Annotated in this window: 59 protein-coding genes (2 of these 59 only partly in view); 24 read left to right on the top strand and 35 right to left on the bottom strand. The window is 62.7% G+C overall.

Annotated features, from left to right (window positions below; all coding sequences use genetic code 11):
- Positions 1–855, bottom strand: partial view of an NAD-dependent epimerase/dehydratase family protein gene (locus AC1XDK_RS09345; RefSeq protein WP_483349578.1) — the 5' portion only. The gene continues 126 nt to the left of window position 1, outside the view; only the first 855 of its 981 coding nucleotides appear in the window; the start codon lies at positions 853–855; the stop codon falls past the left edge of the window.
- Here AC1XDK_RS09345 and AC1XDK_RS09350 point away from each other — a divergent pair.
- Both AC1XDK_RS09350 and AC1XDK_RS09355 read left to right on the top strand, forming a co-directional pair.
- The gene (locus tag AC1XDK_RS09350) at positions 854–1,015 is read left to right on the top strand and encodes a hypothetical protein (protein ID WP_483349579.1); all 162 of its coding nucleotides are present in this window, start codon (positions 854–856) and stop codon (positions 1,013–1,015) included. The two genes, AC1XDK_RS09345 and AC1XDK_RS09350, sit on opposite strands and share 2 nt — an antisense overlap.
- 94 nt (positions 1,016–1,109) lie before the next feature.
- On the top strand, positions 1,110–1,844 hold the full coding sequence (locus AC1XDK_RS09355; RefSeq protein ID WP_483349580.1) for a GNAT family N-acetyltransferase: 735 nt from the start codon (positions 1,110–1,112) through the stop codon (positions 1,842–1,844).
- A 24-nt stretch (positions 1,845–1,868) separates the two neighbouring features.
- Here AC1XDK_RS09355 and gltB read toward each other — a convergent pair whose 3' ends face one another.
- From gltB to AC1XDK_RS09375, 4 genes are all read right to left on the bottom strand, one after another.
- The gene (gene gltB / locus AC1XDK_RS09360) at positions 1,869–6,350 is read right to left on the bottom strand and encodes a glutamate synthase large subunit (protein ID WP_483349581.1); all 4,482 of its coding nucleotides are present in this window, start codon (positions 6,348–6,350) and stop codon (positions 1,869–1,871) included.
- Between the two features lie 198 nt (positions 6,351–6,548).
- Complete coding sequence (locus AC1XDK_RS09365) at positions 6,549–7,049, bottom strand: Lrp/AsnC family transcriptional regulator (protein WP_483349582.1); 501 nt, start codon at positions 7,047–7,049, stop codon at positions 6,549–6,551.
- Positions 7,050–7,285: 236 nt separating this feature from the next.
- Complete coding sequence (locus AC1XDK_RS09370) at positions 7,286–7,597, bottom strand: hypothetical protein (RefSeq protein ID WP_483349584.1); 312 nt, start codon at positions 7,595–7,597, stop codon at positions 7,286–7,288.
- A gap of 11 nt (positions 7,598–7,608) precedes the next feature.
- Positions 7,609–8,298 (bottom strand): metallophosphoesterase family protein, encoded by a 690-nt coding sequence (locus AC1XDK_RS09375; protein ID WP_483349586.1) that lies wholly within the window; start codon positions 8,296–8,298, stop codon positions 7,609–7,611.
- A gap of 323 nt (positions 8,299–8,621) precedes the next feature.
- Between AC1XDK_RS09375 and AC1XDK_RS09380 the strand changes: the two genes are divergently transcribed.
- The 3 genes from AC1XDK_RS09380 to AC1XDK_RS09390 all read left to right on the top strand — a co-directional run bounded on the left by AC1XDK_RS09380 (position 8,622) and on the right by AC1XDK_RS09390 (position 12,199).
- A complete protein-coding gene (locus AC1XDK_RS09380; protein ID WP_483349587.1) occupies positions 8,622–9,218 on the top strand; it encodes a response regulator in 597 nt (198 codons plus the stop codon).
- Positions 9,215–11,131 carry a sensor histidine kinase gene (locus tag AC1XDK_RS09385; RefSeq protein ID WP_483349588.1) on the top strand — a complete coding sequence of 639 codons (1,917 nt, stop codon included), beginning with the start codon at positions 9,215–9,217 and terminating at the stop codon, positions 11,129–11,131. Before AC1XDK_RS09380 ends, AC1XDK_RS09385 begins: the two co-directional genes overlap by 4 nt.
- A 66-nt stretch (positions 11,132–11,197) precedes the next feature.
- A complete protein-coding gene (locus AC1XDK_RS09390) occupies positions 11,198–12,199 on the top strand; it encodes a PstS family phosphate ABC transporter substrate-binding protein (protein WP_483349589.1) in 1,002 nt (333 codons plus the stop codon).
- Positions 12,200–12,221: 22 nt separating this feature from the next.
- On the opposite strand, the gene AC1XDK_RS09395 is transcribed toward AC1XDK_RS09390, so the two are convergent.
- The 3 genes from AC1XDK_RS09395 to AC1XDK_RS09405 all read right to left on the bottom strand — a co-directional run bounded on the left by AC1XDK_RS09395 (position 12,222) and on the right by AC1XDK_RS09405 (position 16,322).
- Positions 12,222–13,874 carry an AMP-binding protein gene (locus AC1XDK_RS09395; RefSeq protein ID WP_483349590.1) on the bottom strand — a complete coding sequence of 551 codons (1,653 nt, stop codon included), beginning with the start codon at positions 13,872–13,874 and terminating at the stop codon, positions 12,222–12,224.
- A 134-nt stretch (positions 13,875–14,008) separates the two neighbouring features.
- On the bottom strand, positions 14,009–15,466 hold the full coding sequence (gene proS / locus AC1XDK_RS09400; RefSeq protein WP_483349591.1) for a proline--tRNA ligase: 1,458 nt from the start codon (positions 15,464–15,466) through the stop codon (positions 14,009–14,011).
- A gap of 394 nt (positions 15,467–15,860) precedes the next feature.
- Entirely contained in the window at positions 15,861–16,322 is a 462-nt protein-coding gene (locus AC1XDK_RS09405) for an 8-oxo-dGTP diphosphatase (protein ID WP_483349592.1), read from the bottom strand.
- Between the two features lie 112 nt (positions 16,323–16,434).
- On the opposite strand from AC1XDK_RS09405, the gene AC1XDK_RS09410 reads away from it, so the two are divergent.
- Both AC1XDK_RS09410 and AC1XDK_RS09415 read left to right on the top strand, forming a co-directional pair.
- A complete protein-coding gene (locus AC1XDK_RS09410) occupies positions 16,435–17,070 on the top strand; it encodes a hypothetical protein (protein ID WP_483349593.1) in 636 nt (211 codons plus the stop codon).
- 37 nt (positions 17,071–17,107) lie between these two features.
- Positions 17,108–17,512, top strand: coding sequence for a DUF7994 family protein (locus AC1XDK_RS09415; protein ID WP_483349594.1), 405 nt, complete (start codon positions 17,108–17,110; stop codon positions 17,510–17,512).
- Position 17,513: 1 nt separating this feature from the next.
- Here AC1XDK_RS09415 and AC1XDK_RS09420 read toward each other — a convergent pair whose 3' ends face one another.
- Positions 17,514–17,990, bottom strand: a complete 477-nt coding sequence (locus AC1XDK_RS09420; protein ID WP_483349595.1) for a DUF7984 family protein — start codon at positions 17,988–17,990, stop codon at positions 17,514–17,516.
- Positions 17,991–18,290: 300 nt separating this feature from the next.
- Between AC1XDK_RS09420 and AC1XDK_RS09425 the strand changes: the two genes are divergently transcribed.
- A complete protein-coding gene (locus AC1XDK_RS09425) occupies positions 18,291–20,207 on the top strand; it encodes a beta-CASP ribonuclease aCPSF1 (protein WP_483349596.1) in 1,917 nt (638 codons plus the stop codon).
- A 371-nt stretch (positions 20,208–20,578) separates the two neighbouring features.
- Here AC1XDK_RS09425 and mce read toward each other — a convergent pair whose 3' ends face one another.
- On the bottom strand, positions 20,579–20,962 hold the full coding sequence (mce, locus tag AC1XDK_RS09430; RefSeq protein ID WP_483349597.1) for a methylmalonyl-CoA epimerase: 384 nt from the start codon (positions 20,960–20,962) through the stop codon (positions 20,579–20,581).
- A 96-nt stretch (positions 20,963–21,058) separates the two neighbouring features.
- Between mce and AC1XDK_RS09435 the strand changes: the two genes are divergently transcribed.
- Together AC1XDK_RS09435 and AC1XDK_RS09440 are read left to right on the top strand one after the other, a co-directional pair.
- Positions 21,059–22,174 carry an aminotransferase class V-fold PLP-dependent enzyme gene (locus AC1XDK_RS09435; protein WP_483349598.1) on the top strand — a complete coding sequence of 372 codons (1,116 nt, stop codon included), beginning with the start codon at positions 21,059–21,061 and terminating at the stop codon, positions 22,172–22,174.
- Positions 22,175–22,330: 156 nt separating this feature from the next.
- Positions 22,331–23,431: a Vms1/Ankzf1 family peptidyl-tRNA hydrolase gene (locus AC1XDK_RS09440; RefSeq protein WP_483349599.1), complete on the top strand. Its 1,101-nt coding sequence runs from the start codon at positions 22,331–22,333 to the stop codon at positions 23,429–23,431.
- A 72-nt stretch (positions 23,432–23,503) separates the two neighbouring features.
- Here AC1XDK_RS09440 and AC1XDK_RS09445 read toward each other — a convergent pair whose 3' ends face one another.
- The 3 genes from AC1XDK_RS09445 to AC1XDK_RS09455 form a co-directional block, all read right to left on the bottom strand.
- On the bottom strand, positions 23,504–25,186 hold the full coding sequence (locus tag AC1XDK_RS09445; protein WP_483349600.1) for an acyl-CoA mutase large subunit family protein: 1,683 nt from the start codon (positions 25,184–25,186) through the stop codon (positions 23,504–23,506).
- A gap of 511 nt (positions 25,187–25,697) precedes the next feature.
- A complete protein-coding gene (locus tag AC1XDK_RS09450; RefSeq protein ID WP_483349601.1) occupies positions 25,698–26,009 on the bottom strand; it encodes a transcription factor S in 312 nt (103 codons plus the stop codon).
- Between the two features lie 58 nt (positions 26,010–26,067).
- Positions 26,068–26,325: a DUF5789 family protein gene (locus AC1XDK_RS09455; protein WP_483349602.1), complete on the bottom strand. Its 258-nt coding sequence runs from the start codon at positions 26,323–26,325 to the stop codon at positions 26,068–26,070.
- Between the two features lie 154 nt (positions 26,326–26,479).
- On the opposite strand from AC1XDK_RS09455, the gene AC1XDK_RS09460 reads away from it, so the two are divergent.
- Complete coding sequence (locus tag AC1XDK_RS09460) at positions 26,480–27,730, top strand: MFS transporter (RefSeq protein ID WP_483349603.1); 1,251 nt, start codon at positions 26,480–26,482, stop codon at positions 27,728–27,730.
- A 42-nt stretch (positions 27,731–27,772) separates the two neighbouring features.
- Here the strand turns inward: AC1XDK_RS09460 and AC1XDK_RS09465 are convergent, their stop codons facing one another.
- Positions 27,773–28,549, bottom strand: coding sequence for an enoyl-CoA hydratase/isomerase family protein (locus tag AC1XDK_RS09465; RefSeq protein ID WP_483349604.1), 777 nt, complete (start codon positions 28,547–28,549; stop codon positions 27,773–27,775).
- A 148-nt stretch (positions 28,550–28,697) separates the two neighbouring features.
- Between AC1XDK_RS09465 and AC1XDK_RS09470 the strand changes: the two genes are divergently transcribed.
- Positions 28,698–29,198, top strand: coding sequence for a DUF5797 family protein (locus tag AC1XDK_RS09470; RefSeq protein ID WP_483349605.1), 501 nt, complete (start codon positions 28,698–28,700; stop codon positions 29,196–29,198).
- A gap of 1 nt (position 29,199) precedes the next feature.
- On the opposite strand, the gene AC1XDK_RS09475 is transcribed toward AC1XDK_RS09470, so the two are convergent.
- Positions 29,200–30,243 carry a DUF5787 family protein gene (locus AC1XDK_RS09475; protein WP_483349606.1) on the bottom strand — a complete coding sequence of 348 codons (1,044 nt, stop codon included), beginning with the start codon at positions 30,241–30,243 and terminating at the stop codon, positions 29,200–29,202.
- Between the two features lie 131 nt (positions 30,244–30,374).
- Here AC1XDK_RS09475 and AC1XDK_RS09480 point away from each other — a divergent pair, with 131 nt between their 5' ends.
- Complete coding sequence (locus AC1XDK_RS09480; RefSeq protein ID WP_483349607.1) at positions 30,375–30,641, top strand: PGF-CTERM sorting domain-containing protein; 267 nt, start codon at positions 30,375–30,377, stop codon at positions 30,639–30,641.
- Positions 30,642–30,718: 77 nt separating this feature from the next.
- On the opposite strand, the gene AC1XDK_RS09485 is transcribed toward AC1XDK_RS09480, so the two are convergent.
- Both AC1XDK_RS09485 and AC1XDK_RS09490 read right to left on the bottom strand, forming a co-directional pair.
- On the bottom strand, positions 30,719–31,147 hold the full coding sequence (locus AC1XDK_RS09485; RefSeq protein WP_483349609.1) for a hypothetical protein: 429 nt from the start codon (positions 31,145–31,147) through the stop codon (positions 30,719–30,721).
- Between the two features lie 122 nt (positions 31,148–31,269).
- Entirely contained in the window at positions 31,270–31,698 is a 429-nt protein-coding gene (locus tag AC1XDK_RS09490; RefSeq protein WP_483349610.1) for a bis(5'-nucleosyl)-tetraphosphatase, read from the bottom strand.
- Positions 31,699–31,890: 192 nt separating this feature from the next.
- Here AC1XDK_RS09490 and AC1XDK_RS09495 point away from each other — a divergent pair, with 192 nt between their 5' ends.
- Positions 31,891–32,223: a 30S ribosomal protein S10 gene (locus AC1XDK_RS09495; protein ID WP_395281633.1), complete on the top strand. Its 333-nt coding sequence runs from the start codon at positions 31,891–31,893 to the stop codon at positions 32,221–32,223.
- Positions 32,224–32,295: 72 nt separating this feature from the next.
- Here the strand turns inward: AC1XDK_RS09495 and AC1XDK_RS09500 are convergent, their stop codons facing one another.
- The 3 genes from AC1XDK_RS09500 to AC1XDK_RS09510 form a co-directional block, all read right to left on the bottom strand.
- A complete protein-coding gene (locus AC1XDK_RS09500) occupies positions 32,296–32,742 on the bottom strand; it encodes a hypothetical protein (protein ID WP_483349611.1) in 447 nt (148 codons plus the stop codon).
- Positions 32,743–32,847: 105 nt separating this feature from the next.
- A complete protein-coding gene (locus tag AC1XDK_RS09505; RefSeq protein ID WP_483349613.1) occupies positions 32,848–33,108 on the bottom strand; it encodes a DUF7513 family protein in 261 nt (86 codons plus the stop codon).
- Positions 33,105–34,676, bottom strand: coding sequence for a Na+/H+ antiporter NhaC family protein (locus tag AC1XDK_RS09510; RefSeq protein WP_483349614.1), 1,572 nt, complete (start codon positions 34,674–34,676; stop codon positions 33,105–33,107). Before AC1XDK_RS09510 ends, AC1XDK_RS09505 begins: the two co-directional genes overlap by 4 nt.
- A gap of 223 nt (positions 34,677–34,899) precedes the next feature.
- Between AC1XDK_RS09510 and AC1XDK_RS09515 the strand changes: the two genes are divergently transcribed.
- Entirely contained in the window at positions 34,900–36,183 is a 1,284-nt protein-coding gene (locus AC1XDK_RS09515) for an amidohydrolase (RefSeq protein WP_483349615.1), read from the top strand.
- A gap of 173 nt (positions 36,184–36,356) precedes the next feature.
- Entirely contained in the window at positions 36,357–36,674 is a 318-nt protein-coding gene (locus AC1XDK_RS09520; protein ID WP_483349616.1) for a HalOD1 output domain-containing protein, read from the top strand.
- Between the two features lie 174 nt (positions 36,675–36,848).
- Here AC1XDK_RS09520 and AC1XDK_RS09525 read toward each other — a convergent pair whose 3' ends face one another.
- Entirely contained in the window at positions 36,849–38,216 is a 1,368-nt protein-coding gene (locus AC1XDK_RS09525) for a geranylgeranyl reductase family protein (RefSeq protein ID WP_483349617.1), read from the bottom strand.
- A gap of 123 nt (positions 38,217–38,339) precedes the next feature.
- Here AC1XDK_RS09525 and AC1XDK_RS09530 point away from each other — a divergent pair, with 123 nt between their 5' ends.
- Positions 38,340–38,672, top strand: a complete 333-nt coding sequence (locus AC1XDK_RS09530; protein ID WP_483349618.1) for a 2Fe-2S iron-sulfur cluster-binding protein — start codon at positions 38,340–38,342, stop codon at positions 38,670–38,672.
- A 1-nt stretch (position 38,673) separates the two neighbouring features.
- Here the strand turns inward: AC1XDK_RS09530 and AC1XDK_RS09535 are convergent, their stop codons facing one another.
- Entirely contained in the window at positions 38,674–39,474 is an 801-nt protein-coding gene (locus tag AC1XDK_RS09535; RefSeq protein WP_483349619.1) for an AAC(3) family N-acetyltransferase, read from the bottom strand.
- Positions 39,471–40,055, bottom strand: a complete 585-nt coding sequence (locus AC1XDK_RS09540) for a flavin reductase family protein (protein ID WP_483349620.1) — start codon at positions 40,053–40,055, stop codon at positions 39,471–39,473. The genes AC1XDK_RS09535 and AC1XDK_RS09540 overlap by 4 nt, the downstream gene beginning before the upstream one ends.
- Positions 40,056–40,183: 128 nt before the next feature.
- On the opposite strand from AC1XDK_RS09540, the gene AC1XDK_RS09545 reads away from it, so the two are divergent.
- Positions 40,184–40,972 carry a YihY/virulence factor BrkB family protein gene (locus tag AC1XDK_RS09545; protein WP_483349621.1) on the top strand — a complete coding sequence of 263 codons (789 nt, stop codon included), beginning with the start codon at positions 40,184–40,186 and terminating at the stop codon, positions 40,970–40,972.
- A 45-nt stretch (positions 40,973–41,017) separates the two neighbouring features.
- A complete protein-coding gene (locus AC1XDK_RS09550; RefSeq protein WP_483349622.1) occupies positions 41,018–41,236 on the top strand; it encodes a hypothetical protein in 219 nt (72 codons plus the stop codon).
- Positions 41,237–41,261: 25 nt separating this feature from the next.
- Here the strand turns inward: AC1XDK_RS09550 and AC1XDK_RS09555 are convergent, their stop codons facing one another.
- Positions 41,262–42,416, bottom strand: a complete 1,155-nt coding sequence (locus AC1XDK_RS09555; RefSeq protein ID WP_483349623.1) for an MBL fold metallo-hydrolase — start codon at positions 42,414–42,416, stop codon at positions 41,262–41,264.
- A gap of 71 nt (positions 42,417–42,487) precedes the next feature.
- Here AC1XDK_RS09555 and AC1XDK_RS09560 point away from each other — a divergent pair, with 71 nt between their 5' ends.
- The gene (locus tag AC1XDK_RS09560; RefSeq protein ID WP_483349624.1) at positions 42,488–43,117 is read left to right on the top strand and encodes a rubrerythrin family protein; all 630 of its coding nucleotides are present in this window, start codon (positions 42,488–42,490) and stop codon (positions 43,115–43,117) included.
- 1 nt (position 43,118) lies between these two features.
- On the opposite strand, the gene AC1XDK_RS09565 is transcribed toward AC1XDK_RS09560, so the two are convergent.
- Positions 43,119–43,655, bottom strand: coding sequence for a hypothetical protein (locus tag AC1XDK_RS09565; RefSeq protein WP_483349626.1), 537 nt, complete (start codon positions 43,653–43,655; stop codon positions 43,119–43,121).
- Between the two features lie 77 nt (positions 43,656–43,732).
- Here AC1XDK_RS09565 and AC1XDK_RS09570 point away from each other — a divergent pair, with 77 nt between their 5' ends.
- The gene (locus AC1XDK_RS09570) at positions 43,733–44,128 is read left to right on the top strand and encodes a hypothetical protein (RefSeq protein ID WP_483349627.1); all 396 of its coding nucleotides are present in this window, start codon (positions 43,733–43,735) and stop codon (positions 44,126–44,128) included.
- Between the two features lie 39 nt (positions 44,129–44,167).
- Here the strand turns inward: AC1XDK_RS09570 and AC1XDK_RS09575 are convergent, their stop codons facing one another.
- From AC1XDK_RS09575 to AC1XDK_RS09600, 6 genes are all read right to left on the bottom strand, one after another.
- Complete coding sequence (locus AC1XDK_RS09575; protein ID WP_483349629.1) at positions 44,168–45,007, bottom strand: ABC transporter permease subunit; 840 nt, start codon at positions 45,005–45,007, stop codon at positions 44,168–44,170.
- 107 nt (positions 45,008–45,114) lie between these two features.
- Positions 45,115–45,609 carry an NUDIX domain-containing protein gene (locus AC1XDK_RS09580; protein WP_483349631.1) on the bottom strand — a complete coding sequence of 165 codons (495 nt, stop codon included), beginning with the start codon at positions 45,607–45,609 and terminating at the stop codon, positions 45,115–45,117.
- A gap of 108 nt (positions 45,610–45,717) precedes the next feature.
- Positions 45,718–47,448 carry an outer membrane protein assembly factor BamB family protein gene (locus tag AC1XDK_RS09585; protein WP_483349633.1) on the bottom strand — a complete coding sequence of 577 codons (1,731 nt, stop codon included), beginning with the start codon at positions 47,446–47,448 and terminating at the stop codon, positions 45,718–45,720.
- A 409-nt stretch (positions 47,449–47,857) separates the two neighbouring features.
- A complete protein-coding gene (locus AC1XDK_RS09590; protein WP_483349634.1) occupies positions 47,858–49,096 on the bottom strand; it encodes a mandelate racemase/muconate lactonizing enzyme family protein in 1,239 nt (412 codons plus the stop codon).
- 50 nt (positions 49,097–49,146) lie between these two features.
- A complete protein-coding gene (locus AC1XDK_RS09595) occupies positions 49,147–49,272 on the bottom strand; it encodes a hypothetical protein (RefSeq protein ID WP_483349635.1) in 126 nt (41 codons plus the stop codon).
- 141 nt (positions 49,273–49,413) lie between these two features.
- A complete protein-coding gene (locus AC1XDK_RS09600; RefSeq protein WP_483349636.1) occupies positions 49,414–49,605 on the bottom strand; it encodes a hypothetical protein in 192 nt (63 codons plus the stop codon).
- Here AC1XDK_RS09600 and AC1XDK_RS09605 point away from each other — a divergent pair.
- Positions 49,604–50,707 (top strand): glycoside hydrolase 5 family protein, encoded by a 1,104-nt coding sequence (locus AC1XDK_RS09605; RefSeq protein ID WP_483349638.1) that lies wholly within the window; start codon positions 49,604–49,606, stop codon positions 50,705–50,707. The genes AC1XDK_RS09600 and AC1XDK_RS09605 overlap by 2 nt on opposite strands.
- Here the strand turns inward: AC1XDK_RS09605 and AC1XDK_RS09610 are convergent.
- Both AC1XDK_RS09610 and AC1XDK_RS09615 read right to left on the bottom strand, forming a co-directional pair.
- Positions 50,691–51,539 carry a NosD domain-containing protein gene (locus AC1XDK_RS09610; protein WP_483349639.1) on the bottom strand — a complete coding sequence of 283 codons (849 nt, stop codon included), beginning with the start codon at positions 51,537–51,539 and terminating at the stop codon, positions 50,691–50,693. The genes AC1XDK_RS09605 and AC1XDK_RS09610 overlap by 17 nt on opposite strands.
- Before the next feature lie 106 nt (positions 51,540–51,645).
- Positions 51,646–52,560: a dihydrodipicolinate synthase family protein gene (locus AC1XDK_RS09615; protein WP_483349641.1), complete on the bottom strand. Its 915-nt coding sequence runs from the start codon at positions 52,558–52,560 to the stop codon at positions 51,646–51,648.
- Between the two features lie 100 nt (positions 52,561–52,660).
- On the opposite strand from AC1XDK_RS09615, the gene AC1XDK_RS09620 reads away from it, so the two are divergent.
- Both AC1XDK_RS09620 and AC1XDK_RS09625 read left to right on the top strand, forming a co-directional pair.
- The gene (locus tag AC1XDK_RS09620; RefSeq protein ID WP_483349642.1) at positions 52,661–52,927 is read left to right on the top strand and encodes a MoaD/ThiS family protein; all 267 of its coding nucleotides are present in this window, start codon (positions 52,661–52,663) and stop codon (positions 52,925–52,927) included.
- Between the two features lie 125 nt (positions 52,928–53,052).
- On the top strand, positions 53,053–53,697 hold the full coding sequence (locus AC1XDK_RS09625) for a hypothetical protein (protein WP_483349643.1): 645 nt from the start codon (positions 53,053–53,055) through the stop codon (positions 53,695–53,697).
- A 2-nt stretch (positions 53,698–53,699) separates the two neighbouring features.
- Here AC1XDK_RS09625 and AC1XDK_RS09630 read toward each other — a convergent pair whose 3' ends face one another.
- Positions 53,700–53,843 (bottom strand): YHS domain-containing protein, encoded by a 144-nt coding sequence (locus tag AC1XDK_RS09630; protein ID WP_483349645.1) that lies wholly within the window; start codon positions 53,841–53,843, stop codon positions 53,700–53,702.
- Between the two features lie 52 nt (positions 53,844–53,895).
- Positions 53,896–53,971, bottom strand: partial view of an HAD family hydrolase gene (locus AC1XDK_RS09635; RefSeq protein WP_483349647.1) — the end only. It continues 1,148 nt past the right edge of the window; the window shows 76 of its 1,224 coding nt (coding positions 1,149–1,224); the start codon falls outside the window, past its right edge — the gene reads right to left on this strand; the stop codon is at positions 53,896–53,898.

The following is a 53,971-nucleotide window of genomic DNA, read 5'->3' on the forward strand; positions in this document are numbered from 1 at the left end:
GGACTCCCAGCCGAGCGATTCGAGTTTGTTCGTGTCGAGGACGTGCGGGTAGTCTCGATAGAGGATGTAATCGTCGGTCGAGAGGTCGACCGTGGAGAGTTCGCGCTCGCCAGCGTGGACGAGTTCGACGTCCGTGTCGAGGGCGTCCGCGACGAGCGACAACATCTCGTCCAGCGTGACCAGCAGTTCGTCGCCGACGTTGTAGGCCTCGCCGGGTTCGCCCTTCTCGGCGACGATTCGGAGCGCGCTCGCCACGTCCTCGGCGTAGGCGCGGTGCCAGAGGCTGTCGCCGTCGCCGGGAACGACGAGGCGGTCGTACTCGTTCACGCGGTCTATCCAGAAGTCCAGTCGTTCGGTGTAGTCGTAGGGGCCGTACACGATGCAGGGTCGAACGCTCGTGGCGTTGACGCCGCGTTCGGCGGCCTCGAAAATCGCTCGGTCGCCCTCCGCCTTTCGCGGACCGTAGGACGCCATCGACTCGTCCGTGGCCTGTTCCGCCGTGCAGTCACAGAGTTCGGTGTCGTTCTCGCGCTTGGGGATTTCCTCGACGGCGTAGGCGCTTCCGCTGGAGATGTAGACGTAGCCGTCCACTTCGGCGAATATCTCGGTGGCCGAGCGGACCTCGCGTGGTTTGTAGGCCACGCAGTCGATGACGATGTCCGGGTCCACCTCGTCGCGCGCCGCTTCGAGCGCGCTGTCGTTCGTCCGGTCGCCCTCGAAGTGACGCACGTCGTCGAAGGGATTGTCGTGGTTCCCCCGGTTGAAGATGGTCACGTCGTAGCCGTTGTCGAGCAGGTCGGTCACGAGGTGGCGACCGATGAATCGCGTCCCACCGATGACGAGTGCTGTGTTCATGGCGAGTCGATTGCGCGGCGGGCGGAAAACGCTACCGAAGGCGGAGAAGCGCGACTCCGAACGATTGGCCGTCGATGACCGGTTGCGGAGCGAAAAACTGGACGGTTGGGCGGGAACGCTCCGAGAAGAAACGTTCAAACGGACGAAGAGAGGTCATTGATACAAAAAATCGAACAGAATGGCAGCGGACGAGGAGACAAGTGGGAAGCTACGGCCGGTAGAATGTTTATTGTTCATCCCGGAGTAAGCCAAGTATGCAAGTACGCGAGGCGCGAACCGAGGACATCGCCGGAATTCAAGACGTCGCTGCGGAGTCGCTTTCGGCTTCGTACGCTCACTTCCTCAACGAAGACGTAATCGAACACGCCATCGAGGAGTGGTACTCGGAGGAGAACTTGGAAGCGGAGTTCCAGAGTCGGGGGACGCTGTACCTCGTCGCGCTCGACGGGGGAGACGTGGTGGGCTTCACGCAGAGCGAGGTGCTCCCCGACGTGCCCGAGGGGAACATCCTCTGGCTACACGTCCATCCCGACTACCGCGGCGAGGGCGTCGGAACGACGCTGCTCGGGCAGACGAAGGAGAAACTCGAAGACAAGGAGGTCGAAACCCTCTCCGGACTCGTCCTCGCCGGAAACGAGGACGGAAACCAGTTCTACCGGGACCACGACTTCACCAAGGTGGGCGAGCGGACGGCCGAAATCGGCGATGAGACGTACACGGAGAACATCTACTCGGAGAGCGACGAGCCGATACTGGAACCCCGAGATTTCGACGGCGAGACGCGCTACATCAACCGTTCCGAGACCAGTCGCGGGTCGAAAGCGCCGTTCTTCGCCGTGTTCAACGACGAGTCCGGCGAGGAACGATACGGCTACTACTGTTCGAACTGCGAGACGCTCGACAACGCCATGGACAGCATGGAGCGCATCGAGTGCAACGAATGCGGTAACAAGCGGAAGGCGGCGCGGTGGGACGCGGCCTACCTGTAAAATCGAACCGATTCTTTCCTCCGTTCAGTCGTCGGACGGTACTCGAAAGTCGGACGACTGGCGGGCCGCCGGAACTTGACTGGGGGGCGACGTGCGAACGTCCTCCTGTCCTTCCTCGATGGCCTGCCGGTATGCGTCGGGCATGACCTTCACGAAGGAGACGGACTCCCAATCGTCGAGCAGCGACAGCGCTTTTTCGCTCCCCGTCGCGGCGGCGTGGTTTTCGACCAACCGCCGAACCACCGCCTCGTCGCGCGCGTCCAAATCGGCCGAGAGCGAGACGGTTTCGCCGTTGACACGGTCGCGGAGGTTTTGACCTTCGTCCAACACGTAGGCCACGCCGCCCGTCATCCCCGCGGCGAAGTTCTCGCCGGTTTCGCCGAGTACGACAGCGACGCCGCCGGTCATGTACTCGCATCCGTGGTCGCCGACGCCTTCGACGACGGCTTTCGCGCCGCTGTTACGGACGCCGAAGCGCTCGCCCGCGACGCCGTTGACGTACAGTTCGCCCTCCGTCGCGCCGTACAGGGCGACGTTTCCGACGACGACGTCGTCCGAACCGTAGCCCGCGTCGCCCGGCGTTTCGACGACGAGTCGCCCGCCGGAGAGTCCCTTGCCGACGTAGTCGTTCGCCGCACCGGTCAGGAACATGTCGACCCCCGACTGGCAGAACGCGCCGAAGCTCTGTCCGGCGGACCCATCGAATCTGCAGGTGATGGTTCCGTCGGGGAGCCCCGACTCGCCGTGAATTGCGGAGATACGACCGGAGAGCATCGCGCCCACGGCGCGGTTCCGGTTCGTGATTTCGCGTTCGATTTTGACGGGTCCCTCGCCGTCTAACGCGCCGCGTGCGGCGTCGAGCAGGTCGTGGTCGAGGTGGTCGTCCAACTCGTGGTCCTGTTCCTGCGTCTTGGTTCGACTGCCACCGTCCACGGGGTCGGCGAGGACGCTCGAAAGGTCGAGACTGCGCGCCTTCGGGTGGTCGGTGTCGCGCTGGTGGAGCAGTTCCACGTGGCCGACCATCTCCTCGACGGTGCGGAAGCCGAGTTCGGCCATAATCTCCCGGAGTTCCTCCGCGATGAACGCCATGTAGTTGATGACGTGTTCCGGTTCGCCGGGGAACCGCGCCCGGAGTTCCTCCTTCTGCGTGGCGATGCCGACCGGACAGGTGTTGGCGTGACAGTTCCGCGCCATCACACAGCCGCTCGTGACCAGACTCGCCGTCCCGAACGAGTACTCCTCCGCGCCGAGCAGGGCCGCGACGGCGACGTCGCGGCCGGTCTTCAGGCCGCCGTCGACGCTGACGCGGATGCGCGAGCGAAGCCCGGTCTGGTGGAGCATCTGGTTCGCCTCGGCGAGGCCGAGTTCCCACGGCAGACCGGCGTTCTTGATGGACGTGCGCGGACTCGCACCCGTGCCGCCCGAGTGGCCCGAGATGTGTACGACGTCGGCCTTGGCCTTGGCGACGCCCGCCGCAACGGTGCCGACGCCCGCCTCCGAGACGAGTTTCACGTTGACCTCCGACCCGTCGCTTCCCGCCTTCAGGTCGTAGATGAGCTGTTTCAGGTCCTCGATGCTGTAGATGTCGTGCTGTGGCGGCGGCGAGATGAGGCCGACGCCCGGCGTCGCGTGCCGGACGTGCGCTATCATCTCGTTCACCTTCTTGCCGGGGAGGTGGCCGCCCTCGCCGGGCTTCGATCCCTGAGCCATCTTTATCTGCACCTCGTCGGCCGACTGGAGGTAGCGACTGGTGACGCCGAACCGTCCGCTCGCCACCTGCTTCACCGAGCATTCGCGCTCGGTGTCGAACCGTTCCGGCGGTTCGCCGCCTTCGCCCGTGTTCGACTTGGCACCGATTCGGTTCATGGCGATGGCGTTGTTCTCGTGCATCTCCGGCGAGAGCGACCCGAGGCTCATCGCCGCCGTGGAGAACCGTTCGACGATGTCCTCGACCGGTTCGACGTCGTCGAGGGGAACCGACTCGCGGGCGTCGGCGTCGAAGTCCAGCAAGCCCCGGAGCGTCTGGAGCGTCTCCTGCTGGTCGTTTATCTCCTCGGCGAACGCCGCGTACTCCTCGTCGTCGTTCCCGCGAACCGCACGCTGGAGCGCTCCGACGGTCTTCGGGTTCCACTGGTGGTGGATGCCGTTCGAGCGGAACTCGTACTCGCCCTTCCGGTCGATGTCCGGGTCGTCGCCGAACGCGGTGTCGTGGCGCTCGCGTGCGTCGTCTTCGATTTCCTCGATGCCGATGCCTTCGGTGCGGTTCTCGGTACCGGTGAAGTATTCGTCGACGAACTCGCCGTTCAGGCCGACGGCTTCGAAGATTTGGGCACCGCGATAGCTCTCGACCGTCGAGATTCCCATCTTCGCCATCGTCTTCAGGAGGCCCTTCTCCAGCGCCGTGACGTACTTCCCGATGGCTTCCTCCTCGTCCGCGCCGTCGGGTCCGGCCACCAAATCCCCGATGGTCCGGTAGGCGAGATACGGGTTGACCGCGCCCGCGCCGTAGCCGACGAGCGCGGCGAGGTGGTGGACGGTTCGCGGTTCGCCCGACTCCACGACGAGACCGGTTTTAGTCCGTAACCCTTCGCGCACGAGGTGGTGGTGAACCGCTCCAGTGGCGAGGAGGGAGGGAATCGGAACCCTGTCCTCCGCCATTCCTCTGTCCGAGAGGAGGACGATTTCGGCACCCGATTCCACGGCGGTTCGGGCGTCACCACGGACCCGTTCGACGGCCGTTTCGAGGTCGGTGTCGGCGTCGAAGGTGATGTCCACGACTTCGGTCGGGAAGTCGGCGTCCACCACGCCGGCCAACTCCTCGTCGGTCAGCACGGGCGAATCGAGGACGAGTTGTCGCGCGTGGGCGGGCGACTCGCCGAGGAGGTTGCGCTGGCGTCCGAGTCGGGTTTCGAGGCTCGTCACTAACTCCTCGCGGATGTAGTCGATGGGGGGGTTCGACACCTGTGCGAACAGCTGTTTGAAGTAGGAAAAGAGCGGGCGGTCGAAGTCGGAGAGAACCGATAGGGGCGTGTCGTCGCCCATCGAGCCGACGGGGTCCTTACCCGCGCTGGCCATCGGTTCGAGGAGTTCGCTGAGTTCGTCGTGCGTGTAGCCCCACGCGGCCTGCCGGGCGCGGAGCGGGACGGGCGAGTCACCCGAATCCTCGGTGTCGTCGGGGACCGAGGCGGCTTCCGGTTGCTCTTCGAGTCGGACCTGTTCTTCCTCGACCCATTCGCCATACTTCTCGTCGGTCAGGTCGGCGAACGCCTCCTCGTCGGAGACGATGCCGCCCCGTTCGGGGTCGGCGAGGAACAGTTGTCCCGGCTTGAGCCGACCGCGTTCGACCACTTCGTCCGGTTCGAGGTCGAGCGCCCCGGTTTCGCTGGCCATCACGAGACGGTTGTCCGCCGTCACGTCGTATCGGCAGGGGCGCAGGCCGTTCCGGTCGAGGACCGCACCGACGCGGTCACCGTCCGTCGCGGCGACGAGCGCCGGGCCGTCCCACGGTTCGATCAGAGAGGAGTGGAAGTCGTACCACGCGCGCCGGTCGCCGTCGGTTCGGTCACGCCACGCTTCGGGGAGGAGCATGCGGAGCGCGTGGGGCAACTCGCGACCGTCCTGCATGAGCAGTTCGAGGACGTTGTCGACGACGGCCGTGTCGCTCTGGTCGAGCGTCGTCACGGGCGTGATGCGGTCGATGTCGTCGCCGAGGCGCTCGCTTTCGAGGTCGGTTTCGCGGGCGGCCATCCAGTTGCCGTTCCCCTGAATCGTGTTGATTTCGCCGTTGTGGACGACGCGTCGGTAGGGGTGTGCGAGGTGCCACGCGCCGAGCGTGTTCGTGGAGAATCGCGCGTGGACCATGGCGACGGACGACTCGAAGCGCTCGTCGCGGAGGTCCGGGTAGTAGCCCGAGAGTTGGTCCCCCTTCAGCAAACCCTTGTAGACGAGCGTCTTCCGGTCGAGCGAGCAGACGTAGAACCGGTCCGCGTCGTCGCGCGTCTCGATTTCCCGCTCGAGTAGCCGGCGGGCGACGTAGAGCGTCCTGTCGAACTCCTCGACGGACATCCCCTCCTCGGGGCGGACGAAACATTGGGCGACGACGGGTTCCGATTCGAGCGCCGTCTCGCCGAGGTCGTCGTTCTCGGTCGGGACCGAGCGCCAGTCGAACACGGGGATGCCTTCCGCCCCGAGTACTTCCTCGACCGTCTCCTCCAACTCGGCGCGAACGTTGGCATCGCGCGGGAAGAACACCTGTCCGACGGCGTACGTCTCCGGCAGGTCGGTATCGAGTTCCGCGGCGAAAAACGAGTCCGGGCGCTGGACGAGGATACCCGCACCGTCTCCGGTGTTGGACTCCGCGCCGGTCGTCCCGCGGTGTTCGAGGTTGGCGAGCAGTGACAGACTGTCGGCGACGATTTCGTGCTCCGCGTCGGCGTCGAGGTCCATTATGACCCCTACGCCGCAGTTCGACCGTTGGTCAGTTGGGTCGACGAGAAAGCTGGTCATGTGCGAGCGCATGGCAAAGAAGCATAAGAGGTTTCTCCTGAAGGAGAAAGGGAGTGCTATTGTCAATATGTGTTCCTTATATATTGGACATTCATATTTATTTCCGTTGAAAATAATTCTATCCGTGGTAAAATCTGACGCGTATTGCTGGATTATTGCGCCTTTCCGCCCTTCGATGCGGGTATCGAAAACTGGAACTTACTCGTTTTCGATGAGCTCTTCGAGGTCTTCGTCGTCGTAGTTGATGAGAAGTCGGGACTCGTCCTTGAAGGTTCGGAGGACGACCCGCGTCGAGGAATGTTCCACGCCGTCGGTTTGGATGATGTCGTCGATGTACTCCTGCAGATGGTCGTGGTCGCGGAGATGTGCGATCACCGTGAACGTCTTGTCTCCGAGCACGAAATACACCGTCTGGACGCCGGAGATCTCACACAGTTCCTCGCCGATGTCCTCGTACTCCGGACCGTACTCGCTTCGAATCTCGGAGATCGCCGTCAGTTCGAGTCCGAGTTCGTTGGCGTCGATTTTCGACACCGTCCCCGTCAGAATTCCCTGATTTCGATACTTGTCCAATCGATAGTACACCGTCGAGGTGCTGATACCGAGTTCGTCACTCACGGCGTCGACGTCGATATCCCCTTCCCTGTCCAACCATCGTAGGATTTTGAAGTCCTTTTCGTCTAGATTGACTTCCGCCATATCTAACCGATTGTAGTCTGGTTTCTAAAACTTTGCTAACGATTCGTGATTTGGATGAATGAACGACCGACAGATTGCAATACGTGACGTTAGATATTATTGTCAAAATAGACATAAACTTTCGATTATGGGATATTCTCCCCCAGAAATCTATCCGTTTTTTGTGGCTTTTTATACTGAGACCATTTAAAAATTGAATTCGGTACCGTCCCGTCTGTCCGATCGTTTTTCGGTTGCTACGTATCGGTCAAGCGACTCGCACGCCGCATGAGCACGTCCTGTGTGGCTACCGCCGGTTCGTCGCCGGGACGTCGCTGGTGATAGCGTCCGTCCGATTCCATCTCCCAGCAGTTTCGATTGTCGGCCAGCATCGTCTCGAGAATCGTCGATAGCACCTCCCGAAGAGCGGGGTCCGTCACCGGCGCGATGGTTTCGACGCGCTTGTCGAGGTTCCTCGTCATCCAATCGGCGGACCCGATGAAGCATCGCGGGTCGCCGTCGTCCGGTAACTCGTGTTGTGGCGTGTCTGGTCGCAGAGGGCAGTTCACGAGGACCGGAGTCAGTGGGATTGAGGGGAGACGATGGAGTCGTCGCTTCTGCTCTTGCCCGTCCTGAGGGACGGTCGAGTGACGAACTCGTCGGTCCGATACTCGTAGGCCGTGAGCGTCCCGCCGTAGACACAACCCGTGTCAAGTCCGACTGCGTGCTCCCGTTCGACCGGTCGTTCGAGGACGGTGTGGCCGAAGAACACCCGGCGCGGCCCGTCGTACTCCTCGAACCAGAACGGCCGGTCGTAGCTTCCGTCCGGGGCCAGCGACCGCGTGTTTTCGAGGTCGTCGATGGAGTGGTCGGAAAGCGGCTTTCGCGGGTCCACGCCGCCGTGCACGACGAGCGCGTCGTCCCACGAAATCGCCGCCGGCAGGCTTTGCACGTACTCGGTTTCTTCCTCACCGAACCCGTCGAGGTCGACGTCGCCGTCGATGAGTTTCTGCTCGTTGTTGCCCCGTACCGAGCGGAAGTTGTCGCGTTCCCGGACCAGTTCCACGACGCCGAGGCTGTCGGGGCCTTTCCGAATCAGGTCGCCGACGAACACCACGAGGTCGTCGGAAGACGGTGTGAGCGTATCGAGAAGCGATTCGAGTTCCGGCAAACAGCCGTGGACGTCGCCGACGACGTAAATATCCTCCCAGTCGTCGGCGTCGATTCGTTCGTGTGGAACCCCGTCGTCGAACGTCGGACTCGAAACCATTGTTGTAGTAGTGGCCGCTCGTCGAAACGAGTAACGGCCCTTCGAAGAAGGAAGGCCAGCCTGAGCAATAAACGATTTATAATACTTCTCGATATCCGTCAGAGCAATACTAACGGCTATATATTCTATTGGCCACCCCGGAGGAAACTGGTCCGTGAGATGGATATAGAGGGCTATTATAAACAGATTAACGACCGGTGTGTCGAGTATCGGACTGATATGCGTTCGGACACGTTTCCAGCGGCTACCGGTCAGCGAGAGCGACAGCTCGTGAACGAGAGCAACGGGGGAGCGGAGACGGCGATTCGACCCCCTCTAACCGGATGAGTGAACGCACCCGATCGACGGTGTTGGTCGTGGACGATGAGCAAACGGTTCTCGAGTTGTACCGAACGTGGCTCGGTGATCGTTACACGCTGATTCGAACGACCTGTGGTGAGGCGGCACTGGACGCGCTGTCGGCCGACGTCGACGTGATACTGCTCGACCGGCAGATGCCGGGGCTGTCCGGCGACGAAGTACTCGAATCGATTCGCCGTCGGGGATATCGAACGCCGGTTGCGATGGTGACGGGGGTCAGGCCGACGGTGGAAGTCATCGACATGGGGTTCGACGAGTACATCGTCAAACCGTTCGGGGAGGCCGAGGTCGTCGACCTCGTCGAACGTCTCCTCTCTCGGGGTTCGTACGACGAACGGATGCGGACGTACTTCGAACTCGCGTCGAAGAAGGCCCTCCTCGAAGCGAACCTGTCGCAGTCGGAACAGCAGGCCGACGACCGGTACGCGGCCTTACGCGAGGCGGTCGCCGCCGCAGGCGAGCGAGCGACGAAGTCCCGCGAATCAGTCCGCGACGCCGACGGCTACGCCGAGTTGTTTCGCAGAATGAACCTCACTTTGGAGACGACGACGGATAGATGATTCGGCCGCTTCGCCGGGTCGTCCCGAACCGGCTACGTGGGAGTTTCGGCGCGAAACTCGTCGTCGCGCTCGCCGTCGTCGTCCTCGTCGTCGCCGGCTTCGGCGGCTACATCTACTTTCACACGGGGTCGACGCTTCGCCACGACACCCAACGGCAATTAGCGACGAACTCGGAGATACAGGCCGACAACCTGAACGAGTGGATGAACCGGATGACGGTGCAGATGGAATCCGTCTCGGAGTCCGCCGCCTTCCAGAGCGACGACCAGTCCGAGATAACGATCCAACTGTGGGATATCGTCAACCGCGACGACCAGATCGAGGCGGCGTACTACGTCGACACGCGATCGAACAGCGTGATAACGAGTACCGGAAGCACGCGAGTCGTCTCGGCGGACGGCGTGTTGAAACGGTCCGGGCAACACCGTCTCACCTCGGTCGAAGTGGAGTTCAGCGAGGGCGTGTTCGTCTCCAAGCCGTTTCGTTCCTACGACGGCGGGGCACCCGTTCTGTTGTTCGTCACCGGCGTTCCGAACAAGCCGAACCACGCCGTGGTGGTGGTCGTCAACCTGAACAAACTCTCCTCGCAACTGCTCCACCGAATCGACGCCGCCCAGTTCGTCGTCGTCAACGGAAGCGGGACGGTGGTCATGGCCGAAAACGAGGAGCGAATCCTCACGCGCGACCGAATCGACGAGGGGCGAGTGACGGGACGCCCGGGGTTCCTCACCGTGGGCAGTGGGTCGTCCTCGACGGCGGTCGGGTACGCGCCGGTCGAATCGAGGGACTGGGTCGTCACCGCCCGCGTTCCGACCAGGGATGCCTACGCCCTCCAGACGGACATCTCGGAACAGATTCTCGGGATGCTCCTGGTCACGTTCGGGTGTGCCGCCGCCATCTCCTTGTTCGGTCGGAACACGGTCGCGTCGATTCGGGAATTAGCTGGGGAGGCGCGACGATTGGAGAAAGGCGACCTCGAAACCACGGTCGAGACGGAGCGCACGGACGAGTTGGGGGACCTGTTTCGCGCCTTCGAAACCATGCGTCAATCCCTGAAACGCGAGATAGAGACCTCGGAGCGGGCGCGGAGGGAAGCGGAGGCGGCACGCCGGTCCGCCGAGGAAGCGCGACGGAAGTCGGAGTTGCTCACCGACCACCTCGAACGGAAGGCGAACGAGTACAGCGAGGTCATGCAACGGTGTGCGAACGGCGACCTCGGCGAACGCGTCGAACAGCGAAGCGAGAGCGACGCGATGGAGGCCATCGGAGTAGCGTTCAACGAAATGATGGACGACGTGCAGGAACAGAACGACCAACTCGAAGCCGTGACGACGATACTCTCCCACGACCTTCGGAACCCGCTGACCGTCGCGCTGGGTCGGGCGGCGATGGTCGCGGCGGATGCGGACTCGGAAAACATCGCCCGCGTTCGGGACGCGCTCGACCGGATGGACGCCATCATCGAGGACGCGCTCGTTCTCGCACGGGGCGGCGTCGGCGAACGTCGTACCCTCGACCTTCGCATCGCGGCGGAACGAGCGTGGAACCACGTGGAGACCGAATCGGCGACCCTCCTCATCGTCGACTCGATCCGATTCGACGCCGACCCGAACGCCTTGGGACACGTGTTCGAGAACCTGTTTCGGAACGCCATCGACCACGGCAACGGGGAAGCGAACGTGCGCGTCGGTGCGTTGGAGGGTGGATTCTTCGTCGAGGACGACGGGCGGGGAATCGACGCTCCCGACCGGGAACGCGTCTTCGAGTTGGGCTATACGACGAACGGGAGCGAAGGGGGAACCGGCTTCGGTCTGCCCATCGTGAAACGGGGCGTCGAAGCTCACGGTTGGACGGTCCGCGTGACGGAGGGCAGCGACGGCGGTGCTCGGTTCGAAGTCCGGGACGTGTGCTGAGACAACTCAGTATAAATATATATCTGAAATAGTCGTGTTTTTGAATAGTGCGGTTCGTTACCCCGTATGAGCCGTGATTCGGGACGATCAGAGCTGTCGACATCTCGACGTTCGTTCCTCTCCAGCCTGAGCGGGGCGGGAGCGCTCGCCGGTTGCGTCGCAGATAACGGAGGCGACGAAGGGACGAGACGGACCCGAACGGCGACGACGACGGACGCTCTCTCCGGGAACATCCGTATCGCCGGGAGCAGTACGGTCTATCCGCTGACGGTCGCGGTCGGCAACCGATTTTCGTCCACGAACCGTGGCGTGGACGTCTCCGTAACGTCCACGGGAACCGGAGGAGGGTTCGAGAACTACTTCTGTGTCGGCAGGACGGATTTCAACGATGCCAGTCGACAAATCACGGACGAAGAGCGGGAGCTGGCGGCCAAACACGGCGTCGAACCTGTCGAGTTTCGGATCGCCACGGACGCGATAACCGTCGTCAGAAACGACGAGTTCGACGACGCTGACTGTCTCACCGTGGACGAACTCGCCCGAATCTGGCGAGCGGACGGCGCGGAAACGTGGAGCGACGTGCGCTCCGACTGGCCCGACGAGGACATCGTGTTGTACGGCCCGACCTCCGAATCGGGGACGTACGATTACTTCAGCGACGAGGTCCTCCGCGGCGAGGGCCACCGAACCGATTACGTCGGGACCGAACAGGACAACCGCATCGTCACCGGCGTCTCGGAATCCAAGTACGCAATCGGGTACTTCGGGTACGCGTACTACGCTCAAAACGAGGACTCCGTGACGGCGTTCGCCGTCGACGACGGTGCTGGCTGTGTCCGCCCGTCGCTCGAATCGGCGAAGTCGGGAACGTACTCGCCGCTCTCGCGGCCGTTGTTCATCTACGCCGCGAAGGAGTCGCTGCGAAAACCCGAGTGTCGTGCGTTCTGTCGATACTATTTGGAGGAAGTGACGATGAACCTCGTCCGGCAAATCGGCTACCTTCCCATCACCGACGCTCAATCGACGGCGAACCGGAGGCGGTTCGAAGAGACGCTCGCCGCCCTGTAGTTTCGGGTGACGGGCTACTCTCTTACTCCGTTACTCTTCCACCGCTCTCCCGCAACTCCGTGCGCTGAATCTTTCCGGTCGTCGTCTGGGGCAGTCGGGCCACGAACTCGATTCGACGCGGATACTCGTACTTCGCGAGTCGGTCGCCCACGAGAGTGCGAATCTCCTCGCGGAGCGCGTCGCTCCCCTCGACACCGGAAACGGGTTGGACGAACGCCGCGATTATCTCACCCCGCGTATCGTCCGGGACACCGACGACGCCCACCTGTTCGACGGATTCGTGTTCGAGGATGGCTTTCTCGATTTCGCCGGGTCCGACACGGTAACCGCTCGTGATGATGAGGTCGTCGTCGCGCGATTTGAACCAGATATAGTCGTCCTCGTCCTGCACCGCGAGGTCACCGGTGAGGTGCCAGTCGCCGACGCGAACCGACTCGGTCTTCCGCGGAGCGTTCCAGTATGCTTCGAATATGGCGGGTTCGGTGGGGTTCCGAACAGCGATTTGGCCGACCTCGCCGCGCGGGACTTCCTCGCCCGTCTCAGGGTCCACGATGGCGATGTCGTGGCCCGGGACGGGTTTCCCCATGCACCCCGGTTTCGCCTCGAACCAGCCCTGACAGTTGGCGACGAGCAGGTTCGCTTCCGTCTGGCCGTACAGTTCGTTCACCGCGACGCCCGCCAACTCCTCTTCGACCCACGCGAGAATCTCGGGCGTCAGCGGTTCGCCGCCGGTGCTGATGGCGTCGAGGACGAGGTCGTAGGTATCTGTGGGGTCGGACACGTCCATCATCATTCGGATGGCCGTCGGCGGGATGAACGCGTCCGTGACGCCGAACTCCTCCACGATTTCGAACGCCTCCTCGGCATCGAACTTTCCCATCGGATAGCCGACGACCGGGCGGCCGTAGTGCCACGACGAAAAGAGAAGGTCGCCGAGCGCGCCGATCCACGCCCAGTCGGCGGGCGTCCACGCCACCGTCTTCCCGATGACGTTTCGCTCGAATACCATCGAGTACGTCGGGCAGTGGCCCACCCACACGTGATGTCCGTGGAGCACGCCTTTCGGCGGACCCGTACTTCCGCTCGTGTACATGACGATGGCGGGCGTCTCGGGCGTCGTCTCCGCGAGGTCGAACGAGCGCCCGCCGTCCCGAAGCAGTTCCTCGAATCCGAGCGTGTCTTCACCCTCGGCGTCCCCGTCCACCTCGACGACGTGTTCGAGGTCGGGGCAATCGTCCCGAACTTCATCCAGCGACTCCCGAAGGGCCTCGTCCACGACGGCGACCGTCGCGCCGCTGTCGTCGAGTCGATAGCCGAGCGCCTCGGACCCGAACAGCACCGACAGCGGTATCGATATCGCGCCGAGTTTCCAGCACGCGAGGTGGGTGATGGGGTTCGCGGGTTTCTGTGGGACGGCGACGGCGACCCGGTCGCCGAATTCGACGCCGAGGTTCGAGAGGGCGTTGGCGACCCGATTCGACAGCACGTCGATGTCGTGGAACGTGTACGTCTCCCGTCGTCCGTCGGGGTAGGCCTGAAAGAGCGCCACTGACCCCTTCGGGTCGTCGTGCTTTCGGATGAGGTCGTGTGCGACGTTGAACGTCTCGGGGAGGTCCCACGAGAAGTTCTCGCGAGCGCTTTCGTACGAGTCGTCGAGTGTGACGTACCGCGGCATGGTACCCCGTTGCACGCGTGGGACTATCTAATCCAAGGTTCACATATCATGGTCTACTCCACGGTTCACATGTCACGGTCGGCACCTCGGCGAGAAAAGGGGGAATCCGCGTCTTCAGTCCAGTTCAGTTCAATTCAGTACGACTTGGCGAAGTACGCCGTCTCCTCGGCCTCGTCGCCGCAGATGGAACACTCGTCGCCGCAGGGTTCCTCGTCGCGGTCGAGGGGCACCATGACGATTTCCGCCGAAATCTGGTCCTTGATTTCGGCCTCACAGTCCTCGTCGCCACACCACGCGGTCTTCACGTAGCCGCCGTGTTGACCGATGGTTCCGAGGATGTCGGCGCGGGAATCTGCCTCGCGGATGTTATCTTCGAGGGTCTCCTCGGCCGCCTCGTACATCTTGTCGAACACGATGTCGAAGTGGTCCTCGACGGTTTCGGCGATGTTCGCGCGGTCCTCGACGACGTTCTCGCCGTCGGGTCGGTGAACGACCGTGATTTCGTCGTCTTCGACCTCGTGCGGGCCGATTTCGAAGCGGACGGGAACGCCCTTCAGTTCCCACTCGTTGAACTTGAAGCCGGGATTGCGCTCGTCGCGGTCGTCCAGTTCGACGCGGACGCCCGCGTCTTCGAGGTCCTCCGCGATTCCCTCGGCGTAGGAGAGCACCTCCTCGCGGTTCTCCTCCTGCCAGATGGGGACGATGACGACCTGCTCGGGCGCGAGCGTGGGCGGACAGACGAAGCCCTGCTCGTCGCTGTGGGTCATGATGAGTGCCCCGAGCGCGCGCCACGACAGTCCCCACGAGGTAGTGTGGGCCACGCGTTCGTCCTCGTTCTCGTCGGTGAAATAGAGGTCGTACGCCTCCGCGAAGCCCTGTCCGAGGTAGTGGCTGGTCGCGCCCTGCACCGACTTGCCGTCGGGCATCAGGGCTTCGACCGTCGTCGTGGTGTCCGCGCCGGGGAACTTGTCGTGTTCGGGCTTGCGGCCGGGCATGACCGGAATCGCCAGCACCTCCTCGAAGACGCGCTGATACTGTTCGAGGCGGGTCATCGTCTCGTCCCACGCCTCTTCCTCCGTCTCGTGGGCCGTGTGGCCCTCCTGCCAGAGGAACTCCTTCGTGCGGAAGAACGGCTTGGTGTCGGTGGCTTCCCACCGAATCACGCTACACCACTGATTGAGTCGAAGTGGCAGGTCGCGGTGGCTCCGCACCCACTGGCTCATGAACGGCGTGATGATGCTCTCGCTGGTGGGACGGAAGGCGAGACGCTCGTCGAGTTCTTCGTGCCCGCCGTGAGTGACCCACGCCACTTCCGGGTCGAACCCTTCCACGATGTCGCTCTCGCGTTCGAGGTAGCTCTCGGGGATGAGCGCGGGGAAGTAGGCGTTCTGTGCGCCCGTGTCCTTGAACCAGCCGTCGAGGTGGTCCTGCAGACCCTCCCAGAGGGCGTAGCCGCGGGGTCGGGTCACGATGAACCCGCCCATGGGCGCGTAGTCGGCGAGGCCCGCCTTCAGTACGACTTCGGCGTACCAGTCGCCGGGACTGTACGATTTGGACTCGGTGATGCCGAGTTCCTGGTCGTCGTTGCTCATTACTCCTACCCAGTCCGGTTGCACTCTTAAATCTCCTGAAGCGACCGCGAGGAGTGGTGATTTTGGACGTTCGAGAAGTTCGTTCGCTTCGTTACGAGAGTTCTATTCGAAGTGATGACGCTACTTTGGACATTCGACTGCGAGATATGGACCAATCACGCTGGCGTGTGCGTCAGGAGGCCCGTAACCTGCGGTCGGTTGCGGGCCGATTGGCCAGCGCGAGGGACGACTGAGCATGCGAAGGAGTCGGTTGGGGAGGCGTGTGGGCGGTTGCGGTGGCAGTGGCGGTTTCATCGACGTCTGTATTTGCAACCACAGCAGAACCAACCACGACTCGTAGCGAACGACCGGATTGTATATAAGATAAGGTTCGTCGATAGACCCGAATTCACACTCAAAACTCCACGCCCGTCTCCAACTCCTGTTCCAGCATCTCGTCGCCGTCAGAATCGAACCGGAACCACCCGGAAAACGTCTCACCGGACAACAAGTGTGGCATCCAGAGACGGTCGTCCTCCCACATTTCGTCGTAGGGCATGTCCTCGACGTCGAACCATCGCGGGTCGGCCTCCTCTGTCTCCCTCGGTTCCCCCGAAAACTCCTCGGCGCGGAAGACGTGGACGAACATCTCCGATTCTTCGCCGAACACGAACTCGAACTCGCCGACCTTGGTCGGAGTCTCCACGAAAAGGCGAACTTCCTCCTCGACCTCACGAACCGCGGCCTCGCGGGGCGTCTCGCCGTCCTCGACCTTTCCGCCGGGACCGACGAGTTTCCCCTCGCCGAGGCCGCGTTTCTTGCGGATGAGGAGGATTTCGTCGCCCCGAACGAGGTAGCAGAGCGTCGCGGGTTGCATGGTCGTTGCTCTAACGGAACCTCAATCAGTGTTCCGTACTGGCGCGTATCGTGGATGAAACGGGTGTTTGACCCTTCACGAAACTTATGCCGAAAGGATACAATCGAAAGACATGAATCGTAGACGGGTCCTCGCGGTGTGCGGAACGACCCTGTCCGGCGGGTGTCTCGGACGCGCCCTCGACGTCGGTGGCTCCGAATCGCCCGAGACGTTCGGACCGGACGAGGTTCAACGCCGGATGTCCATCGCGCGGGTCGACGAGGTTCCGCAACGATACGAACTGAAAATCGGCGTGAAACTGCTGAACGGGACCGTCACGGCCGGGAACGCTGCCCACCTCCGAGTGACGGTGACGAACGAAGGGGAGAAGCGGCGGTTCTCCGCGGGCGAAGGTATGTGCAACCCCTTCAACCGCGACAGGGGCGCGAGCGAAACGCCGGGGTTGTGGCTTCACGAACCGGAGGACACGAAGTGGCTGGACCGAAAAGGCAACCGCTGGATGCGGGGCGAAAGTCCGAACGAACAGAGGGCCTTTGCAAACTACGCCTGTCTGCCCCGCTCGTACGAAGCGGGTGAATCGCTCGCAATCGAGTACCTCGTCTGGGACGACTATCAGATCGATGGGTACATGAAACCGGGAGCGTACCGGTTCGAGGTGCCGATTGCCGTCCACCCATCGGGGTCGAAGTTCAGCGACCCGACCGGCACTTTCGACTGGGGGTTCGACCTGCGGGTCGAGGACGGCTGAACGAAGTTATTTAACGCCAGTTACCCAACATTATCTCATGAAAGCGCCGGTCGTTCGTGCGCCCACTGCCGGACCGAAGAGGCGGTGGTTCAAATGGCTCGGAGCGTTTCTGCTGCTGGTGAACGGCGCGTTTCTCGCCCTCCTCGGAACCGACGCGCTGTCCCACCTCGGGCAATTCGCGCAGTTCGCAGTCGGCATCCTCGGTGGTCTCCTCCTGATACTCTCCGGCGTCGAACTGCCGTGGGACGTGGAGTGGTATCGGCTAGCCGGACTGGGCTACGTCTGCCTCGCGGCGTCGTTCCTCTTCAGCGGCGTTCTCACCGACGAGGGACTCGGCTGGATTGCCGTGAACGCCGTCGGCGCGTTCTCGCTCGGTTTCTTCGGGGTCGACATGATTCGCGGCGGGCGTCATTTCAAACTGGACGTGAACGCCGAGGCCTGATTCACGGTCCCGAAAACGGACTCTCCCCTTCCGTCCAGTCCCACCCCGGCAGTCGCGTCTGGAATCCGGCGGCGAGGGCGGCGTCCAAGTCGTCCACGCCCGCCGCCTCGTCGTCCACGTGGTGCATGATATCCGCGTAGTGGAACGTGGCCTCACCGAGCAGGCGGAACGGTTGGTTGCCCGCTATCATTCCGGCGAGTTCCCGCCCGAGGAGTTCGTCCACGACGAATCCGGGGTAGTCGTTTTCGACATCGAGGTCGCGAAGCAGGGCGACGAGCGCGGCGACGTTCACTGCGACGTCGCCGTCGGCGAACACCTCGTCCACTTCCCTTCGATACGTATCGACGGAGACGGAGTCGACCTCCGTACCGAACGCCTCGCCGAGGTTCGCCCGCACGTCGTTGATGAGGGTCACGACGTCGGTTCGCTCGCGGACCCACTCGTGTTCGTCGGCGACCGTGGCCGGTGTGAGTTGCATGGGGGATACGTCGGGTAGAATGGATTTAGGGGTTTTGAGAAGGCTTTTATAATCACACCGTTTAGAGGGGGATAAGCGGGTTTTCCTGTGTCCCCCATGAGCAGTTTGCTTTCGGAGACCAGGACCACAGTATGCGCGTTGACGCGTATGTTCCAATCCCGCAGAACAAGCGAGACAATCTATGCTGTGCTGTATACGTCGTAGTGGTCACGGTGTTGGAAACCACCGTCTGCGACAATCCAAGATACGCCGGACCAACAGCATTCGCTCTCCCAACGGACGAAGCGGACTGTTTTCACCATGAGTAAAGTAGAGCAACAACTCGAAGACCTCAAAGCAACGATTACGAGCGAACTCCCGAGCGACATTTCGGTATCCGACGTCAAATACGAAGGACCAGAACTCGTCGTCTACACGCGCGACCCGAAGAAGTTCGCGCGCAACGGTGACCTGATCCGAAAGCTGGCGAGCCAACTGCGAAAACGCATCACGGTTCGTCCCGACCCGGACGTTCTCTCCCGCCCCGACACGGCGCGCGAGGACATCCTCGAAGTCATTCCCGACGAAGCGGGCGTGACGGACCTCGATTTCCACGCCGATACCGGTGAAGTCGTCATCCAGGCCGAGAAACCCGGCATGGTCATCGGCAAACACGGCAGTACGCTCCGCGAGATAACCCAAGAAGTCGGCTGGACGCCGGAAGTCGTCAGAACGCCGCCCATCGAGTCCTCGACGGTCTCCAACGTCAGGAACTTCCTGAAACAGGAACGCGAGGACCGCCGCGACATTTTGGAGCGGGTCGGCAGACAGATACACCGCGAGGAGATGAGCAACGAGGAGTGGGTCCGTGTCACGACGCTCGGTTGCTGCCGCGAAGTCGGACGCGCGAGCTTCATCCTCTCGACGCCCGAAACCCGTATCCTCATCGACTGCGGCGACAAGCCGGGGTCGGACGACGTGCCCTACCTCCAAGTCGAGGAAGCGCTCGGCGCGGGTGCCGCGACCATCGACGCCGTGGTTCTCACGCACGCTCACTTGGACCACAGCGCGCTCATCCCGCTGCTGTTCAAGTACGGCTACGACGGCCCGATTTACACGACCGAACCGACCCGTGACCTGATGGGTCTGCTGCAACTCGACTACCTCGACGTGGCAGCGAAGGAAGGCCGCGTCCCGCCGTACGAGAGCGAGATGGTTCGCGAAGCGCTCAAACACACCATCCCGCTGGAGTACGGCGACGTCACCGACATCGCCCCGGACGTGAAACTCACGTTCCACAACGCGGGTCACATTCTCGGGTCGTCGGTCACCCACTTCCACATCGGCGACGGCCTGTACAACGTGGCGTTCTCGGGCGACATTCACTACGACGACACGCGCCTGTTCAACGGCGCGGTGAACGACTTCCCGCGCGTCGAGACGCTCATCCTCGAATCGACCTACGGCGGTCGGAACGACTATCAGACCGACCAGGCGGACTCCGAGGAGAAGCTCAAGAAGGTCATCAACGAGACGTACGAGAAGGGCGGCAAGGTCGTCATTCCCGCCTTCGCGGTCGGTCGGTCACAGGAGATGATGCTCGTCATCGAGGAGGCGATGCGAAACGGCGACATCCCGGAGATGCCCGTCCACCTCGACGGGATGATCTGGGAGGCGACGGCCATCCACACGACGTACCCCGAATACCTGCGTGACGACCTCAGGGACCGCATCTTCCACGAGAACGAGAACCCGTTCCTCGCCCCGCAGTTCAACCACATCGACGGTGGCGAGGAGGAACGACAGGACGTCGCCGACGGCGACCAGTGTATCATCCTCTCGACGTCCGGGATGGTCACGGGCGGCCCCATCATGTCGTGGCTCGAACACATCGGGCCGGACCCGGACAGCAGGATGGTATTCGTCGGCTACCAGGCACAAGGGACCCTCGGACGCCGTATCCAGAGCGGATGGGACGAAATCCCGCTCAACGGACGCGGCAACCGGAGCAAGACGCTCAACCTCAAACTCGACGTGGAGACGGTCGACGGCTTCTCCGGCCACGCCGACCGCGCCGGTCTGATGAACTTCGTCAAGACGATGAACCCGCGACCCGAGAAGGTCCTCTGTGTTCACGGTGACGAGAGTTCGACCCAAGACCTCTCCTCGTCGCTCTACCACGACTTCAACATCCGCACGTTCGCGCCGAAGAACTTGGAAACGTTCCGCTTCAAGTGAACGTCCGCGCTCGGCGCTGACACGCCTCGCTCGTCCGTTTTACGAACGCACGTGACTTCGTTCGGGGAACCGTTAGACGTACTCACTTCCCCATTCAGTTATATTTCTGCCATCATTTGTGAGAATCATGGCTTCCGAAGTCAATCGAACGGCAGTCGGCCGTCGGACGAATCGACTGCTGGACGAGTACGGCGACGTTCCAGTCGAAGAACGTACACGTGAGCAACCGGCGTCGAAGTTCGAGGAACTGGTGGGATACGTCCGTGACGGATACACCGGGAGTGCGTACGCGTGGGTCGTCCGTCGACCCGACGACGCCGCCCCGCTCAGCGATTCAGGGCGGCGAACGAACTGCGTGCTGACGACTGGTTTTAGTGCTCGACGTACTCGACGAGCACGCCGCCGGTCGATTTCGGGTGGAGGAACGCCACGTCGTGGCCCCACGCTCCGGGGCGTGGTTCCTCGTCGATGAGTTCGACGCCATGGTCGCGGGCCGTTTCGAGTGCGCCCTCGATGTCGTCGGTTTCGAGCGCGACGTGATGGATACCCGCCCCGTTCCGGTCGAGGTAGTCCGAAATCGTCCCCGCTTCGAGCGGTTCGAGGAGTTCGAAGTAGCTCCCGCCGAAGTCGAGGAAGACGACGGACATTCCGCCGAACTCCTCCTCGTGGACGACCGGAGCGTCGAACAGCGCTTCGTACGTCTCCGCGAGGGACAGTGCATCGTCGGTGGCGATGCCGAGGTGGTCGATGTGCATGCAAAAACGATGGCCGCATCGCGGCATAACGGTGGTGATTCCACCGGGTTGCCGCGAGGTGGGAATTATTAGGCACACCGCACGTGGGTATCTCCCATGGAGCCGAGAGCCTTACGCGCCGACATGCCCGCGCTCGAACGAACGACGTACATGAACACGGGTGCCAGCGGCCCCAGTCCGACCCGCGTCGTCGAGGCGGTGGAAACCTGCCTCGAACGGCACGAATACGAGGCACCGGCGGAGGAGGGGTCGTACCCGTTCGCCTTCGACGTGCTCGACCGAACGCGGGAGACGGTGGCCGACCACCTCGGTGCGACCGACGAGACGCTCGCGTTGACCCAGAGCACGACGGACGGTATCAACCGAATCGCCGCCGCCATCGACTGGGAGTCCGGCGACCGGGTGGTTCGAACGGACCTCGAACACTCCTCGGGCATCCTCCCGTGGAAGCGGTTGGAAGGCCATGGCGTGGAAACGGACGTGCTTGCCAGCGAGGAGGGCCGTCTCGACCTCGATTCGGTGAAGGAGGCGGCGTCGGACGCGAAACTCGTCTGTCTCAGCGCGCTCACGTGGACCCACGGGACGATGCTCCCCGTTTCCGAAATCACCGATATCGCCCACGACGCGGGCGCGCTGGTCCTCGTGGACGCGGTGCAGTGTCCGGGCCAAATGGCGACCGACGTGACCGAGTGGGGCGCGGATTTCGTCGCCGGAGCAGGTCACAAGTGGCTGTTGGGTCCGTTCGGCGCGGGATTCTGCTACGTCCGAGACGGCGCGGAACGCCACTTGAATCCGGTCCACATCGGCTACCGAAGCGTCGAGGACCCCAACGCCGAGGCGTACGCCTACGAACCGGGCGCACAGCGGCTCGAAGTCGGAACCGTTTCGCCCGCGACGTACGCGGGACTCGGGGAAGCCATCGACGTCATCGAGGAGGTCGGCTACGATACCATCGAGCGCCGGATTCGAACGCTCACGGACCGACTGAAAGACGGCCTCGTCGCGGCCGAGGGCGCGCGGTTGTTGAGTCCGGGCGAGTACGAGTCCGGCCTCGTGACCTTCGAAGTGGACGACCCGGACGGATTCGTCGAACGCCTCGCTGCCGAAGGCATCCGAATCCGGTCGCTTCCGTATCCCGAGAACTCGGTCCGTGCCTCCGTTCACGTCTTCAACACGGAAGGCGACATCGACGCACTGTTGGAGTACGTCTGAGCGTTTCGGGAGTGTCACCGTCGCCGTCGTTCGGGACGCTGAAAGTTCAGGCAGGAGATTCAACTGACTACGGACTCGAATCACGATTTACAGTTCGCTTCCGGCCGCGTACGATTCCTGCCGGCCGGTGCAGAAACGCCTTCCGCACACAATATCATGTCTACGACTGACGACGTTCAGGACCGAATCGAAGAGGTATCGAACGCAACTGGCAGCGGACCGCACCTCGTCACACTGGCCGTTCCGCCGGAGCAGTCGATCGACTCCGCGCTCGAACGAGTGGAAGAGGAACACGCGATGACCGAGTACATCGACGCCGACGAGACGAGCGAGCGCGTCACCGAGGCGCTCGAACGGATGCGACGAATCGTCAACGACTACGAGGAGACGCCCGAGAACGGTCTCGTGGTGTACGCCGGAGTCGTCGATGCCGAAACAGTGGACTACGTGTTCGACGACCTCCCGTCGCCGGTCGCCGGAGAGCGATACGAGCGCTCGAACGAGTTCGAGACCGAACCCCTCGGCGTCACGGTCGGCGAGTCGATATACGGGTTGCTCGTCGTCGAACATGGGAAGGCGATACTCGGACGATTCACCGACGGAGACGTCGAACGAGCTGAAACGCTCCAGAGCGACGACGAGGAAGAAAACCCGACGAGCGGGGAACTGGGCGACCGCGAGCAAACGCACCGTGAGTTCTTCGAGCGCGTCGCGGAGAGGGCGATGATAGAATTCCTGGGCGACGAGGCCGACGAACAGCGCCGGTCGGATGCGAATCCCGGACGCCCCGACATCGACCCCGTCGACGGACTGTTCGTCGGTGGGTCGAGCGTCACCGCATCGGAGTTCCTCGACGGGGACTACCTCGACCATCGGCTCCGGAACCGCATCGTCACCGACGCGTTCGCCGTCGGTGATGCGTCTCGGGACGGACTCGAACAACTCGCGGACAAGGCCCACGACCATCTCGAAGACGCCAAACTGGAAGACGTCCGCGAACGCTTGGACGAGTTTTTCGCCGAACTCGAAACCGGGGACGAGGCCGTTTCCGGACGGGAAGCGGTCGAGGAGGCGCTCGAATACGAAGGGGTCGCGACGATGCTCGCCTCGGAAACCATGTCGGCCGAGGAACTCCGCGGCTACGAACGGAAGACCGCCGCGCAGGGAGGGGAGTTCGTCGTCGTCCCGAACGACGTCGACGGCGGTGACGAGTTACGGGACGGTATCGGAGCGCTTCTCCGGTTCCCAATCGACTAGCCGCGATAAAGCGGAAGAATTTAGCCGCGTCGTTTCGACGGTTGATTGATTCCGTATCGGCATCCGAGACGTTCAAATCGCCGTTCCGGGCCGATACTCGCCGAACACGTCCCGAAGCACGTTGCAGATTTCCCCCACCGTGGCGTAGGCCTTCACCGCGTCCACGATGTACGGCAACAGGTTGCCGTCGCCCTCCGCCGCGTCGCGGAGTGCGTCCAGCGTCTCTTCGACTTCCCCGTCGTCCCGTTCCTCTCGAACCTCGTTCAGGTGGTCGATTTGGCGGCGTTCGTCCTCCGCCGTGACCTCCTGGATGTCCATCTCCGCCTCCTCGTCCACCTCGAACTCGTTGACGCCGACGATGGTTCGTTCGCCCGACTCTATCTCCTGCTGGCGGTCGTAGGCCACGTCCTGAATCTGGCGCTGGACCCACTGGCTCTCGATGGCCGAGCGCATTCCTCCCTTCTCGTCGATGGTGTCGAGGAGTCCGAAGGCTTCCTCCTCCAAGTCGTCCGTGAGCGCCTCCACGTAGTAACTGCCCGCCAGCGGGTCGATGGTGTCGGCGGCCCCGCTCTCGTGTGCGAGAATCTGCTGGGTGCGGAGCGCGGTCCGCACGCTCTCCTCCGTCGGCAGCGCCAGCGCCTCGTCCTTGCCGTTAGTGTGCAGGCTCTGTGTTCCGCCGAGGACGGCCGCGAGCGCCTGATACGCCACGCGGACGACGTTGTTCTCTATCTGCTGGGCGGCGAGCGTCGACCCCGCCGTCTGGGTGTGGAACTTGAGCTGTTTCGACTTCGGGTTCTCCGCGCCGAAGCGCTCCTCCATGATTTTCGCCCACATCCGCCGGGCGGCGCGGAACTTCGACACTTCCTCCAAAATGTCGTTGTGCGCGTTGAAGAAGAACGATAGCTGTGGCGCGAACTCGTCCACGTCCAACCCGGCGTCGAGCGCCGCCTCGACGTACTCGATGCCGTTGCCGAGCGTGAACGCGAGTTCCTGTGCCGCCGTCGCGCCCGCCTCACGGACGTGATAGCCGGAAATCGAGATGGTATTGAACTTCGGCACCTCTTCGGCGCAGAACTCGAAGATGTCCGTGATGATGCGCATCGACGGTTCGGGCGGGAAGATGTACGTGTTCCGCGCGATGTACTCCTTCAGCAGGTCGTTCTGAATCGTTCCACGAAGCTCCCCGCGGGAGACACCCTGTTCGTCGCCCACCGCGATGTACATCGCCAACAGCACCGACGCGGGCGCGTTGATGGTCATGGACGTACTCACCTCGTCCAGCGGAATCCCGTCGAACAGCGCCTCCATGTCCGCGAGCGAGTCGATTGCGACGCCCGACTTCCCGACTTCGCCCGCCGACATCGCAGCGTCGGAGGTGTAACCCATCTGCGTCGGCAGGTCGAACGCCACCGACAGCCCCGTCTGGCCGTTGTCGATGAGGTAGTGGTAGCGCTCGTTGGTCTCCTCGGCCGTTCCGAACCCGGCGTACTGGCGCATCGTCCACAGTCGCCCGCGATACATCGTCGGGTAGACGCCGCGGGTGTAGGGGTCCTCGCCCGGATAGCCGAGGTCCTCCTCGTAATCCGTGTCGGCGACGTCGTTCGGCGTGTATAGGCGCTCTACCGTCTGTCCGTCCGTGTCGGTCGTGAACTCCTCCTTTCGTTCGCCGAACCGGTCCAGCGTCGGGTCGAGGGTGTCCGATTCCCACTCCGCTTTCCCCCGGCGGATCTCCTCTAAGTCGTCCGCGTCAAACATTGCCTGAACTGTTGTCGTGATGCGTCTTAAGGATTGACGGACGACTTCGAGGACGACAAAAGGTGTGCCGTCGTTCGCGACGTGCAGACGTCAGTTCCGACGAGACGGGGAAGGCAGTAAGACGAGTGGGGTCTTGAAGGCATTTGTCAGTGTTCGTCACGACGGAAAACCAGCGGCACGCGAAACTGGACGGACCACGTCGGCGCGTGCGTCAGCGAGCCTGAGGCCATCACGGCCGAAGAGTCGTGGATTATCATGCGAGGTTTTGGTGAACGAGGGCACCGAAGACGCTTTTGCGTCTTCCGGAGTGAACGAATGGCACGTCAGAGCAGCGCTCTGACGGTGGATGACTGAGCATGCGAAGGAATCGGCTGGGGAGGAAGTGGCCTTCGCGGTGCAGTGTCGTGGGGGGACCTTTAGAAGCGTGCCCTCCGCCGTTATTTTTGAAATCAGACGGAGCAGACCCTATTCGTAGAGAGCGTGGAAGAGAACCGACCGTGAAAATCTTCGTTTAGTGGTCGTCTTCGCGCCACTTGTGTTCGCACTCGGTGCAGACGAAAAAGCGCGTCTCGCTCTCGTCGGCCGAGCGAATCTGTTGGAGGTACCAGTAGGCCTCGTCGTTGTCACAGTTGGGACACTGGGCGCTGGTCGTCGGGAGACCGTTGCTGCCGCCGCTGCTCTCGATTATCTCGGTGGCTTCCTGGTCCTCGGTGATGACATACTCCGAGGAATCGCCTCGTGGGGTTTCGTGACCACAGCTGCCACAGACCCAGAAACCGTCGTTCGCTTTCATCATGGAACCGCACTCGTCACAGAACTCCATTGTTGTCCCGGACTAACAAACGCGGCCATTTAAGTCGCGTGCTTTCCGCGTTTTTCGCTTATCCTTCCCCTTCGGACTGATACGGTTCGCCGACGGCCTCCCGCGGCAGGACGTTGTTGATCTCCGTTTCGAGGTCGCGCGCCGACTCGTACTCCTCCTGGTCGGTTTCCCTCACGAGCTCCCCGAGGTTTCGCTCACCGTCGGCGAGGACGAGCGTCGTTTCTTCCAACTCGATGGCCGCGTCGTCCCGGGGAATCGGATACGAGAGTTCCCGAAGGACCGTCCCGACACGATTGTACTTGATCCTCTGTGCCATGGTATCACAGACGGTGCGGTCGTGCTTAGTTGTTGTCGCGGCCGCTGTTTCGAGGGCGGAAACGCCCGGGTGCGTTGCCCACAAGCACACGAATAGCTGTCACTACGGCCGCTGTCATAACTGTCTTCAACGTGTAGCAAGTATTTCGAACCGAATGTTCAGTGTAGACAGACGAGTGCTAGCGCTGGCGATAGCGCGGATGGCCGACTCCGCTGGCAACTCGTTTCTCATCATCGTTCTTCCGCTCTACATCACGAGCGGGGCGATTACCGGGAACGCGTTCGGGTTCACCGCGACCGCTATCACCGGTATCGTCCTATCGCTGTTCGGACTGCTGAACAGCTTCACACAACCGTTCGCGGGATACCTCTCCGACAGGTCCGAGCGCCGGAAGGTGTTCATCCTCCTCGGACTCGGGATTCTGGCAGTGACGAACTTCTCGTACTCCTTTGCGAGTGGCTACCCCGCCCTCATCGCCATCCGCGCTGTCCAGGGCATCGGTGTCGCCTTCACCATCCCCTGTACCATCGCGCTCGTCAACGACCTCGCGTCGGACGAGAACCGCGGCGGGAACATGGGCGTGTTCAACACGTTCCGCCTGCTCGGGTTCGGTGCCGGACCCATCGCGGCCGGTGCGCTGGTCCATCAGGGACCGTACACCGTTGCCGGAATTCACATGTCCGGTTTCGAAGCCGCATTCTACATCGCCTCGCTGGGGGCGCTCGTCAGTTTCGCGCTCGTCACCCTGCTCGTGAGCGACCCCGAGTCCGCCGACGCGGAGGCAGCGGACGACTTCTCCATCGCGATTCGAGGGTCGCGCGGCGGTCTCGACCCGATATTCACGCTCGCGCTCGCCTCGCTGTTCATGGCCATCAGCATCGCTCTCCTCTCGACCCTGGAGACGACCATCAACCATCGACTCGGCCAGAACGAACTGTGGTTCGGCATCGAGTTCGCGGCGTTCGTCCTCGCACAGGTCGCCCTGCAGGCCCCCATCGGCCGTGCCACGGACCGCTACGGTCGAAAGCAGTTCATCGTCGCCGGACTCCTCCTGCTCATCCCCGCGACGGTTGCACAGGGGTTCGTCATGACGCCGGTCCAGATGCTCGTCGCCCGACTCGTCCAAGGCATCGCCGGTGCGCTCGTGTTCGCCCCCGCACTGGCGCTCGCGGGTGACATCGCGCGAAAGGGACGGTCCGGGACCCAACTCTCCCTGCTCACCATGGCGTTCGGCCTCGGAACCGCTATCGGACCGCTCTCGTCCGGGTTCCTCGTCAAGTTCGGGTTCCAAGTGCCGTTCGAAGTGGGCGGCTTCCTCGCGGCAATGGGTGTCATCCTCGTCTACACGCAAGTCGAGGAGACCGTCACCTCCGGGTCCAGTGCCCGCGCGTCCCCACAGGATTGAAAAAGAACGAACCCGTCGCGTTTGCGTTTCTCCCTCTTCCACTCAATCGAAGTTCGGTTCCCTGTCCTCCACGAACGCGGCCATCCCTTCCCGCTGGTCGTGGGTGCCGAACATCGAACTCCAAAGCCGACGCTCGTAGCGAAGCCCCGCCGACTGGGTGCCCTCCTGCACCTGGTTCAGGGCCTCCTTCGCGGCTTGGAGGGCGAACGCCGGACGTTCCGCGAGGTCGGTCGCCATCTCCTCCACGTGGGGGTCGAGTTCGTCGGGGGCGACGACTTCGCCGACCAATCCCATCTCGTGGGCGTCCTGTGCGTCGATGCGCTCGCCGAAGAAGATGAGCCGTCGGGCGAGTTCGTCGCCGACCAACCGAGAGAGTCGCTGGGTGCCGCCCCACCCGGGGATGATGCCGAGGTCGATTTCGGTCTGGCCGAGAACGGCGTTCGAACTCGCTACGCGGAGGTCACACGCCAGCGCGAGTTCACAGCCACCACCGAAGGCGTAGCCGTTGATGGCGGCGATGACCGGCGCGGGGAAGGCTTCGAGCGAATCGGCGACGTCGTGGCCCAACTCGGCGTACGCCTGTGCCTCCGCCACCGAGAGGTCCTTCATGTAGCTGATGTCGGCCCCGGCGACGAACGCCTTCTCGCCTGCCCCCGTGAGGACGAGCGCACGGGCACTATCCGACTCCGCCTCATCGATAGCGTCGCGGAGCGCGTGGAGCGTTTCGACGTTCAGCGCGTTGAGTCGGTTGGGTCGGTCCACCGTCAGCGTCGCGACGTCGTCGGCAAACTCGTATCGTACCGTGTCCGATTCGGGCATGCGTATGTCGTCTCGGGGTGTTCGGTTAATCGTTGCGGACGGGTGGGTCGGTCGTCGAAACGATTCCTATTACCGGGTGGCGTCGTCGAAACGAACGCCGGTGTCGCTTCGGAACTGGCAAATAACCCCCCGTCATAATCACGCGACAATGACGTTGTCCGAGGAGGCCCGCGACCGACTGGCAGATCTGGTCGAACTCCAACCGACCAAAAACAGCGAACTCCAGGACCGCTGGGGGTTAGAGAGCGGGAGCGAAGTGCATCAGTATCTCGAAAACGAACTGAAGGAGTACTACTACCGGGACGACAACAGCTACATCCGCGCGACGACGGAGGCGAACGACCTCGTCGACGTGGAACCCGGCATGGTCGCCGACGACGGGGACGATGTTCCGAGCGTGGTCCGCGTGCCGACGCTCCAGCGACAGGTGTTCGACGTCGTTCCCGGCCCGGACGAACGCTCGGCGAGCGTCGTCTCCGTCCTCCACGCCGTCCGCGAGGAGTTCGGTATAGACCCGGACGTCGACGACGTGCGCTCGGCGCTCCAGAGTCTGAAACGGAAGGGCGTCGTCGAAGTCGTCTACCGAACCGTCCCGACGTTCAAACTCACCGTCGAACGCGACGACATCACGGTCGAGGAGTCCGGTTGAATCACTCGGCGTTCGACTCCGACCCGCTCGGACGATAGCGTTCTCGACGCGATTCGAGCAGTCGTTTACTGGCGTTCCCCGGTCCACCCTCGATGGGCCATCCCTTCTGCCGCCACGCCGGCGGTTCCGGTTCGAACGCGGAACAGTTACCGGAACACTCCCGTGCCGTTTGATGGCAGGACTTCGCGTCACAGTAGGGCAGAACCAACGCTTCCTCGCGCCGTAGTTCGAAGTGCCGACAGTCCGGGCGCATCGTTCGGGTGTACGTGCGCCACCCCCGTTCGTAGGCCCGTTCCGCGATTTCGAGCCGTTTTTGCGCTTTCTCCTCGGGAGGCACGTACTCGAACCGGGCGGCGGACTGGTCGTACTTCCTGCCGCTCGGTCGTTCGAGGATTCGCGTTCCCGGCGCGTCCACGTCGAGCGTTCGCGGGTACCACGCTACCTCGGCCTCGTGACCGTCGAACGTCAGAATCCCCGCCTCGACCGGGATGGATTCGAGGAGGGCCGGTTCGGTCGTCTCGCCCGTCCGGTTCGTCGCTACCCACACCTCGTCGGCCAACGAGAGGGCCACGTCCCGTTCCAACTGCGGACGCAAATCGCGGGCCGCGCCCGCGTCCAAGTCGGGTTTGTTCTCGATGGCGACGATGCGTCGAATCCAGTCCGGATACGCGTATCGGCGCTTGATTTCGAGGCGGTTGCCTCGCTTTCGAACCGAGAGAATCCCCTGGTCGTCCGCCTCGTGAATCGTCTCGCGGACGTACCGCCACGGATAGCTGGGTTGGGGGAGGGCGTCCCGATACCACTCCCACCCCTCGGGCGCGTGTCGCACCACGTCGAGCATGTCGCCGTCCAATCGAGTCCGTCCGAAGTTCGCCCGACGAGCGAAGGCGTCGGCGTCCACTTCGATGACCACGGTGTCCCACCGCCTGCGCTTCGTCCCGAGTTGTCGGGCGACGAGAATGGCCCGTTCGCCGTCGTCGGGCGGCCAGCGTCGCTCGGCCCATCGGCATGTTCGCAGTTCGAAGACGAACTCCGATTCGTCCATACGCCTCCCTCTCTCCCGACGCTGGTAAGCGGTTCGACTCCGGTATATCAAAAAACATTTGTTGGCATAACTGAAAGAACGAACTCACCGTCAAAAACGAGACGGCGGTCGACGGGAAACTCCCCGCGAACATGTACGGGATAACCGTCTACGCCGGAACCGGGGACAGCACCTCCAAAATCGGCTACGGCGGGCTGAACGTGCAAGGTGACGAATCGAACGGGTCACGGACGACCACGGCGACGGACGCCACGACAACGTCCGACGAGTCGGAGATGACGACGACCACGTCGAACGAATCCACGACGACGACCGATAGCAGCGGACAACCCGGCTTCGGCGTCGGGATTTCGGTCGTCGCGCTCGCGGCGGTCGCGCTGCTCGCACGGCGGCAGTAGACCCGACTGACTCGGCGGCAAGAGACCCGTTCTTTCTATTTCGAGATACCCGACGAGCGCCAGCACCGCATTCGTCCTCACTGTGGTTCCACTCCTTCCCACGCGCTCCAATCGAGGCCGCCGCCGACACCGAGAACGTCCAGTCGGGCGTACTGTGGCGGCGTATCGCTGCCGTCACCGCCCCCACTCGGTAAGAACTCGAACGTCGTCCACTTCTCGCTCGTTTCGACGCGAGCACGAAGCGTGACCGCGGTTCCCGGCGGGGCAGAGACGAACTGGAGGTACGTCTCACCGCTTCCCGCCGAAAGCTCCACCTCTAGCGTCGCTTTCGGTGAGTGATCGACCGTCGCGACGGTCAGCGAAAGGTCAGATTCGGCCGTATTGTGGAGCCAGAGCGTTCCGCCCGGATAGTTCGGTCCCGGGATACTGTCCCCCATCAGACACCCGGCCGTCGAAACGAGCGCGGCGGGTACCCCGACCGTCGTCAGAAACCGTCGGCGATTCATATCAGACCAGTCGGATAAGCGAACAAATGTCTTCTGGGAGAGTGGTTACGTCGATTCGGGGACGAACTACTCGCTGGTCGACTGGTGGATGTGCTTCGAGAAATCCGCGTTTTCGTTCCCGTTCAGGCGTCCTCGTACTCGTCGAGGAACTCGTGCGCGTCACGGAGGATGTCGCGCGGTCCGTCCTGCGTGATGGTGTTTATCGCCTGCTCGTAGTCGCGCCACTGCAGGTCCCGGTGTTCGGTCGAGAGTTCCGCACTGGCCTCGTACGACTTGGCGATGAACAGGTGGACGGTCTTGTGAATCGTCGTCCCGTTCGCCTCGAAGACGTAACTGTAGTCGTCGCGGAAGCCGTCGAGGAGCCGAAAATCCTCGATTCCGGCCTCCTCCTTGACTTCACGTATTGCCGTTTGCTGTAGCTCTTCGTCGCCCTCCACGCCGCCTTTCGGGAACTCCCAATCGCCCGGTCGGCTTTTGAGGAGGAGGTATTCTCGTCGACCGCGGGTATCCCTGAACAGGATCGCACCCGCGCTCGTAGCGTTAACTGCCATTGCGTTCAGGTACGAGGGTGGCCATTAAAGGAATGTCGAACCAATACGGGCGTTTTCGTGCCAGCAGCGCGCTCCGATATCGGGTTCCAGACGAGAACACCATCATTTCCCCCATTAGAGATCGTAACAAAGACTCGAGACGGAAGCAGATGTTTTACGTAGCAGGATTGTGTACAGTCTACAGAGCTAGCCATGACCTTCATCACGAAAGTACTCCTCCAGAGCGGGAACCGGCCCGTTCTGGACAACGTAGTATCCGACATCCGTTCGTTGGCCGGGCGAAAAGGTGCCGACCTTCGCGGACCGCACTCGGACCCGCCGGAGCGACATCGCGTACCACAGTACAAGACACTCTCGGGCGACGAGAGCCGACAGTTCCGAAGTTGGGACTACACCGTCTACACGCGACGGTTGGAAATCGTCGGGCACAACGACGTCTCGCGTCGCGTCGCACAGATGGACTTCCCGCCGGGAATCCGCGTCGAGGTCGAACTCGAACAGATTCAGGGCATGGGGAAAGCCTGACCGTCCTCGATTTTTCTCTCTCCGTACAATTCCGAAATACGAGCGTTCCAGTGACCGCTTGGTCCAGACCGTTCAGGGACGTCTGACGGTCGTTTCGAGGAGGCCGAGGCGACTACTGAACACCATCGCATCCCGCGAAAACTCGTATTTCGTCCGTTCCTGTAGCGTCTCCTCGGTAAACAGGTACGAGGCACCGGCGACGCTTCCGGTTCCCCTGTCGTACCGAATCGCATAGCCGTTGTAGTCGTCCGGTTGCGAGATTTCGGGCGCTTCGCCCCCGCCGGGAAGCGTGAGCATCCGCACCGTTATTGTCGCCGGGAGTATCGAGACGACGCGGAACTCTGCGTCCGCCACGTAGTCGTCGAAATACACCAGTACATCCCGTTTTCCCTGTGCCGCCACCGTTCCCACTCCCGCGATTCCGAGTCCGACCGCACTCGCCGCGAAGAGCCCTTTCTTCAGGAACTCCCGCCGCGAATCCCGCGGGTTCGGGAGTTCTATCGAGTCGTTCGATTCCATCGTTCCGCACCCCCCGTGGTACGTACTCGAAAGGAGGCGTCTCGGCGGGATAAACTGGTCGTAAGCGGCCGGTTACGGAGTTACCTCGGCGTAACCGAGTCCGTTTTACTCCCCGTCGATGGCTTCGACGAAGGTCGCTCGCCCCGTGTGGCCGTTCGCGTCGAACTCCTCGACTCGGAGTCGAACGCGGTCGTCCACTTTGCCCTGCGGTGCGCCTTCCACTCGGAGGACGGTGTCGCCGACGCGGGCAGTCGCGGTGCCGTTACGCTGTCCGGTGAGATACACGTCTATCTCCTCGCCGGTTTCGAACACGGGTTTGTTCGTCCGGAACGACCAGCCGGCCAGATATTTGTCGAGGAGGCTCATACCCGCGCCACCTCCTCGGCGCGGCGGTCGGAAACGTACTCCAGCCCGAACCCGGTCAGTGCCGAGAACAGGAACACGCCGAACAGGAACCACCCGTGGAAGACGAACGGCCAGACTTCCGCGGGGTTGACGACCATCGACCGGGTGAACCAGCCGAACTGGTCGCTGCCCACGAGTTGAATCATGGTCGCGTAGCCGACCAACACGCCGCCGCCCCACGGGAAGATGTAGCCCATGGCGGAACTGTTGGCGTCGAGGATGTTCGCGCGGCGGTAGCCGTTGACGTTGAACCGCTTGCCGATGCGGGCGACGTAGGGCGCGATAGCGATTTCCGCGGCGGTGTTGATGGTGATCATCGCGTTGACGCCCGCCGTGCCGAGCACCATCGTCGTCTCCGCCCGCCGGACGTTGGTTGCCACGCTGTTCAACAGCCAGTTCTGGAGCGCCTCGAAGCCGCCGCCCCGAATCATTATCTGTGCCCCGGCCACGATGAGCAGGGTCAGCACGATGAGCGGGAAGAAGCCCGACGCGCCGCTATAGAGACTACCGCCGACCGTGCCCGCGTTGTCGGCGTTCACGGCGACGGTCTGCACGAACGGCAGGAACCCGAAAGTGCTCGCGAGCGGGCCGTTGTTCGGTGCGTAAAAGACCAGCATCTTCTGAATCGGCGCGAGGCCGGTGACGACGTTGACGATGACCGCGAACACGAGCCCCCACGAAATCGCCTCGACGATGTGGCGGCCCGAGATGGCCGTCACGATGACGATGCCCATCGAGACGAGGTGGATGAGACCGAGTGGGTTGCTGTCCAGCGAGACGTCGGCGGCGATGTTCGCCCCGTCCATCGTCATCCCGGCGACGACGTAGCCGACGAGCGCGAACAGCGCCGCGGTGAGGGCGTATTTGAACCGGGAGGCGACGACGCCGCCGATGTCCGAATCCTGCGTCACCGCGCTCACGATGGTCGTGTCACTCACTGGTGCGAGGTTGTCGCCGAACACTGCTCCCGACAGTATCGCGCCGAACATCAACACCGGATTCGCGCCGATGACGAGACCGGCCGGGAAGAACAGGCCGGTGAACGCGATGGTCGTCCCGTACCCGGTTCCGATGCCCGTCGCCAACAGCGCCGCGAGGATGAACGTCGCCGCCGGAAACAGCGACGCGCCGACGTGCAACGTGTTCGCGGCCCAGACGAGGCCCTGTACGAAGCCGCCGTCCTGTAACACTTGGGCGAACATGCCCGCCCAGAGCCACGCGACGATGGCCGTCGCCGCCACGCGTTGAGTCATCCCCTCGAAAATGGTGTTGGCGTAGGTTTTCCAGTCGCCCTTTGCGAAGAACATCCCGACGATGAGCGAGAGAAGCATCCCCACGACGAGGCCGGAGGTACTTCCGACGCCGAGGAAGCCGCTCTGGAACACTGCCCACACGATGAACAACCCGATGGGAAGCGCGCTCATGGCCCTCCCGCCGTAGAACTCGATACGGGACTCGTGTCGCGCCTGTTCCGCCTGTGCTAACTCCTCTTCGACTTCTTCGTCGCGCTCGTCAGATGGCGTACTCATTCATAATACCTCTGTCACGCTGTGACAAGCCACCGGAGTGGTATAAAAGTAGTCCGCAAAAATTGACAGACGAAGGGGGTTCAGGGAGGAAAATCGAACGGTGGTGAGTACCGCAAACGGATGAACGGTCGAAGAGTGACACGTTTCCCGTTCCGAATTTCGACACGTCACCCACGTGGCCGCTTTTGGAGTATTTAAGGCCCACCCCGCCGTCTCCCCTGCCATGAGTCAACAGGCCAGCCGTGACAGACTCGTAGAACTCAGGCGCGACCTTCACCGACACCCGGAACCCGCGTGGCGGGAGTTCTACACTACCGCTCGAATCGTGGACGAACTGGAATCCATCGGCGTGGACGAACTGTACGTCGGTCCTGAAGTTCTCGCCCAAGACGAGCGCATGTCGGTCCCGGACGACGATGAACTCGAAACGTGGTACGAACAGGCGCGCGCCGCCGGGGCACGCGAGGACGTCCTCGAACGGCTAGACGGCGGTAATACGGGCGCGATTGCGGTCCTCGAACGCGGCGAAGGACCGACCGTCGCCCTTCGGGTGGACATCGACGGTCTGGTTCGGGAAGAATCGACCGACGACGACCACGTTCCCGCCGCGGAAGGCTTCCGCTCCGAGCACGCGGGCGCGATGCACGCGTGCGGCCACGACTCGCACATCACGATGGGAATCGGCGTGCTCGAAGCCGTGAAGGACAGCGACTTCGAGGGGACATTTAAGGTCCTCTTCCAACCCGGAGAGGAGATGGTGGCCGGGGGCAAGCCGATGGCCAAGAGCGGACATTTGGACGACGTGGACTACCTCCTCGCGGTTCACATCGGCCTCGACCACCCGACCGGCGAAGTCGTCGCGGGCGTCGACGGGTTCCTCGCGGTGGACCACTTCCGCGCGGACTTCTCCGGCGTACCGGCCCACGCCGGCGGCCAACCGAACGCGGGCGAGAACGCGATTCAGGCGATGGCCACCGCCATTCAGAACCTTTACGCCATTCCGCGGCACGAGGACGGCCCGACGCGGGTCAACGCGGGACAGGTCGGCGGCGGAACGGCGACCAACATCATTCCGGAACACGCGTACATCGACGGCGAGGTTCGCGGCGAGACGACGGAACTCAAGGATTACATGAAAGAACGCGCGGAGCGCGTCCTCGAAAACGCGGCGGAGATGCACGGATGCACCGTCGAACTCAGTTCCGAAGGGGAAGCGCCGAGCGCGGAGAGCGACGAGGGCTTGGTCGAAATCATCCACGACGTGTCCCTGAACACGGACGGCGTCGATAATCCGATTCGCCGCGACACGCTCGGCGGAAGCGAGGACGCCACCTATCTGATGCAGGAGGTGCAAGGAAACGGCGGCCTCGCGGCGTACGTCGGCGTCGGTACCGACCACCCCGGCGGCCACCACACCGCGACGTTCGACGTGGACGAGGACAGCCTCCCTATCGGCGTGGACCTCCTCTCGACAGCCATCCTCGAAATCGCACAACAACGTCCATAGTTGGTGGAAATCCAACAACAGAGAGCGGATGTCAACATCCCCGATTCATGTCTATCAAAGATGGGTTCTGGATATCCAACAATTTCAATAGAACACGGTAATTTTTATAATCCCCCATCACAACCCTCTGAGTAGATTCGAACAGTATCGCAATGTTCGAGAGGCACACACCTATGAACGGGAACATCAACGACAGTAACGACGGAGCGGTTATGGCGAGTACGACGCAGTCGAATCAGTACACCTGTTATGCGGACGGGGAGCAACTCAGCACGGCGGTGGTCATGGCACTCACCACCGTTACCGGGGGTGACTCCGGAGACATCGGCGTCCCGCTATACGACGTCATCGACCCGGATGCTCTCGACAATCTCTTTAGCGACAAACACGACGGCTCACCTCGAACGGGCGGAAAAGTCGTATTTACCATTCTAAACTACGAAGTAACCGTCCAGAGCTACGGTGAAATCGTCATTCGAGAACTGGAATAACTCGGCGTTCTTTTTTCTGTTCATTGCTGTTTCCGTCGGTTTCCATACCCCGAACCATGCTATGCTAGAGCACACCGCCCTCGTTTGCACTCGTCTCCCTCCCGGTCGAATCGTATGAAAATCACGGGTTTCGGCCGAAGACGGTCGGATACGCGATTCGGCGAGTGACCGGCGTCAGTATTTCGGCACCGCGCCGGTGGTCGCGTACACGTCGTCCATCAGGTCGTCACGGACGTCCTGCCACGCCGGGAGTCCGCGGGGGTCGGTCGGGTAGTGGTCGTAGTGGTCGATGACTCGGTCGGCCAACTTCTTCGTCTTGTAGAGGTCGTAGACGAGTCGCCAGTGGTCTCGAGCGTCGAGTGCCGTCTGGAGTTTGAGTTTGAGGTCGATGTTGGCGCTCCCCGAGTACAGCGCCTCGGACAGCTTTTCTGCGGGAAGTGCGCCGAGCATTCCCATCAGGTCGTCCACGTCCACGGCGGTCGTGAAGATGTTGTAGATGTCGAGGCCAGCGTAGCGCGCGCCGAAGTGGTCCATGACCCGTCGGTTGTACTCCCAAAGCGCGTGCTCGCTCGTGTCCCCGGTCTCGAAGGCTTCGATGGCCTGCTCGCCGGCGTACTTGCCCGCGTAGGCCGCGCCCGCGATGCCGCCCCCGGTGGTCGGGTTGACGTGTCCCGCCGCGTCGCCGACGGCGATGAATCCGGGTGCGACGGCCGAATCGTACGGGCGGCGGGTCGGCAGCGCCGCGCCGAGTTTGTCCTCGACGGTCGCCCCCTCGAACTCGGGGCGGGTGCGCAGGTCGCGCTTCAGGTCGTCCACGAGTTCCATCGGCTTTTCGTTCATCTGGAAACCTAACCCGGCGTTGATTTCCGTGCTGGTGCGCGGGAAGTACCAGAGATAGCCCGCGGCGCGGTCGGTGGGCTTGAAGACGAGGGCGTCGTCCCACTCGACCGGTTCGTCCACGTGGATGATTTCGCGGTAGGCCGAACAGAACTGCGAGTAGGTGACGTTCGTGTCGAACGTCGAATCGGAGAAGTCCGTCTTGTCCTGCAACAGGGAGAGCGCCCCCGCGGCGTCGATGAGGAGGTCCGATTCGTACTCCACCACGTCTCCCTTGTGCTTCGCTCGAACGCCCGTCACGCGCCCGGCGTCGTCCTGCGTCACGTCCTGAACGACCGTGTCGTAGTGGAACTCCGCGCCGGCGTCCTTCGCGCCCTGAATGATACGTCGTCCGTACTCCCAGCGGTCGATGACGGCGAGTTCGCCGGGGACGGGGATTTCGAGAACCGTGTCCTCCCGCGGAATCTCGAACCGCCCGTGGTCCACGTCCGTGTTGGTGAACGCGGGTTCGAGTTTCTCCTTGGGAATCGCCTCGGGGAAGGCGTCCGCCCCCTTCAACGCGTCGCCACACGCGATGTGGCCCGCCTCCTCCTCCGTCTTCCGCTCGACGATCACCACATCGTATCCCTCGCTGGCCACGGTCGCCGCGGCGTAACACCCCGACGTTCCCGCACCGACGACGACCATATCGTACTGTTCGCTCATGCGTTTCGCTACGAGAGGGAAGCGAGAAAACTCTTTATCCCCTATTGTGTCCTCGTGAAAAGGACGGTAAACGCACGACGGCGTGCATAAAGAGTTTTGCCGAGTTGTTTCGTACGCCGGGGTATGACCGATTACACCGTCGAGTTCGTCGGGACCGGCGAGTCCATCGAGGTTTCGGACAAACAGACCATCCTCAAGGCCTGCATCGAGGAGGGCATCGCACAGGAGTACTCCTGTCGCGTCGGCATGTGTCTCGCCTGCTCGGCGGAAATCGTCGAGGGGGACGTCACCCAACCCGCCGCGCGCGGCCTGACCGAAGAGGAAGCCGATAACTACGCGCTCACCTGCATGGCCCGGCCACAGAGCGACCTGAAACTCGACCGCGGCAAGTACCCGCCGAGCATCGAGGCCGACGCCGAGGCGATGGACGAATCCACCGCCGCGGCGGACGACTGAGCTATCTGTTCTCTTCCATCCACTCGGTCCCGAACGCGACCAGTTCCCGCTGCGAGAGGAGCGTCGCGTCCGCCTCGCCGACCTGTCCGCGACGAACCTCGTGATTCTCCTCGAACGCGGTCTCGATGTCCCGGAAGTCGTCCTCGCTCCCCGGTTCCTCGAACGTCACCCATCGGCGTTCGCCGTCCGCCAGTATCGGGCCGCCGTTCACGTCGAACGATTTGCCGTCGTACTCCGCGCGATACTCCGCCAGATGGAGCGACGTGTTCGCGTCCACGCCGAGCCGAAGCACCTGCGCATCGAGGTCCCCGAGTCGCGCGAGCGGCGAGCGCTCGCCGAGCGACGAATCGTACGCGTGGTCCTCGACCACGAACTCTGCATCCGCACCCCACGCCGCGAACGACGACGTCGGGTGTTTGCTCCGGACGACGCCGGGGTAATCACGGAAGCAGTCCACGATTGCGCCCATACCGCGCGTCGGCGTGAGTTCCGGTCGGAACGGCGGCGACGTTTCCTTGATTTGCTCCACCCAATCGTCGGGGACGGGTGGGTTCTCCCAGTGTGTCGGGTCCGATAGCTGTGAGGAGTGGGTCGGCATGGAGAGCGTCCCTTCCGCGGTGACTGCGGCCATGAGCGCGTCCACGGCCGCCGGCGCGCCGCCGGACACCCATCCGAGCGCCGAGAGCGACGAGTGGACGAGGACGGTGTCGCCCCCCGCGAGTCCGAGGTCTCGAAGGTCCGAAACCAGTCGGTCGGTCGTTATCGGGTCCGGCGTTCGTTCGACTGCGTCCCCTTCGGTCACGGCGGGCGCTCCAGCGAGAACCGGTCGTCCGTTCGAGCGTAGAGGCTACCGGCGAGACGACCCACGGCGTCGATTTTGTTCACGTCGAGCTTTCCGTCCGTGGTCACGTCGTCGTCAACGTGGACCCACTCGACTTCGCCGAGAACCATCGTGGACGCGCCGATATCGACCATCTCGTACAGCGAACACTCGAAGGCGACCGGCGTGTCGGCGACGCGCGGCGCGTCCACCACGGTCGATTCCGCGCGTTCCAGTCCGGCGTGGTCGAACTCGCTTTCGCCGTGCGGAAGCGTCGCGCTCGTCTCGTTCATCGCTTCGGCGAGCGGTTCGGTGACGACGTTGACGACGAACTCCTCGGTGTCCCGCACGTTTTTCGGCGTGTCCTTCAAGCCGTCTTCCACGTCCACCGGCGAGAACATCACGACCGGCGGCTTGGAACTCACGACGTTGAAGAAACTGTACGGTGCGAGGTTGTCCACATCGTCGGGACTCCGGGTACTCACCCACGCGATGGGTCGCGGGACGACGGCACCCGCCAACGTCCGGTACAGCGAACCGACTGTCTCCGGGTCGATTTCCATACGGGAAGACTCGCGTGCGGTACCAAACGGATTTCGGGTCCGGTCGGCTCTGCCGGGAGTCGGTTCGAAACCTCGATCGTCATTCGTACAGCCGAATCATCCATTACGTAAGAATCCTATCTCCTCGTATGAACGTTCCCGAGCCGGTGCGGTCGGTCGTCGCAGTCGTCCAGGAGAGAAACATCACGTTTCTCGCGGCCAGTTTCGCCTACTATGCATTCGTCTCCCTGTTCCCGCTCGTCCTCCTCGTGTTGAGCATCGGGACGCTTCTCGGCGGACAGGAGTTCTCGAACATGCTCATCGACGCTGCCAGTCGATTCCTCTCCGATGAGGGCGTCACCATCCTCAATCAGACGCTGAGGAACTCGTCCGGGAGCGCTGGCGCGTCGATAGTGAGCGTGGTCATCCTCCTTTGGAGTGCCCTCAAACTGTTCCGCGGTCTCGTCATCGCCTTCGAGGAGGTGTACCAGAAGTTCCCCGACGTCGGCATCGTCGAACAGGTGAAAAAGGGCCTCGCAACGCTCCTCGCGGTGGTACTCGGCATCGCGTTGATGATAGCCGTCGGAACCATCCTCGGGTCGTCGTTGGTGACGGGAATACCGTTCGTGGGTGCCATCGCCAGTTCCGGTCTGGTGTTGGGTCTCGTCTTCGTCTTCCTCCCGCTGTACTACGTCCTTCCGCCGGTGAAGATGTCGATTCGTGAGGCTCTTCCGGGAACCCTCTTCGCCGCGCTCGGTTGGTTGGTCCTCCAGACCGGTTTCCAGTACTTCCTCGGCGGGTCGGGCAAGTACGGACTCACGGGCATCCTCGGAGTAATAATCGTCTTCCTCACGTGGCTGTACTTCGCGGGCGTAATCCTACTGGTCGGGGCCGTCGTCAACCTCGTCGTCGCCGACCGGAACGCGGCGACCCTCTGATGGCCGCCACACAAAAGTGGGACTTCGATGTAGTTCGCGCCGACGATGGCTAAAGACAACCGCGACCGCGAGCGAGAGATGGAACGGGAGCGAAAGCGAGAGGTCGAAGAGGAACTCGACCGCGTGGACGAGGAGATGGACGAAGCACAACTCGAACAGTCGGACGCGGAAGGGCTGCCGGACGACGCGGAAGACGCAGATGCGGACGACGAACACCTCGACGAACGCCACGTCGAGGTGAGCGAGGAGACGGACCGCGCCTGATTCTACCGGCGGATACCGCGGGTCGTCACGGTTCGGGCGACACCGCGCAGTTGTTCGGCCCCAGTTCGAGTTCGAACGCCGCCTCGGCGTCGACGGTCTCCCGCCCGAGGTTCACGGCGACGATTTCCTCGTAATTCGCGGGCCGCGGCGGCAGGTCGTCCGCGACCCGCGTCACGAACGACTCCCTATCGAGCGATAGGAGGGGAACCGCGTCGCGTACCGCGTCCAGTCGTGCGGTAATCGTCCCGTCGTCCGCCCGTGGTGCTCCCGAATCCGCGTGTCCCGGTGCGACGAGCGTTCCCTCGGGAAGCGACGCCACGCGGTCGTGAAGCGTGTCGTAGAGGGAGTCGGCGAGGGCGCGTGCGCCGTCGCTCCCCGCCTCCAAATCGGGGCGGCCGATACCGTCCAAAAACAGCGTATCGGCGCTGAACAGCACGTCGCCGAGTCGGAACAGGGTCATCTCGCTGGTGTGGCCCGGCGCGTGTATCGCGGTCAAGATGGCGTCTCCGACCGCGAGTTCGTCGCCGTCCTCCACGAGTCGCGCGTCGAACGCCAAGCCGCGTTCCGTCGCACCTGCCGGGAGTACGGGTTCGGCATCGCTCCGCTCGGCGACCGCCCGGATTCCGCTCACGTGGTCCGCGTGGACGTGCGTGTCGATGGCATAGCGGAGGTCAGCACCTCGCTCCGCCGCATCATCGACGTACCGGTCGGCGAACGACCGTAATGGGTCGACGACCGCGGCTTCCCCCCTCGAAACGATGAGATACGACAGACAGCCGCTGGACGGGCGTTCGTACTGGAGGACGGTTTCGGGACGCCCGGCGATTTCGCGCGCGACGTACACCGTCGCCCATCCGTCCATCCCGTCTTCGAGGTTCCGCACGTCGTAGCCTTCCTCGCGGAGGAGTTCCGTGACGGCTTCGCTCGCGTCCCCTTGGGGGCAGACCGCGACGATAGGACCGTTTTGACTCGCGGCGTCGATTCCGACCTCCTCGGCGAGTTCGGGTACCTCGCCGCGAACCTTCGCACTCATGAACTGGGCGTAGGGCGTCTGTATCGTCCGCGGTGCGTCGATGTGCCACTCCTCGAACTCGTCGCGGTTGCGAACGTCGAGTATCGAGAGCGACTCCCCTCGCTGGAGTCGGTCGTACAGCTCCGCCGGAGAGAGGGCGTCGGCCATGGGTGTAGTACGTGACACGGGGGCAAAAGGTGTCGCCCAAACGTTATGCCGACGGTCGTCGTTTCGCGGATATGCACCCCGATGACTTCGCCGACGCCGTAGCGGACGCGAAAGCCACCGAACTCGACCGTCTCGGCTCACAGCAACTCCTCGTCTCGCTCACCGACGCCGAACTCGACCCGCCAGCGGTACTCGCCGCCGCGGCCGGAAGCGAACACACCGCGGCCGAGACGTTCGATGGGTGGGCCGCGGGGGCCGACAGCGAGCGCGCACGGGAGACGTTCGAGCGACTGGCCGAGCAAGAACGCCGCCACTACGACCTGGTCGTCGCGGAACTGGACGAGTTCGAACCCGACGACAAGATCGACCCGATGCACGACTTCCTCCGTGGATTGGACGACGACGTCGAACGCGGCGGCGCTCTCGTCGGGCGCTCGTTAGTGGGGGAGCGGACACTCCTGCAGGTCGTGAGCTTCTTCATCAACGAGGCGGACGAGCGCCGTGCGGACGTTTTCCGCGACTTGCGCGCCGACACGCGGGAGAACGTCGAGGATGGCGTGTCGCTGCTCGCCGACCGCTGCGAGGACGACGACGATTGGAATCGAGCCTTCGACGCGGCCACGGAAACCGTGCAAGTCGCCTACGACGACTACGCCGACACGCTGACCGGGATGGGACTGGACCCGAAACCTATCTGCTGAGTCAGTATCGCCGCCGTCGTCCGTCCTCGATGGCTCGCCGCAGTTCGTCGGCGCGTTCGGACCCGACGAGGAGCGGCCGCGTTCCGTCGCGCTCGATTCGCACGCCCTCGCTTCCGTCCACGATGTACGCCGTGCCGTCCTCGTCCCACGAGAGTCCGTCTCGGGAGAGCGAGAGGCCCCATCGGATTCCCCACCCGCCGTAGTCGCGCATGGCGCTGTACTCGGTCGATTCGACGGCCGCAATCTCCTCGAACGGAATCCGTCGAAACCGGAGGTGGAACGGGAAGAACTTCAGATACAGTCCGTCGTCTCGTACCTCGGTCACGAGGACGGCCCGATGAATCAGAACCAACGGGGAGGCGAGCGCGAGCAGAATCAGTGCACCGTTTCGAATCGCTTCGCGGGTGACTCCCCCGTACTCGTCGGCGAATACGACCCCTAACAGGAGGAGTATCGGAACGTTCGTGACGAGCAAGAACGCCCACAGCCAGCCCTGTCGGAAGCGCTGTGTTTCCCGGAAACGTGGGTCGTCGCTCATTCCCCTCTGTTTCGTCGGTGGCGAAATATACCGTTCGATGTAGCTACATTTATGCTCCCGCTCCGGCAAGCCGCGGCATGGTCAGTGGCTCTCGGGTACTCAGCGTCATGTTCGCGCTGACGCTGGCATTCACCACGCTCGTCGGTCCGTTGGCGGATGCCCTCGACGTGAGAGGCAACTCGGGGGTTTTCGGCGTGTTGGGCGTCGCGTTGGTCCTCTCCTACGCGCTCCTCTCGTACAATCCCGACCTGTACGTCGATGGCGTCTGGCACTTTGCTTTCCTCGTCTTCCTGCTCTCCGTCGGCGTTCACTTCCTGCTCGGAACGGGGCTGACGGACGGAAACGCGACGCCCGCCCAAATCGTACTGGTGTGGCTGTTCGCGGTCGGTGCGGTCGCGGCGGCGTTCAGAACGACCGTCATCGAGCAGTTGCGGGTGTCGAACGGCGAACGACCGCCGAGCGGACGGGAATGAGGACCGGAAAACCGTCGACGGCGTTCCGGCGGAGTGTCGTCATTCTATATCCATCTTCTCGAAGCGCCGGTACCCGAGTACGAGCGGAACGACGACCCAGACGAGGAGGACGACGAATCCGACCCAGTCTTGGAGATAGAGTGCGTCCGATCGGGGATATATCGTGAGGTCGTGGTACGCGGGGATGACCGCTCTCCCCGCGAACATGAACGCCGTCGACGGGTTGAACACTCCGATGAGCTGAAACCAATCCGGAAGTCCACCGCTCGGGGGTTGTGCTCCGTATAGTACCAACTGCAATCCCAGCAGGAACGCGTCCCATCCCAGCATGAACAACGCATACAGTCCTATCGCCCCGCCGAGCGCCCACTGGCGCGATTTCATCCCCGCCGAAAAGCCGAGCGGTACGGCGACGTAGACCGCTCCATTACACACCGTCAGCAGCGTGTAGAGCCCGAAGATGGCGAAATCGAAGGTACCGTATGAAAGGGAAGTGATGATCCAAACGACGGTGTAGCAGGCGACGACCAGCCCTCCGACCACGAGGGTTCGACCGATGAACTTGCCGAGTACTGCCTCGCGCCGCGTGTTCGGAAGGCCCAACAGGAGTTTCAGGCTGCCGCGTTCTCGCTCACCGGCTATCGCGTCGTACCCGATGCCGAGCCCGAGGAGCGGAACGAAGAGGATGCCCGATTGTCGCATGCTGTTCAGAAGAACGAGCGTACTCCGCGCCACCGGACTGCTTCGATAGGGGACGGGAATCCACCGGATGGCAGCCAGAAAGACGGCGAAGAGGAAAAAGAAGAACGCGATTCCTGCCACCGAATACGAGCGTACGGATTGGTGAACCTCTTTCTTCACGACGGCTGACAAGCTCACGGATGTATCCTTATTCGATGTCCGGTTTGAATTTTTCGCTTAATCTGGATCGAAAACATTCGGTATCGCTCGGCGTGGATACGCCCTCGGACCATTGCATCAGCCCCTCATCGGAGGTACGCCCGAAGCAGGTTGCCGTCGTGGAGATTCTCGGGAAGCGTTTCGAACCAGCGTGCCGCGGCAATCTCCCCACTCGTTACCCCCAACTGCGACGCGTCGGGTATTTCGCCGTCGGAACGCGCCGAATACACCACGTACTCGGCGGAAAATCGCTCCTTCCCGTCGCTCTCCGAGATGTACGACTGCTCTAAAACGACCAGCGGCGTGCCGATAGTCGCGTTCAGACCTGTCTCTTCGCGTACTTCGCGTTCCGCGGCGCCTCTCGAACGTTCACCGGATTTGACGCCGCCACCGGGGAGAATCCACCCCTCGGACCAGCCGTTTTTGACGAGGGCGATTCGCCCGTCCGCGTCCCGAACCCGTGCTGCCGCGGTCAGGCCAGTGCCGTTTACCGCCCAATCCCGAAGCGACGCCAGTTTCGACGCCGGGAGGCAAATCGTCTGTCGTTCGCGCGGCGTCTCCGGCGGAAACTCGTGAGACACACCGAATCATCCTCGACCGGTTATCAAAAATATAACTGTACCCGAATCGGTTCGACTCGCCTCGGTGTGCGTCGGTGCGGAAATCGGTCGGTTCACCCGGATTCGCGGTTACTCCTCGCGCTCTATTTTGGACCGGAGGTACGCGCCGACCCCGGCGAACCCGCCGAGGGCGGTGAGGAGTCCGAATCCGGGTTGTCCGTCCGAGGTGGTCGCCGTCCCGGTCGTCGTGCTGGTGAGATTTCCGTTTCCGCCCGTCCCCGTCGTTTCCGTCGCCCCCGGAGTTCCCGACGTGGTCGTGGTCGTCGTTTCGGACATCGTCGTCGTAGTTCCTGACGTCGTCGTAGTCGTCGCGGGGTCCGTCGTCGAGGCCGACGTAGTCGTTTCTCCAACAGTCGTGGTCGGTTCTGTGGTGGTCGTCGTTTCCTCGCTGGTCGTTGTTGTCTTGCTGGTGGTCGTTTGCTCGCTGGTCGTGGTTTCGGTCGTCGTGGTCGTCTCTTCGGTCGTCGTCTCAGTCTCCTCACTTGTCGTCTCCTCGGTCGTCGTCTCAGTCTCCTCACTTGTCGTCTCCTCGGTCGTCGTGGTCGTCGGGTCGTCGGCGCTTCCGAGAACGTGGAAATCGCCGTACCTCGTGTACATCCAGTCCGTCGTCGAACCCAACGGGTACGTCGCCGTGTACACCTTTCCATTTACGACGACGGGCGAGTTGGCCGCCGGACCGTACTCCTCGGAGTCCCATTCCCCGAACTCGTGTCGCCAGTTCAGTTCGCCGGTCGTCGTGTTCAGCGCCAGAACGACCGCGTTCCCCGTTTCCGTTTCGGGGTCCGCCCGTCCACCGACGTACAGCGTATCTCCTCCGACGGACACGGCCCCAGCGAGCGACGCGTCCGCCTCGTACGTCCACGCGTCATAGCCGTTTTCGACTTCGAGAGCCTGTATCGCGTCGTTTATGCGGTAGAAGACACAGCCGTTGGCGACCGTCAGTCGGTTGCCGAACCAGTACCCGCTCATCGCGAGGGTGTGGGTCCACAGTTCGCGGCCGTCCTCTACCGACCGCGCTTTGATGGCGTACTCGCCGCTTCGGTTCTCCGTGCTGAACACCCGACCGTCCGCGACCGTTTGCAGGACGTCGCTATCCCCGGAGACGTCCCATCGGACCGACCCGTCCTTCGCTTTCAGTGCGATTCCGTTCCCGCAGAAGAGCGTCCCGTCACCGAAACACGTGACCCCGCTGGCAGCCTCGGTTTTCCAGACGACGTCACCCGTGTCGGGGTCGAACCGCGCGATTCCCCCGGATACGTCGGCGTACAATCCCCCGTCGGCGACCAACGGATTGTCCATCCAGTTGGATTCCTCCCTGTGCCATTTCGTCTCGCCGGTACCGCTATCTAGGGCGAAAAATCCCGACCCGCTGGCGTCCTCGGAACCCCGCGTGCCGAAATAGACGGTCCCATCGCCGACCGTGGGGGTCCCCGGTCGGGAGATGTCATCACGCTCCCACACCGTTTCGTCCGCGTCAGGGTCGTAAGCGGCGACGTAGCCCTCGCTGGACGACGGCGTCAGTGCCGTCGTCACGGCCATGTACACCATTCCATCGGCGACGACTGGTTCGGTCGTGTACATGCCGCCGTTCATATCGAACGACCGTTCGGTGGTCACGTTCGGTCCGGGACCGCTAGCTTCGGTGGCACCGGTCCGGCTCGCGTTTCCTCGGAACGTCGTCCACGACCCTCCCACATCGTCGGTTCCCATCGCAGGGAGTGCGAATTCGCTACCGACCGCGGCAGTCGTGCCGAGGATCGCTGCCGCCTTGAGAAAATCGCGCCGATTTGTCGCGTGCATGTTCCATTTGAAAGTATCCCCACCGAATATACTTTGTGCAGAAATAATGCTTAAAAAACTTTCTGATACTGACACCGAATACATCTGTCCGAAAACAGTCGTACTATTTTAGATTTCGTTTCTATCGACGATTCCTGGGTGAGAATGGCGAATTTACACTTCCTTACCAGACATAATTATCAGACGATGATTGTTTATCGGCGAGGAGAATGTAACCCCAGATATGGCCTTCCTCCTTCAATCATCTCGTGTCCGTTGAAGTCACGCTTCGCGAACAGCACGAATCAAAGATTCGTTGGCACGACAAAGATTACTCTTCGTCGAACAGCGTGAATCAGAGATTCACTGGCTTGACGAGGCTACGCCTCATCAAACGACGCAAAGCAGAGCTTTGCTGGCTCGATGAAGCTCACGCCTCGTCGAACAACTCCTCACCCTCTACCATGTGCGCCTCCACGGCGTCCATGTCGAGCGTCAGGCCGAGACCGGGCTTCTCGGGGACGGTGATGTGACCGTCCTCGATGACGTCCTCTTCCACGAGGTCCTCCCACCAGCCGAGTTGGTAGGAGTGGTATTCGACGGCCAGCGAGTTCGGAATGGCGGCACCGACCTGTGCGCTCGCCATCGTCGCCACCGGCGAGGAGACGTTGTGCATCGCGACCGGCACGTAGTACTGGTTCGCCACGTCCGCGATTTTGCGGGTTTCGCGCATGCCGCCGACCTTCGGCAGGTCGGGCGCGATGATGTCCACGGCGAGGTTCTCGATAAGGCGGCGCTCCTCGGTGACGCGGTAGCGGTTTTCACCGACGGCGATGGGCGTCGTCGTGGATTTCGTCACTTCCTCTTGCACTCCGAGATTCTCCGGCGGAACGGGGTCTTCGAGCCACCACACGTCGAAGTCCTCCACGGCCTTGGCGAGACGTTGTGCGCTTCCGGCCGAGAACGACCAGTGACAGTCGAAGGCGACGTCAGCGCGGTCCTTTACTTGTTCCGTGACCTTCTCCACGATTTCCGCCTTGTGGCGGATTTCCCCGTTTCGAAGGTGGCGGTTCGCGCGGTCCTTTTCGAGTCCCGAGGGTACGTCCAAGTCGAACTTGAGCGCGTCGTAGCCGAGTTCGGAGACGACGCGTTCGGCCTCGGCGGCACAGGCGTCCGGGTCCGCCTCGTCGGCGGTGTGACAGTCACAGTACACGCGCACCTTGTCGCGGTACTTCCCGCCGAGAAGTTGGTAGGCGGGAACGTCGAGAATCTTGCCCGCGAGGTCGTGCAGCGCGATTTCGATGCCGGAGATGGCCGTGATGGTGACGCCCTCGATGGAGCCTTCGCCGGACATCTTCTGGACGAGGTGTTCGAACAGTCGGTCGATGTCGAGCGGATTTTCGCCGACGACGAACGGCTTCATTCGCTCGATGAGTTCGGGGACACCGGCACCCCAGTAGGCCTCACCGGTGCCGACGATTCCGGCGTCGGTATACACGCGGACGAGCGTCCACGGGAAGTTGCCGTCGACCATCGTCGTCTGAACGTCGGTAATTTCGATGTCGCGCTTGCTCCCGCGGGATGCCGTCGCACCCATCGTCTCGCCGGAGAGGTTGCGCATCGTGTACTCTGCGTTGGGGTCGTGCAGCGTCGAGTAGTCGCGTCCCATACCGGCGGGTACTCGGCCGGAAGTAAAAGTTCACGTGGTATCGTCCGTTATTACTGGCGCACGTCGACTGGAACTTCCGCGCTGATCCACGCGTGGACGGAATCTTCGGTACGAAGTTCGTATCTCCCGCGTCGATAGTACCCGACGACCCGTGATTCGGTCTGCTGTTCAGGCATCTCGGTTGCTCTTTTGACGTCTCGTATCCTTACTATTCACTAATTAACCGATTACAAGCCGCGATAGGCTCACCGTTCCGGTCCGTTGAGCCACTACCGACCATCTCCGTTCGTCGTCGGAACGGTCGCTCCCTTTGTCGATTATACACCGACTAACCGCGATGGCGAACGCGAAACGTTCGGCAAATCACCGATGGCGTGCGACGCGGATTGCTCCGTTCCCTCGGAACCGACCGCGGGAGTGGTTTCGAATCGCCGCACCAAATCGTCCGTCAGGACCGTCGTGGGTAGCACCACTACTTTCAGGTGGCCCGCCGTTGTCGGCGATTCCATGACTCATCGGTGCACGAGACGGGGGTTCCTCGCCGCCGGTGCCGCGTCCGCGGTTTCTCTCGCAGGATGCGTCGCCGACGCTTGGGGTCCGCCGGTGGACGTTCGAGGGGCGATGTACCTCCCGGCCCGGGCGATGAACTCCTTCCAGATGTGGCACACCTACGACCGCGGCGTCACGGAGCGCGACATGGGGTTCGCCGACCGATTGAACCTGAACGCGATTCGAACGTGGTTGAGTTACGAGGCGTGGCAGGAGGACCGGGCGTCGTTCGGCCGGGCGCTCGACCACTTCCTTTCGACCGCCGACTCACGCGGCATCCGAGTCCTCCTCGGCGTCTTCGAGGGGGTGGGCCGTCCGCCGACGCCACAGAATCTCCACGACACCGACCCGTGGACGGGAACGTCGGTCTGGTCGCCGGGGAAGCGGGTGATGCGGAATCCCGACGAGTGGGACGGACCGAAGCGGTTCGTCGAGTGGGTGATGAACCGCTACCGCGACGACGAACGGGTCCTCGCCATCGAAGTGATGAACGAACCCGGATGGCGGCCGTGGAAGAAGCGGTTCGCCCGCGAGATGTTCGAGTTCACCCGCCAACAGCGCGGCGACGTTCCGTTGACCATCGGCGCGACGAGTTTCGCAAACGCCACGGACTACTACGACTGGGGCATCGACGTGATACAGTTTCACTACAACTACCCGAACACGACGGACATCTACAGCGGCGTCCTACAGCAGGCCAACGAACTCGAACGCAGCGTCAACATGCCCGTCTGGTTGACCGAGTGGCAACGTATCGCCGACTTCGGGTGGGGACAGAAGGAAGTGTCCGTGGCCCAGCGCGGCCCGGATTACGCGTCGCTCGCACCCGTCATCAAAAAATCGGGCGTCGGCAACTTCTTCTGGTCGCTCATGCTCAAACCGGCCTACATGCTGAGCCAGCGAAAACGCGGCATCCTGAACGGCGTCTTCCACGAGGACGGTGCGGTCTGGAGCACGGAGGATGCGAGCGCCCTCAAGGCCATGTCCGGCGACGGCGAGTTCGACGGCCAACAACGCAAGGAGTGGCCCGACTGGGCGAAAGAAGTCATCCGGAAGGCGTGAGTCCGGCGTACGCTAACACGTCACCGTGGTCGAAGTTGCCGTCGCCGTCGAAATCGAGGGCGGCCCGTTGCTCTTCCGGGATGTCGGCGAGTCCGACCGTCTCGGCCGCGGCGACTATCGGAAGCGACACGGCGTCCACGACGCCGACTTTCCCGTTGCCGCTCACGTCCTCGTAGCGTCCGTCGCCGTCGGGGTCAAGCGGCGGGCCGACGGTGAACTGCACGCCGAAGACGTTCACCAACGCCATCGGCGCATAGATGTCGATGGCGTCGTTGTGGTGGATTCGATTGCGGCGCAGGTCGTCGTCCCACGCGTCCGCGAGGACGAGGCCGCGAAGGCCGTCCCTGACCGTGTTGTTCACCAATCGAGCGTCGGCGTCGGTCACGCCGATTCCGATGGCGTTGTTGAAGGTGACGACGTCGCGCACGGTCACGGCGGACGAATCCTGCACGTAGACGCCGCGATTCCAGTCCTTCGTTCGGAGATTTCGCACCGTCACGTTCGACACGCCATCGACGTGGACGCCGCTCGTGTCGCTGACGCCGTATCCGTCCAAGGTGTGCCCGCCACCGTCGAACACCACGTCGTCCGCGCGGATTTTGATACACCCCGTCGAGATGGCCGTCTTCCCGTTGTGGATGTCGTGTGCGAGGACGTAGTGCCCCGGCCTCGTGATTGTCGTACATGAACCGACCGTCGTTGCGGTTTGGGGGGCCGTCGTCGTCGCCGATGCGGCAGTCGCGCTGGCGACCGGTGGACTGCCGACGTGGGCAGCGCCACCGACGACGCAGAGGAGAACCAACCCGACGACGAGAACGCGCGAGGGAAGCATGGTCCCACGCACAACGGGGCCCCTGTTATACGCTCTCCTCGTAAGGGTCGCCTACTCGGAAGAAAGGTCCCGTGTGAACGGGGAAATCGACCGTACACGTCGATAATCAGAGCATGTCGAGCGCCCGGAGGTCGGATTCGAGCGCCGCTCGGTCGGACTCGTCCATCTTCCGGAGCGGACTCCGAAGCGGCCCGGGGGAGAAGTCCAAATCGAGCACGTCGAGCGCCGTCTTCACGCCCGCCATGTACGCCCCGCCCTTCAGCGCGCTCCGAATCGCATACACCTCGCTCTGGAGTTCGCGGGCGCGTTCCTCGTCGCCCTCGTCGTAGGCATCGTAGAGGGAGACTATCAGTTCCGGGAACGCGTTCGCGACCGCGCTCACCGTTCCGGTACAGCCGAGTTGTAGCCCCGGTAGAATCAGCGAGTCGGACCCCGAGAGGAACGTGAGTTCCGGATGGGCGTCGACGGCCTGTCCAAGCCACGGGACGTCCTTGCTCGAATCCTTGAGTCCGGCGAGGTTCGGTATCTCGGCGAGGTCGTCGAGGGTGTCGAGCGACAGCGAGTTACCGGTCTTGCTCGGGATGTGGTAGACGTACACCGGCAGGTCGACGGCCGCACAGACCCGCCGATAGTGTTCGACCGCCGCGTCGTGGTCCAGCGGGTAGTAGTACGGCGTGACGACGACCAGACCGTCCGCACCGACCGACTCGGCGTGTTCAGCGTGCGCGACGGTTTCGTACGTGCTCGGCGCGCCGACGCCCGCGATGACGGGTACCTCGTCCACCGCGTCCACGACTGCCTCGACGACGCCGCGTTTCTCCTCGCCGGTCAGCAGCGGGAACTCGCCGTTCGTGCCGAGCGGGAAGACGCCGTGTGCGCCGCCGTCCACGACGTACTGGGCGTGGGCCGCCGTGGCTTCGTAGTTCACCGATTCGTCATCGTGAAACGCCGTAATCGTGGGCGGAACGACGCCGTGAAGGGAGAGCGGGTCGTCCGTCCCCGGTTCTGGTGCGTGCGACATACTCGGACGCTCGTCCCCCGACCCAATAAGCGGTTTCGTATCGGGAGCAGTTTTTCGAGACTGAGTAAACTTTTTGTTGCAGGGGTTCGAACGTGTGTGTATGAACGTCACAGTTAAACTCACCGGCCCGATGGTCGCACGCACCGGAACCCGTGACGCACGCGTGGCCGTCCCCGACGAGGCAACTGTCGAGGACGTCGTCGAACAACTCGGCGAGCGCTACGGTTCGCAAGTCAGCGCCGGAATCGCGGACGGACTCGGTATCCGCTCGGACACGACCCTCGTCCGAGAATCCGACCACGAACCGCTCTCGGCTCACAGTCCCGTCGAAGCGGGCGACACCGTCTGCGTGCAGGTTCACGCCTGACTCGACGCGGCGCTTCCCGCAATCTCGGACCCTCGGTTTCTGTTCCTTCTCGTCTTCCTTCGACAGAAAACTTATACCCATTTCCGACACGTTTTCGTCATGAACGCTGAACGAGCGGTGGTTCCGTGAACCGCCGCCGAGCGATGGGTGCGCTCTGTTTTCTCCTCGCCGTCGCGTTCGCGGCGAACACGCTCTGGTTGGTTCCCGACGGTACCGGCCTCCGATACGAGTACCGGGCGGTCGAGTTAGACGACTCGCACACGGCCCACTACGTTCGGCAGTCCTCGTCGGTCCAATACTGCTCCTCGAGGCTCGCTCGCACCTGTGGATTCGAATTCGCGGCGATACACGGCGGCGTTTCGGTCGGCGCTAACTTCTCGCGTTCGTCGTCCAACTACGAGTACATCCAGACTCGGAACGGGTTCTACGAACCGACAGTCGAGATGCGAAACGGGACGACGATACTGACGGCACGGAACGTCTCGTTCGCCACCGTGCTAGCGAACGTCACGTACGACCTGGAGGCGGGCACCGCCCAAACGAGTTCCAAACTCCGAAAAGCGATTCGAACGGGACAGGTCCGCACGCGGTCGGAGATACCTCTCCCCCTTCGTTTCCTCAACGAGAGTGGCACCTACTACTACCTTCAAACGTCTCACATCGGACCGGCCCATCCGTTCCTCGGTCCCAGACTCTTCGCCATCCGTATCCTGCTATGGCTTGCGACGGTGCCGCTCTCCGTCGTCGGCGTCGCGTACTGGTACGACTGAAATCAGAGGTACTCGCCGGGTGCGTCCTCGAACTCCTCCCGGTGGTCGTCCGAACAGAACCGATACTGTTGACCAAGGTGGCGCGTTACGAACTCCGTTTCCCGATTCTCGTACAGTTCCGTGCCGCAGACCGGACACTCGTTCATGTGCGACGATTCGAGGGCCGAAGGAAAACCCGCTGTGCCTGCATCAGCAACCCTATCCCAACCGCGCCAACCTGTTCAGGGCGTACACCGTCCGAAGCACGTCGCCGGCCTTCCCGCGGTCGAAGATG

This window comes from Haladaptatus sp. HS23, assembly GCF_056892285.1.

What these genes read in the sequence shown, in the direction of transcription:
- AC1XDK_RS09520 (WP_483349616.1), top strand. Translation starts at nt 36,357, where the DNA reads ATGAACGGGAACATCAACGACAGTAACGACGGAGCGGTTATGGCGAGT.
- AC1XDK_RS09425 (WP_483349596.1), top strand. Translation starts at nt 18,291, where the DNA reads ATGAGTAAAGTAGAGCAACAACTCGAAGACCTCAAAGCAACGATTACG.
- AC1XDK_RS09470 (WP_483349605.1), top strand. Translation starts at nt 28,698, where the DNA reads ATGACGTTGTCCGAGGAGGCCCGCGACCGACTGGCAGATCTGGTCGAA.
- AC1XDK_RS09595 (WP_483349635.1), bottom strand. Translation starts at nt 49,272, where the DNA reads ATGCCTGAACAGCAGACCGAATCACGGGTCGTCGGGTACTATCGACGC.
- AC1XDK_RS09510 (WP_483349614.1), bottom strand. Translation starts at nt 34,676, where the DNA reads ATGAGTACGCCATCTGACGAGCGCGACGAAGAAGTCGAAGAGGAGTTA.
- AC1XDK_RS09630 (WP_483349645.1), bottom strand. Translation starts at nt 53,843, where the DNA reads ATGAACGAGTGTCCGGTCTGCGGCACGGAACTGTACGAGAATCGGGAA.
- AC1XDK_RS09480 (WP_483349607.1), top strand. Translation starts at nt 30,375, where the DNA reads ATGTACGGGATAACCGTCTACGCCGGAACCGGGGACAGCACCTCCAAA.
- AC1XDK_RS09390 (WP_483349589.1), top strand. Translation starts at nt 11,198, where the DNA reads ATGAGCCGTGATTCGGGACGATCAGAGCTGTCGACATCTCGACGTTCG.
- AC1XDK_RS09555 (WP_483349623.1), bottom strand. Translation starts at nt 42,416, where the DNA reads ATGGCCGACGCCCTCTCTCCGGCGGAGCTGTACGACCGACTCCAGCGA.
- AC1XDK_RS09490 (WP_483349610.1), bottom strand. Translation starts at nt 31,698, where the DNA reads ATGGCAGTTAACGCTACGAGCGCGGGTGCGATCCTGTTCAGGGATACC.
- AC1XDK_RS09385 (WP_483349588.1), top strand. Translation starts at nt 9,215, where the DNA reads ATGATTCGGCCGCTTCGCCGGGTCGTCCCGAACCGGCTACGTGGGAGT.
- proS (WP_483349591.1), bottom strand. Translation starts at nt 15,466, where the DNA reads ATGAGCAACGACGACCAGGAACTCGGCATCACCGAGTCCAAATCGTAC.
- AC1XDK_RS09505 (WP_483349613.1), bottom strand. Translation starts at nt 33,108, where the DNA reads ATGAGCCTCCTCGACAAATATCTGGCCGGCTGGTCGTTCCGGACGAAC.
- AC1XDK_RS09570 (WP_483349627.1), top strand. Translation starts at nt 43,733, where the DNA reads ATGGTCAGTGGCTCTCGGGTACTCAGCGTCATGTTCGCGCTGACGCTG.
- AC1XDK_RS09445 (WP_483349600.1), bottom strand. Translation starts at nt 25,186, where the DNA reads ATGTTTGACGCGGACGACTTAGAGGAGATCCGCCGGGGGAAAGCGGAG.
- AC1XDK_RS09565 (WP_483349626.1), bottom strand. Translation starts at nt 43,655, where the DNA reads ATGAGCGACGACCCACGTTTCCGGGAAACACAGCGCTTCCGACAGGGC.
- AC1XDK_RS09420 (WP_483349595.1), bottom strand. Translation starts at nt 17,990, where the DNA reads ATGCAACTCACACCGGCCACGGTCGCCGACGAACACGAGTGGGTCCGC.
- AC1XDK_RS09530 (WP_483349618.1), top strand. Translation starts at nt 38,340, where the DNA reads ATGACCGATTACACCGTCGAGTTCGTCGGGACCGGCGAGTCCATCGAG.
- AC1XDK_RS09585 (WP_483349633.1), bottom strand. Translation starts at nt 47,448, where the DNA reads ATGCACGCGACAAATCGGCGCGATTTTCTCAAGGCGGCAGCGATCCTC.
- AC1XDK_RS09365 (WP_483349582.1), bottom strand. Translation starts at nt 7,049, where the DNA reads ATGGCGGAAGTCAATCTAGACGAAAAGGACTTCAAAATCCTACGATGG.
- AC1XDK_RS09350 (WP_483349579.1), top strand. Translation starts at nt 854, where the DNA reads ATGGCGAGTCGATTGCGCGGCGGGCGGAAAACGCTACCGAAGGCGGAG.
- AC1XDK_RS09465 (WP_483349604.1), bottom strand. Translation starts at nt 28,549, where the DNA reads ATGCCCGAATCGGACACGGTACGATACGAGTTTGCCGACGACGTCGCG.
- AC1XDK_RS09455 (WP_483349602.1), bottom strand. Translation starts at nt 26,325, where the DNA reads ATGGCACAGAGGATCAAGTACAATCGTGTCGGGACGGTCCTTCGGGAA.
- AC1XDK_RS09615 (WP_483349641.1), bottom strand. Translation starts at nt 52,560, where the DNA reads ATGTCGCACGCACCAGAACCGGGGACGGACGACCCGCTCTCCCTTCAC.
- AC1XDK_RS09355 (WP_483349580.1), top strand. Translation starts at nt 1,110, where the DNA reads ATGCAAGTACGCGAGGCGCGAACCGAGGACATCGCCGGAATTCAAGAC.
- AC1XDK_RS09475 (WP_483349606.1), bottom strand. Translation starts at nt 30,243, where the DNA reads ATGGACGAATCGGAGTTCGTCTTCGAACTGCGAACATGCCGATGGGCC.
- AC1XDK_RS09395 (WP_483349590.1), bottom strand. Translation starts at nt 13,874, where the DNA reads ATGCCGCGGTACGTCACACTCGACGACTCGTACGAAAGCGCTCGCGAG.
- mce (WP_483349597.1), bottom strand. Translation starts at nt 20,962, where the DNA reads ATGCACATCGACCACCTCGGCATCGCCACCGACGATGCACTGTCCCTC.
- AC1XDK_RS09545 (WP_483349621.1), top strand. Translation starts at nt 40,184, where the DNA reads ATGAACGTTCCCGAGCCGGTGCGGTCGGTCGTCGCAGTCGTCCAGGAG.
- AC1XDK_RS09540 (WP_483349620.1), bottom strand. Translation starts at nt 40,055, where the DNA reads ATGGAAATCGACCCGGAGACAGTCGGTTCGCTGTACCGGACGTTGGCG.
- AC1XDK_RS09375 (WP_483349586.1), bottom strand. Translation starts at nt 8,298, where the DNA reads ATGGTTTCGAGTCCGACGTTCGACGACGGGGTTCCACACGAACGAATC.
- AC1XDK_RS09440 (WP_483349599.1), top strand. Translation starts at nt 22,331, where the DNA reads ATGTCTACGACTGACGACGTTCAGGACCGAATCGAAGAGGTATCGAAC.
- AC1XDK_RS09500 (WP_483349611.1), bottom strand. Translation starts at nt 32,742, where the DNA reads ATGGAATCGAACGACTCGATAGAACTCCCGAACCCGCGGGATTCGCGG.
- AC1XDK_RS09495 (WP_395281633.1), top strand. Translation starts at nt 31,891, where the DNA reads ATGACCTTCATCACGAAAGTACTCCTCCAGAGCGGGAACCGGCCCGTT.
- AC1XDK_RS09415 (WP_483349594.1), top strand. Translation starts at nt 17,108, where the DNA reads ATGAAAGCGCCGGTCGTTCGTGCGCCCACTGCCGGACCGAAGAGGCGG.
- AC1XDK_RS09610 (WP_483349639.1), bottom strand. Translation starts at nt 51,539, where the DNA reads ATGCTTCCCTCGCGCGTTCTCGTCGTCGGGTTGGTTCTCCTCTGCGTC.
- AC1XDK_RS09590 (WP_483349634.1), bottom strand. Translation starts at nt 49,096, where the DNA reads ATGGGACGCGACTACTCGACGCTGCACGACCCCAACGCAGAGTACACG.
- AC1XDK_RS09380 (WP_483349587.1), top strand. Translation starts at nt 8,622, where the DNA reads ATGAGTGAACGCACCCGATCGACGGTGTTGGTCGTGGACGATGAGCAA.
- AC1XDK_RS09485 (WP_483349609.1), bottom strand. Translation starts at nt 31,147, where the DNA reads ATGAATCGCCGACGGTTTCTGACGACGGTCGGGGTACCCGCCGCGCTC.
- AC1XDK_RS09450 (WP_483349601.1), bottom strand. Translation starts at nt 26,009, where the DNA reads ATGGAGTTCTGTGACGAGTGCGGTTCCATGATGAAAGCGAACGACGGT.
- AC1XDK_RS09525 (WP_483349617.1), bottom strand. Translation starts at nt 38,216, where the DNA reads ATGAGCGAACAGTACGATATGGTCGTCGTCGGTGCGGGAACGTCGGGG.
- AC1XDK_RS09605 (WP_483349638.1), top strand. Translation starts at nt 49,604, where the DNA reads ATGACTCATCGGTGCACGAGACGGGGGTTCCTCGCCGCCGGTGCCGCG.
- AC1XDK_RS09460 (WP_483349603.1), top strand. Translation starts at nt 26,480, where the DNA reads ATGTTCAGTGTAGACAGACGAGTGCTAGCGCTGGCGATAGCGCGGATG.
- AC1XDK_RS09550 (WP_483349622.1), top strand. Translation starts at nt 41,018, where the DNA reads ATGGCTAAAGACAACCGCGACCGCGAGCGAGAGATGGAACGGGAGCGA.
- AC1XDK_RS09560 (WP_483349624.1), top strand. Translation starts at nt 42,488, where the DNA reads ATGCACCCCGATGACTTCGCCGACGCCGTAGCGGACGCGAAAGCCACC.
- AC1XDK_RS09600 (WP_483349636.1), bottom strand. Translation starts at nt 49,605, where the DNA reads ATGGAATCGCCGACAACGGCGGGCCACCTGAAAGTAGTGGTGCTACCC.
- AC1XDK_RS09620 (WP_483349642.1), top strand. Translation starts at nt 52,661, where the DNA reads ATGAACGTCACAGTTAAACTCACCGGCCCGATGGTCGCACGCACCGGA.
- gltB (WP_483349581.1), bottom strand. Translation starts at nt 6,350, where the DNA reads ATGACCAGCTTTCTCGTCGACCCAACTGACCAACGGTCGAACTGCGGC.
- AC1XDK_RS09515 (WP_483349615.1), top strand. Translation starts at nt 34,900, where the DNA reads ATGAGTCAACAGGCCAGCCGTGACAGACTCGTAGAACTCAGGCGCGAC.
- AC1XDK_RS09435 (WP_483349598.1), top strand. Translation starts at nt 21,059, where the DNA reads ATGGAGCCGAGAGCCTTACGCGCCGACATGCCCGCGCTCGAACGAACG.
- AC1XDK_RS09405 (WP_483349592.1), bottom strand. Translation starts at nt 16,322, where the DNA reads ATGCAACCCGCGACGCTCTGCTACCTCGTTCGGGGCGACGAAATCCTC.
- AC1XDK_RS09410 (WP_483349593.1), top strand. Translation starts at nt 16,435, where the DNA reads ATGAATCGTAGACGGGTCCTCGCGGTGTGCGGAACGACCCTGTCCGGC.